The organism is Mycobacterium paraffinicum (assembly GCF_025822865.1).
Taxonomy (GTDB): Bacteria; Actinomycetota; Actinomycetes; order Mycobacteriales; family Mycobacteriaceae; genus Mycobacterium; species Mycobacterium paraffinicum.
The window spans coordinates 1-55,614 of record NZ_JACKUR010000019.1; the positions used below are offsets into that span (position 1 = coordinate 1).

59 protein-coding genes, 1 pseudogene and 1 riboswitch (1 of these 61 only partly in view) are annotated in these 55,614 nt (G+C 66.0%); of the genes and pseudogenes, 23 read left to right on the top strand and 37 right to left on the bottom strand.

Annotated features, from left to right (window positions below; genetic code table 11):
• Positions 1-120: 120 nt before the first annotated feature.
• Positions 121-534, bottom strand: coding sequence for a cold-shock protein (locus H7J89_RS08095; RefSeq protein ID WP_067199948.1), 414 nt, complete (start codon positions 532-534; stop codon positions 121-123).
• Between the two features lie 163 nt (positions 535-697).
• Here H7J89_RS08095 and H7J89_RS08100 point away from each other — a divergent pair, with 163 nt between their 5' ends.
• From H7J89_RS08100 to H7J89_RS08115, 4 genes are all read left to right on the top strand, one after another.
• Entirely contained in the window at positions 698-1,102 is a 405-nt protein-coding gene (locus tag H7J89_RS08100) for a YccF domain-containing protein (RefSeq protein WP_264040888.1), read from the top strand.
• The gene (gene moaA, locus H7J89_RS08105) at positions 1,099-2,178 is read left to right on the top strand and encodes a GTP 3',8-cyclase MoaA (protein WP_264040893.1); all 1,080 of its coding nucleotides are present in this window, start codon (positions 1,099-1,101) and stop codon (positions 2,176-2,178) included. The genes H7J89_RS08100 and moaA overlap by 4 nt, the downstream gene beginning before the upstream one ends.
• 4 nt (positions 2,179-2,182) lie before the next feature.
• Positions 2,183-2,461 (top strand): MoaD/ThiS family protein, encoded by a 279-nt coding sequence (locus H7J89_RS08110; protein WP_264041691.1) that lies wholly within the window; start codon positions 2,183-2,185, stop codon positions 2,459-2,461.
• Positions 2,462-2,695: 234 nt separating this feature from the next.
• A riboswitch (cyclic di-AMP (ydaO/yuaA leader) is annotated at positions 2,696-2,897 on the top strand.
• A 12-nt stretch (positions 2,898-2,909) separates the two neighbouring features.
• Positions 2,910-3,728, top strand: coding sequence for a transglycosylase family protein (locus H7J89_RS08115; RefSeq protein WP_264040903.1), 819 nt, complete (start codon positions 2,910-2,912; stop codon positions 3,726-3,728).
• Positions 3,729-3,805: 77 nt separating this feature from the next.
• On the opposite strand, the gene H7J89_RS08120 is transcribed toward H7J89_RS08115, so the two are convergent.
• Genes H7J89_RS08120 through H7J89_RS08135 form a run of 4 tightly spaced genes read right to left on the bottom strand, consistent with a single transcriptional unit; the run spans position 3,806 to position 5,446 of the window.
• Entirely contained in the window at positions 3,806-4,231 is a 426-nt protein-coding gene (locus H7J89_RS08120; RefSeq protein WP_264040910.1) for a molybdenum cofactor biosynthesis protein MoaE, read from the bottom strand.
• Positions 4,228-4,710 (bottom strand): MogA/MoaB family molybdenum cofactor biosynthesis protein, encoded by a 483-nt coding sequence (locus tag H7J89_RS08125; protein ID WP_264040919.1) that lies wholly within the window; start codon positions 4,708-4,710, stop codon positions 4,228-4,230. The genes H7J89_RS08120 and H7J89_RS08125 overlap by 4 nt, the downstream gene beginning before the upstream one ends.
• On the bottom strand, positions 4,710-5,237 hold the full coding sequence (gene moaC, locus H7J89_RS08130) for a cyclic pyranopterin monophosphate synthase MoaC (protein ID WP_264040928.1): 528 nt from the start codon (positions 5,235-5,237) through the stop codon (positions 4,710-4,712). Before moaC ends, H7J89_RS08125 begins: the two co-directional genes overlap by 1 nt.
• A gap of 8 nt (positions 5,238-5,245) precedes the next feature.
• On the bottom strand, positions 5,246-5,446 hold the full coding sequence (locus H7J89_RS08135) for a hypothetical protein (RefSeq protein WP_264040936.1): 201 nt from the start codon (positions 5,444-5,446) through the stop codon (positions 5,246-5,248).
• Positions 5,447-5,554: 108 nt separating this feature from the next.
• Here H7J89_RS08135 and H7J89_RS08140 point away from each other — a divergent pair, with 108 nt between their 5' ends.
• Positions 5,555-7,813 carry a helicase-associated domain-containing protein gene (locus H7J89_RS08140; RefSeq protein ID WP_264040944.1) on the top strand — a complete coding sequence of 753 codons (2,259 nt, stop codon included), beginning with the start codon at positions 5,555-5,557 and terminating at the stop codon, positions 7,811-7,813.
• Between the two features lie 40 nt (positions 7,814-7,853).
• Positions 7,854-9,503, top strand: coding sequence for a DNA repair helicase XPB (locus H7J89_RS08145; RefSeq protein WP_264040951.1), 1,650 nt, complete (start codon positions 7,854-7,856; stop codon positions 9,501-9,503).
• 69 nt (positions 9,504-9,572) lie between these two features.
• On the opposite strand, the gene H7J89_RS08150 is transcribed toward H7J89_RS08145, so the two are convergent.
• Positions 9,573-10,718 carry a thiolase family protein gene (locus tag H7J89_RS08150; protein WP_264040959.1) on the bottom strand — a complete coding sequence of 382 codons (1,146 nt, stop codon included), beginning with the start codon at positions 10,716-10,718 and terminating at the stop codon, positions 9,573-9,575.
• Position 10,719: 1 nt separating this feature from the next.
• Complete coding sequence (locus tag H7J89_RS08155; RefSeq protein WP_264041698.1) at positions 10,720-11,145, bottom strand: Zn-ribbon domain-containing OB-fold protein; 426 nt, start codon at positions 11,143-11,145, stop codon at positions 10,720-10,722.
• Between the two features lie 151 nt (positions 11,146-11,296).
• On the opposite strand from H7J89_RS08155, the gene H7J89_RS08160 reads away from it, so the two are divergent.
• Positions 11,297-11,590, top strand: coding sequence for a putative quinol monooxygenase (locus H7J89_RS08160; RefSeq protein WP_264040967.1), 294 nt, complete (start codon positions 11,297-11,299; stop codon positions 11,588-11,590).
• Between the two features lie 3 nt (positions 11,591-11,593).
• Here H7J89_RS08160 and H7J89_RS08165 read toward each other — a convergent pair whose 3' ends face one another.
• Positions 11,594-12,583 (bottom strand): LLM class F420-dependent oxidoreductase, encoded by a 990-nt coding sequence (locus H7J89_RS08165; RefSeq protein WP_264040975.1) that lies wholly within the window; start codon positions 12,581-12,583, stop codon positions 11,594-11,596.
• A gap of 124 nt (positions 12,584-12,707) precedes the next feature.
• Here H7J89_RS08165 and H7J89_RS08170 point away from each other — a divergent pair, with 124 nt between their 5' ends.
• Genes H7J89_RS08170 through H7J89_RS08180 form a run of 3 tightly spaced genes read left to right on the top strand, consistent with a single transcriptional unit; the run spans position 12,708 to position 15,438 of the window.
• The gene (locus H7J89_RS08170) at positions 12,708-13,949 is read left to right on the top strand and encodes an FAD-dependent monooxygenase (protein ID WP_264040982.1); all 1,242 of its coding nucleotides are present in this window, start codon (positions 12,708-12,710) and stop codon (positions 13,947-13,949) included.
• Positions 13,940-14,800, top strand: coding sequence for an LLM class F420-dependent oxidoreductase (locus H7J89_RS08175; RefSeq protein WP_264040989.1), 861 nt, complete (start codon positions 13,940-13,942; stop codon positions 14,798-14,800). Before H7J89_RS08170 ends, H7J89_RS08175 begins: the two co-directional genes overlap by 10 nt.
• Positions 14,801-14,829: 29 nt before the next feature.
• Positions 14,830-15,438, top strand: coding sequence for a class I SAM-dependent methyltransferase (locus H7J89_RS08180; RefSeq protein ID WP_264040997.1), 609 nt, complete (start codon positions 14,830-14,832; stop codon positions 15,436-15,438).
• 111 nt (positions 15,439-15,549) lie between these two features.
• Here H7J89_RS08180 and H7J89_RS08185 read toward each other — a convergent pair whose 3' ends face one another.
• On the bottom strand, positions 15,550-17,694 hold the full coding sequence (locus H7J89_RS08185) for a 3-hydroxyacyl-CoA dehydrogenase NAD-binding domain-containing protein (protein ID WP_264041003.1): 2,145 nt from the start codon (positions 17,692-17,694) through the stop codon (positions 15,550-15,552).
• Between the two features lie 4 nt (positions 17,695-17,698).
• Positions 17,699-18,910 carry an acetyl-CoA C-acetyltransferase gene (locus H7J89_RS08190; RefSeq protein WP_264041010.1) on the bottom strand — a complete coding sequence of 404 codons (1,212 nt, stop codon included), beginning with the start codon at positions 18,908-18,910 and terminating at the stop codon, positions 17,699-17,701.
• 226 nt (positions 18,911-19,136) lie between these two features.
• Between H7J89_RS08190 and H7J89_RS08195 the strand changes: the two genes are divergently transcribed.
• The gene (locus tag H7J89_RS08195) at positions 19,137-20,303 is read left to right on the top strand and encodes a pyridoxal phosphate-dependent aminotransferase (protein WP_264041018.1); all 1,167 of its coding nucleotides are present in this window, start codon (positions 19,137-19,139) and stop codon (positions 20,301-20,303) included.
• 8 nt (positions 20,304-20,311) lie between these two features.
• On the opposite strand, the gene H7J89_RS08200 is transcribed toward H7J89_RS08195, so the two are convergent.
• From H7J89_RS08200 to H7J89_RS08215, 4 genes are read right to left on the bottom strand one after another with little or no spacing between them, the layout of a single operon-like run.
• Positions 20,312-20,761: an SRPBCC family protein gene (locus H7J89_RS08200; RefSeq protein ID WP_264041028.1), complete on the bottom strand. Its 450-nt coding sequence runs from the start codon at positions 20,759-20,761 to the stop codon at positions 20,312-20,314.
• A 57-nt stretch (positions 20,762-20,818) separates the two neighbouring features.
• Positions 20,819-21,274 carry an SRPBCC family protein gene (locus H7J89_RS08205; RefSeq protein ID WP_264041036.1) on the bottom strand — a complete coding sequence of 152 codons (456 nt, stop codon included), beginning with the start codon at positions 21,272-21,274 and terminating at the stop codon, positions 20,819-20,821.
• 57 nt (positions 21,275-21,331) lie between these two features.
• Positions 21,332-22,414, bottom strand: a complete 1,083-nt coding sequence (locus tag H7J89_RS08210) for a CaiB/BaiF CoA transferase family protein (protein WP_264041047.1) — start codon at positions 22,412-22,414, stop codon at positions 21,332-21,334.
• A 5-nt stretch (positions 22,415-22,419) separates the two neighbouring features.
• Complete coding sequence (locus tag H7J89_RS08215) at positions 22,420-22,863, bottom strand: SRPBCC family protein (RefSeq protein ID WP_264041057.1); 444 nt, start codon at positions 22,861-22,863, stop codon at positions 22,420-22,422.
• Between the two features lie 62 nt (positions 22,864-22,925).
• On the opposite strand from H7J89_RS08215, the gene H7J89_RS08220 reads away from it, so the two are divergent.
• The gene (locus H7J89_RS08220; RefSeq protein WP_264041065.1) at positions 22,926-24,611 is read left to right on the top strand and encodes an alpha-keto acid decarboxylase family protein; all 1,686 of its coding nucleotides are present in this window, start codon (positions 22,926-22,928) and stop codon (positions 24,609-24,611) included.
• A gap of 5 nt (positions 24,612-24,616) precedes the next feature.
• Here the strand turns inward: H7J89_RS08220 and H7J89_RS08225 are convergent, their stop codons facing one another.
• The 7 genes from H7J89_RS08225 to H7J89_RS08255 all read right to left on the bottom strand — a co-directional run bounded on the left by H7J89_RS08225 (position 24,617) and on the right by H7J89_RS08255 (position 30,699).
• On the bottom strand, positions 24,617-24,802 hold the full coding sequence (locus H7J89_RS08225; protein ID WP_264041086.1) for a (2Fe-2S)-binding protein: 186 nt from the start codon (positions 24,800-24,802) through the stop codon (positions 24,617-24,619).
• Between the two features lie 12 nt (positions 24,803-24,814).
• Positions 24,815-25,441: a fatty-acid--CoA ligase gene (locus H7J89_RS08230; protein WP_264041093.1), complete on the bottom strand. Its 627-nt coding sequence runs from the start codon at positions 25,439-25,441 to the stop codon at positions 24,815-24,817.
• Positions 25,442-25,451: 10 nt separating this feature from the next.
• The gene (locus H7J89_RS08235; RefSeq protein ID WP_264041706.1) at positions 25,452-25,970 is read right to left on the bottom strand and encodes an Rv1363c family protein; all 519 of its coding nucleotides are present in this window, start codon (positions 25,968-25,970) and stop codon (positions 25,452-25,454) included.
• A 152-nt stretch (positions 25,971-26,122) separates the two neighbouring features.
• Positions 26,123-27,013 carry an Rv1363c family protein gene (locus H7J89_RS08240; protein WP_264041101.1) on the bottom strand — a complete coding sequence of 297 codons (891 nt, stop codon included), beginning with the start codon at positions 27,011-27,013 and terminating at the stop codon, positions 26,123-26,125.
• Positions 27,014-27,355: 342 nt separating this feature from the next.
• The gene (locus H7J89_RS08245) at positions 27,356-28,798 is read right to left on the bottom strand and encodes a FadD3 family acyl-CoA ligase (protein WP_264041110.1); all 1,443 of its coding nucleotides are present in this window, start codon (positions 28,796-28,798) and stop codon (positions 27,356-27,358) included.
• A complete protein-coding gene (locus H7J89_RS08250) occupies positions 28,795-29,985 on the bottom strand; it encodes an amidohydrolase family protein (RefSeq protein ID WP_264041119.1) in 1,191 nt (396 codons plus the stop codon). The genes H7J89_RS08245 and H7J89_RS08250 overlap by 4 nt, the downstream gene beginning before the upstream one ends.
• Positions 29,986-30,075: 90 nt before the next feature.
• The gene (locus H7J89_RS08255) at positions 30,076-30,699 is read right to left on the bottom strand and encodes a lipoprotein LpqH (RefSeq protein WP_372513739.1); all 624 of its coding nucleotides are present in this window, start codon (positions 30,697-30,699) and stop codon (positions 30,076-30,078) included.
• Between H7J89_RS08255 and H7J89_RS08260 the strand changes: the two genes are divergently transcribed.
• Both H7J89_RS08260 and H7J89_RS08265 read left to right on the top strand, forming a co-directional pair.
• On the top strand, positions 30,614-31,360 hold the full coding sequence (locus H7J89_RS08260) for an enoyl-CoA hydratase/isomerase family protein (protein ID WP_264041127.1): 747 nt from the start codon (positions 30,614-30,616) through the stop codon (positions 31,358-31,360). The genes H7J89_RS08255 and H7J89_RS08260 overlap by 86 nt on opposite strands.
• Positions 31,357-31,785, top strand: coding sequence for an Rv2576c family protein (locus H7J89_RS08265; RefSeq protein ID WP_372513740.1), 429 nt, complete (start codon positions 31,357-31,359; stop codon positions 31,783-31,785). Before H7J89_RS08260 ends, H7J89_RS08265 begins: the two co-directional genes overlap by 4 nt.
• Here the strand turns inward: H7J89_RS08265 and H7J89_RS08270 are convergent.
• Positions 31,701-32,402, bottom strand: coding sequence for a TetR/AcrR family transcriptional regulator (locus H7J89_RS08270; RefSeq protein WP_264041149.1), 702 nt, complete (start codon positions 32,400-32,402; stop codon positions 31,701-31,703). The two genes, H7J89_RS08265 and H7J89_RS08270, sit on opposite strands and share 85 nt — an antisense overlap.
• A 204-nt stretch (positions 32,403-32,606) precedes the next feature.
• Here H7J89_RS08270 and H7J89_RS08275 point away from each other — a divergent pair, with 204 nt between their 5' ends.
• Positions 32,607-33,884, top strand: coding sequence for a cytochrome P450 (locus tag H7J89_RS08275; protein WP_264041150.1), 1,278 nt, complete (start codon positions 32,607-32,609; stop codon positions 33,882-33,884).
• Positions 33,885-33,904: 20 nt separating this feature from the next.
• On the opposite strand, the gene H7J89_RS08280 is transcribed toward H7J89_RS08275, so the two are convergent.
• From H7J89_RS08280 to H7J89_RS08295, 4 genes are read right to left on the bottom strand one after another with little or no spacing between them, the layout of a single operon-like run.
• A complete protein-coding gene (locus tag H7J89_RS08280; protein ID WP_264041729.1) occupies positions 33,905-34,186 on the bottom strand; it encodes a cytochrome C oxidase subunit IV family protein in 282 nt (93 codons plus the stop codon).
• A 7-nt stretch (positions 34,187-34,193) separates the two neighbouring features.
• The gene (locus tag H7J89_RS08285; protein WP_264041151.1) at positions 34,194-34,772 is read right to left on the bottom strand and encodes a cytochrome c oxidase subunit 3 family protein; all 579 of its coding nucleotides are present in this window, start codon (positions 34,770-34,772) and stop codon (positions 34,194-34,196) included.
• A complete protein-coding gene (locus tag H7J89_RS08290) occupies positions 34,772-35,596 on the bottom strand; it encodes a hypothetical protein (RefSeq protein WP_264041152.1) in 825 nt (274 codons plus the stop codon). The genes H7J89_RS08285 and H7J89_RS08290 overlap by 1 nt, the downstream gene beginning before the upstream one ends.
• Positions 35,593-36,366: a hypothetical protein gene (locus H7J89_RS08295; protein ID WP_264041160.1), complete on the bottom strand. Its 774-nt coding sequence runs from the start codon at positions 36,364-36,366 to the stop codon at positions 35,593-35,595. Before H7J89_RS08295 ends, H7J89_RS08290 begins: the two co-directional genes overlap by 4 nt.
• 106 nt (positions 36,367-36,472) lie before the next feature.
• On the opposite strand from H7J89_RS08295, the gene H7J89_RS08300 reads away from it, so the two are divergent.
• Positions 36,473-37,075: a TetR/AcrR family transcriptional regulator gene (locus H7J89_RS08300; RefSeq protein ID WP_264041169.1), complete on the top strand. Its 603-nt coding sequence runs from the start codon at positions 36,473-36,475 to the stop codon at positions 37,073-37,075.
• Positions 37,076-37,097: 22 nt separating this feature from the next.
• On the opposite strand, the gene H7J89_RS08305 is transcribed toward H7J89_RS08300, so the two are convergent.
• A complete protein-coding gene (locus H7J89_RS08305; protein ID WP_264041738.1) occupies positions 37,098-37,463 on the bottom strand; it encodes a hypothetical protein in 366 nt (121 codons plus the stop codon).
• A gap of 122 nt (positions 37,464-37,585) precedes the next feature.
• Here H7J89_RS08305 and H7J89_RS08310 point away from each other — a divergent pair, with 122 nt between their 5' ends.
• The 3 genes from H7J89_RS08310 (at position 37,586) to H7J89_RS08320 (ending at position 39,643) form a co-directional block, all read left to right on the top strand.
• Positions 37,586-38,407 (top strand): Rv1363c family protein, encoded by an 822-nt coding sequence (locus H7J89_RS08310; RefSeq protein ID WP_264041178.1) that lies wholly within the window; start codon positions 37,586-37,588, stop codon positions 38,405-38,407.
• A complete protein-coding gene (locus H7J89_RS08315) occupies positions 38,404-38,991 on the top strand; it encodes a twin-arginine translocation pathway signal (RefSeq protein WP_264041190.1) in 588 nt (195 codons plus the stop codon). Before H7J89_RS08310 ends, H7J89_RS08315 begins: the two co-directional genes overlap by 4 nt.
• 133 nt (positions 38,992-39,124) lie before the next feature.
• Entirely contained in the window at positions 39,125-39,643 is a 519-nt protein-coding gene (locus H7J89_RS08320) for an Rv2253/PknI dimerization domain-containing protein (protein WP_264041745.1), read from the top strand.
• Between the two features lie 62 nt (positions 39,644-39,705).
• On the opposite strand, the gene H7J89_RS08325 is transcribed toward H7J89_RS08320, so the two are convergent.
• The 10 genes from H7J89_RS08325 to H7J89_RS08370 form a co-directional block, all read right to left on the bottom strand.
• Positions 39,706-41,346 carry an MCE family protein gene (locus H7J89_RS08325; protein ID WP_264041195.1) on the bottom strand — a complete coding sequence of 547 codons (1,641 nt, stop codon included), beginning with the start codon at positions 41,344-41,346 and terminating at the stop codon, positions 39,706-39,708.
• On the bottom strand, positions 41,346-42,707 hold the full coding sequence (locus H7J89_RS08330; protein ID WP_264041202.1) for an MCE family protein: 1,362 nt from the start codon (positions 42,705-42,707) through the stop codon (positions 41,346-41,348). Before H7J89_RS08330 ends, H7J89_RS08325 begins: the two co-directional genes overlap by 1 nt.
• A complete protein-coding gene (locus H7J89_RS08335) occupies positions 42,704-44,110 on the bottom strand; it encodes an MCE family protein (protein ID WP_264041212.1) in 1,407 nt (468 codons plus the stop codon). The genes H7J89_RS08330 and H7J89_RS08335 overlap by 4 nt, the downstream gene beginning before the upstream one ends.
• The gene (locus H7J89_RS08340) at positions 44,107-45,189 is read right to left on the bottom strand and encodes an MCE family protein (RefSeq protein WP_264041223.1); all 1,083 of its coding nucleotides are present in this window, start codon (positions 45,187-45,189) and stop codon (positions 44,107-44,109) included. The genes H7J89_RS08335 and H7J89_RS08340 overlap by 4 nt, the downstream gene beginning before the upstream one ends.
• Positions 45,186-46,238, bottom strand: coding sequence for an MCE family protein (locus H7J89_RS08345; RefSeq protein WP_264041232.1), 1,053 nt, complete (start codon positions 46,236-46,238; stop codon positions 45,186-45,188). Before H7J89_RS08345 ends, H7J89_RS08340 begins: the two co-directional genes overlap by 4 nt.
• Positions 46,235-47,425 carry an MCE family protein gene (locus tag H7J89_RS08350; RefSeq protein ID WP_308205111.1) on the bottom strand — a complete coding sequence of 397 codons (1,191 nt, stop codon included), beginning with the start codon at positions 47,423-47,425 and terminating at the stop codon, positions 46,235-46,237. Before H7J89_RS08350 ends, H7J89_RS08345 begins: the two co-directional genes overlap by 4 nt.
• Before the next feature lie 98 nt (positions 47,426-47,523).
• On the bottom strand, positions 47,524-48,369 hold the full coding sequence (locus H7J89_RS08355) for an MlaE family ABC transporter permease (RefSeq protein ID WP_264041754.1): 846 nt from the start codon (positions 48,367-48,369) through the stop codon (positions 47,524-47,526).
• 22 nt (positions 48,370-48,391) lie between these two features.
• Positions 48,392-49,141: an MlaE family ABC transporter permease gene (locus H7J89_RS08360; protein WP_007168627.1), complete on the bottom strand. Its 750-nt coding sequence runs from the start codon at positions 49,139-49,141 to the stop codon at positions 48,392-48,394.
• A 443-nt stretch (positions 49,142-49,584) separates the two neighbouring features.
• Positions 49,585-50,790 (bottom strand): CaiB/BaiF CoA transferase family protein, encoded by a 1,206-nt coding sequence (locus H7J89_RS08365; protein WP_264041269.1) that lies wholly within the window; start codon positions 50,788-50,790, stop codon positions 49,585-49,587.
• Positions 50,787-52,304 carry an aldehyde dehydrogenase family protein gene (locus tag H7J89_RS08370; RefSeq protein ID WP_372513741.1) on the bottom strand — a complete coding sequence of 506 codons (1,518 nt, stop codon included), beginning with the start codon at positions 52,302-52,304 and terminating at the stop codon, positions 50,787-50,789. The genes H7J89_RS08365 and H7J89_RS08370 overlap by 4 nt, the downstream gene beginning before the upstream one ends.
• 280 nt (positions 52,305-52,584) lie before the next feature.
• Between H7J89_RS08370 and H7J89_RS08375 the strand changes: the two genes are divergently transcribed.
• From H7J89_RS08375 to H7J89_RS08390, 4 genes and pseudogenes are all read left to right on the top strand, one after another.
• On the top strand, positions 52,585-53,286 hold the full coding sequence (locus H7J89_RS08375) for an SDR family NAD(P)-dependent oxidoreductase (protein WP_264041278.1): 702 nt from the start codon (positions 52,585-52,587) through the stop codon (positions 53,284-53,286).
• A gap of 58 nt (positions 53,287-53,344) precedes the next feature.
• A complete protein-coding gene (locus H7J89_RS08380) occupies positions 53,345-53,575 on the top strand; it encodes a ferredoxin (RefSeq protein ID WP_264041288.1) in 231 nt (76 codons plus the stop codon).
• Between the two features lie 12 nt (positions 53,576-53,587).
• On the top strand, positions 53,588-54,952 hold the full coding sequence (locus H7J89_RS08385) for a cytochrome P450 (RefSeq protein ID WP_264041317.1): 1,365 nt from the start codon (positions 53,588-53,590) through the stop codon (positions 54,950-54,952).
• A 194-nt stretch (positions 54,953-55,146) separates the two neighbouring features.
• Positions 55,147-55,614 (top strand): annotated as a pseudogene (locus H7J89_RS08390) (Rv1363c family protein); it runs 342 nt beyond the window's last position.

The following is a 55,614-nucleotide window of genomic DNA, read 5'->3' on the forward strand; positions in this document are numbered from 1 at the left end:
ACCCGTGCCACTCTCAAACCGGCGGGGCGACCTCTCCTGTCGACCTCAGGGTCTGACTTCCACAACGCCGCAAGACGGCTCGAGGCGCCTCGCCCCAAACACCACTAATTCAGCAGGCTCCTAGGCGTCGAGCTCCCGGGCGACCGCCCGCACCACCTCGGAAACCCGTCGGGCCGTCTTGCGGTCCGGGTAGCGGCCCTTGCGCAACTCGGGCTGCACGGCGCCCTCCAGCAGCGTGATCATGTCCTCGACCATGCCGTGCAGCTCATCCGGGCTGTGTTTGTGCTCGGCGGGCGCATCGCGGCGGCCCTGGGCCTTGGTGAGGCTGGGCGGCGGCTCAATCAGCTTGAGGCTCAGCGCCTGAGGCCCGCGCCGCCCGGAGGCGATGCCGAACTCCACGCGCTGGCCCGCTTTGAGCCCCTCGACCCCAGCGGGCAACGCCGACGAGCGGACGTACACGTCTTCGCCGTCCTCTTGCGACAGGAACCCAAACCCCTTGTCGGCGTCGTACCACTTAACCTTGCCGGTCGGCACTGGTCTCACCTGCTTGTCTAACGGATCAATAGAATGGCCAACACAATAAGCGTCCCGCCTGCGCAGGACGCCGTTTGGTCTGTAGATCCTACTCGGGTGCTTGCCTCGCGAGCACCCCCGTTATCGCCTACTCGGTACGCTGGGCGTTACCGGTGGAGGAGATATGCGCCTGATCCTGAACATCATCTGGCTCGTGTTCGGCGGCCTGTGGATGGCCGCCGGATACGTGGTTGCGGCGCTCGTCAGCTTCCTGCTGATCATCACCATCCCCTTCGGCTTCGCGTCGCTGCGCATCGCCTCGTACGCGTTGTGGCCGTTCGGCCGCACGATCGTCGACAAACCGACTGCCGGAACGGGGGCACTCATCGGCAACGTCATCTGGGTGCTGTTGTTCGGCGTATGGCTGGCGATCGGTCACCTGGTCAGCGCGCTGGCGATGGCGGTCACCATCGTGGGCATCCCGCTCGCGTTGGCCAACCTAAAACTGATCCCGGTTTCATTGATGCCCCTGGGCAAGCAGATCGTCCCGGTCAGTTCGCCGTCGCTCTACCCCGGGGTGGTCGCATGACGGCGACGGCATTGGGTGTGCCGACGGTGCCGGGTCGCACCGACGGTGACGCAGCGCGGGGCGCGCCGGCCGCGGGCCCGTTGGTGGACACCTACGGGCGCGTCGCCACCGACCTGCGCGTCTCGCTGACCGACCGCTGCAACCTGCGTTGCACCTATTGCATGCCGGCCGAGGGCCTGGACTGGCTGCCCGGCGAGCGCCTGCTCCGCCCCGATGAGCTGGCGCGGCTGATGCACATCGCCGTCACCCGCTTGGGTGTGACCAGCGTGCGGTTCACCGGCGGCGAGCCACTGTTGGTGCGGCACCTCGAAGAGGTGGTCGCGGCGGCGGCCGGCCTGCGACCGCGCCCCGAGATTTCTCTGACCACCAACGGCGTGGGACTGGCGCGGCGGGCCGCCGCGCTCGCCCGGGCAGGCCTGAATCGCGTCAACGTCTCGATGGACACCGTCGATCCGGACCATTTCGCGGCGATCACCCGACGGGACCGGCTCGACGAGGTGCTCGCCGGCCTGACCGCCTCCCACGACGCGGGCTTGACGCCGGTCAAGGTGAACGCCGTGCTCGACCCCGTCACCGGTCGCGACGACGTCGTCGCGCTGCTGCGGTTCTGCCTCGATTACGGCTACCAATTACGGGTCATCGAGCAGATGCCGCTGGATGCCGGCCACCAGTGGCGCCGGGGCGCGGCGCTGAGCGCCGACGATGTGCTCGACGCGCTGCGCCCACACTTTCGGCTCCGTCCGGACCCGGCACCGCGCGGATCGGCGCCCGCCGAGCTGTGGCTGGTCGACACCGGTCCGGGCACGCCGAGCGGCAAGTTTGGTGTGATCGCATCGGTTTCGCACGCGTTCTGCTCGGCGTGTGACCGCACCCGCCTCACGGCTGATGGCCAGGTCCGCAGCTGCCTGTTCTCGGCCGTGGAAACCGATCTGCGAACCCTCCTGCGCAGCGGTGCGTCCGACGACGCGATCGAGACCGCGTGGCGCGTCGCGATGTGGGGCAAGCCGGCCGGTCACGGCATCAATGACCCCAACTTCATCCAGCCCGACCGTCCGATGAGTGCGATCGGTGGCTAGCCCGATGGGTCAGGCCGCCGTCCAGCAAGACGGGATTCAGGTGACCGTGCGCTATTTCGCGGCCGCCCGTGCGGCCGCTGGGGCCGAGTCGGAGAGGCTGGTGGTGCGCCCGGGCACGACGGTGGCCGACCTGGTCGGGCGCCTCGCCGTCCGGGGCTCTCGACTCGCCGACGTGTTGAGCAGATGCTCCTACCTGTGCGACGGGGTCGCGGTCCGCGACGAGACCGCGACGTTACGCGCCGGCAACACGATCGACGTTCTACCGCCCTTCGCTGGCGGCTAAAACTGTGAAATGCATCACGTAACGGAATGATAACGGCGCAATCACGCTCCGATATCGGGCGTGGTGACCTGCGTGGATGCCGCGTGCTCCTCGGGTTTTCGCACATGGCCGAGAGGGAAACGCCGGGTGTCGCCCAACGTGACGGGACCAACAGAAACCGCTACGTTTCTCCGAAGGCTCGCCAAGACAACCGAATTGGCGGACCTCCCCTCCCTATCGCGCCGAGCTCCATCCAATAGGCAGGGGCCCACCGACCTACGTGGATGGAGGCGGGGGACCCACCGGTCCACCGTGATCGGACCGGGGCCGCATGCGGCCCCTTGGGGTGAAGCCGACGTCGTTTCGCAGTGGATACGCACTGAGTTCGATGACGGCCGGGTGGCCTCTCCAACCCGAACCCGACAGCTGACCTCGCAGGCGCGTGACACGAGAGGATCCTTCACGGCCTATGAGTGGACGTCACCGTAAGCCCAGCACGTCAAACATCAGCGTCGCCAAGATCGCCGTCACCGGCGCGGTCCTCGGTGGCGGCAGCATCGCCCTGGCCGGCCAGGCGGCCGCGGCCACCGACGGCGAATGGGACCAGGTAGCCCGGTGTGAGTCGGGCGGCAACTGGGGAATCAACACCGGCAACGGTTACCACGGTGGCGTGCAGTTCAGCTCGAGCACCTGGGCCTCGCACGGCGGCGGCCAGTACGCGCCGTCGGCCGAATTGGCCACCAGGGACCAGCAGATCGCCGTCGCCGAGCGCGTGCTGGCCACTCAGGGCCGCGGCGCGTGGCCCGTGTGCGGTGGCCCGCTGTCGGGCCCGACGCCCCGCGAGGTTCCGGCGCCCGCCGCCCAGGACGCTCCGCTCGACGCGCCCGGACTCAACGGCCAGCCGGCACCGCTGGCTCCCCCGCCGCCCCCCGCGCCGGTGCAGCTGACCGGATTCGACCAGCCGGCGCCCCCGGCGGACCTGCCGCCCGCGCCCCCGGCCGACGCCATGCCGCCGGCGCCTCCCGCCGACGTGCCGCCCGCGCCCCCGGCCGACGCCATGCCGCCGGCGCCTCCCGCCGACGTGCCGCCCGCGCCTCCGGCGGACCTGCCGCCGGCGCCTCCGGCCGACGCGCCCGTCGTTGACAACGACTTCCGCGGTTTCGTGCCGGCCAACATGCCGCAGCAGGTTTCCACGGTGGGCTACACGAAGCAGCTGTGGGAGGCCATTCGGGCGCAGGACATTCAGGGCAACGACGCGCTGGACGCGATCGCGCAGCCGTCCGCCTGAGTTCCGTCCGTCAGACTGCCCGGCACGCCTCGAACGTTCCCGCTTCGGGGCGTGCCGGCATTCCAATCGCTACGGCGTCACGCCGAGCCCACCCACTCTTCGGTTCCGTCGTCGAAGAACTGGTGCTTCCACACCGGTAGCCGCGCCTTGATGGTGTCGACCAGGAGCGCGCAGGTGGCGAATGCCTCCTGACGATGCTCGGCAGCGACCGCGGCCACCAGCGCCGCCTCCCCGATGTGCAACACCCCGGTCCGGTGGCTCGCCGCCACGGCGCGCACCCCGCTCGACTGCTCCGCGACATCGGCCACGACCTCCGCCATGACCTGTTCGGCCGACGGATGCGCGGAGTACTCCAGCCGCACCACCCGCCGCCCGCCGTCGTGGTCGCGAATCATCCCGACGAAGCCGACGATGGCACCGGCCGACTGATGGCCCACGAGCTCTTCGTGCTCGGCCAGCTCGATCGGATGATCGGTCATGGCCGCGCGGACGACGAGCGTCATCGCTGGTGGTCTCCACCGGCGATCTGATCGAGCGCATGGTCGATCACATCGGCGAGCACGCCCAGGCCGTCGCGCACGCCGCCGGGCGAACCCGGCAGGTTGACGATGAGGGTCCCTCCCGCCACGCCACACACACCGCGTGACAGCACCGACGTCGGCACCTTCGGCAGGCCGGACCGGCGGATGGCGTCGGCCAGCCCCGGGATCATGTAGTCCAGCACCGCCACCGTCTGATCGGGCGTGCTGTCGCTGGGCGAAATGCCGGTGCCCCCGGAAGTGATGATGACGTCGACGTCGTCGTCGACCGCCTTGCGCAGGGCCGCGCCGACCGGCTCACCATCAGCGACCACCTCCGGCTCGGCGCACGAAAATCCGCGCTGTCCAAGCCATTCGGCGATGATCGGGCCGCACCGATCGTCGTACACCCCGGCCGACGCGCGGGTCGAGGCAATGATGACGCGGGCGGATCGGGCGCTCATCACCGCACCCACGTTCCGGTTTTGCCGCCTTCCTTGCGCAGCACCCGAATGTCATCGATGCGCGCGGCGGGGTCAACTGCTTTGATCATGTCGTAGAGCGTCAGGCCGGCCACACTGACGGCGGTCAGCGCCTCCATCTCCACACCCGTGCGGTCGGTGCTGCGTACCGTCGCGGTGATCTCGATGTCGGACTCCCCCACGGTGAAATCGACGTCGACCCCGGTGAGCGCCAACTGGTGGCAGAGCGGGATCAGGTCACTGGTGTGCTTGGCCGCCAGAATGCCCGCCACCCGGGCCGTCGCCAACGCGTCGCCCTTAGGCAGGCCCCCGGCCGAGATCAGCTCCACCACGTGTGGGGACGTATGCAAGGAACCCGCGGCGACGGCGGTTCGCTGGGTGGCTGCCTTGCCGCTGACATCGACCATGTGCGCCGCCCCACGATCGTCCAGATGTGACAGCGCGCCCGAGCCGGATTCGCCCGACGCCCAGGTCGCCGGGGGCTTGGCGGCCTCAGAGGCCCTAGCCATCCTGGCGCCTACCGGTTAACGACGGTGACCGGGTGCAGGTAGGGCAGGTCGGTGGAGGGCAGCGGAAACACCAGCTCGCCGAAGGGCGACAACGCACCCGTCCGGTCGGTCGCGAGTTCGCTCACCGCGTGGTCGTCGTGGTCCGTCGTCGGCCAGCCGTTGTCGACATACCTGGTCTTGCGCGCTTTAGCCTCAGCAGTGTCAGCCACGCCATCCATTCTGACAGGTCGCTCTGGCGCACGTCCCGCAAGACCGCCAGTTCGACCGCTCGTTCGTTGCCTGCTTGCGACCCGCCGACTGTTTTACGCTGGTCAGCAATGACCGACAACACCCCGGATATCCCGCTGGGGTCGTGGTTGGCCGACTTGCCCGACGAGCGGCTGATCCGACTGCTAGAGCTGCGGCCGGACCTCGCCCAGCCCCCGCCCGGCAGCATCGCCGCGCTCGCCGCCCGCGCTCAGGCCCGCCAGTCGGTGAAGGCCGCCACCGACGACCTCGATTACCTGCGGCTGGCGGTGCTCGACGCGCTGTTGGTGCTGCAGGCCGATGCCGCGCCGGCGCCGACGCCGAAACTGCTGGCGCTGATCGGTGAGCGGGCCCCCGAGGCCGACGTCGTCGGGGCGTTGGACGATCTCCGGGAGCGCGCGCTGGTGTGGGGCGACGCCGCGCTCCGTGTGGCACCCGACGCCGGCACGGCCCTGCCGTGGCACCCGGGCCAGGTCACCCTCGAGGACGCCTCGCGCAGCGGCGAGGAGATCGCCGACCTCATCGACGGCCTGAACCAGGCCCAGCTTGACGTGCTGGAAAAACTTCTCGAGGGTTCCCCGATGGGCCGCACCCGTGACGCCGCGCCCGGCGCACCCGCGGACCGGCCGGTGCCCCAGCTGCTGGCGATGGGGCTGCTGCGACGCATCGATGCCGAGACGGTGATCTTGCCCCGCCACGTCGGGCAGGTGCTGCGCGGCGAACAGCCCGGTCCCATGCAGCTGACGGCGCCCGATCCGGTGACGTCGACCACCACCACTGACGACGTTGACGCGGCGGCGGCCGGGGCCACCATCGACCTGCTGCGAGAACTCGACGTGCTGATCGAAACGCTTGCCGCCACACCGATTTCCGAGCTGCGCAGCGGCGGACTGGGAATTCGTGATGTCAAACGGCTCAGCAAGGTGACCGGCATCGCCGAGTCCCGGCTGGGCTTGATTCTCGAGGTGGCGGCCGCGGCGGGCTTGATCGCCAGCGGGATGCCCGATCCCGAACCGGCGACGGGTGACGGACCGTACTGGGCACCGACGGTGGCCGTCGACCGATTCACCGCGCTGTCCACCGCCGAGCGCTGGCAGTTGCTGGCCAGTAGCTGGCTGGACCTGGCGAGCCGGCCGGCTCTGATCGGAAGCCGCGGGCCCGACGCGAAACCCTATGGCGCCCTTACGGATGCGCTGTACTCGACGGCGGCGCCGCTGGATCGCCGGCTGTTGCTGAGCACGCTGGCCCAGTTGCCGCCGGGCGCCGGTGTCAGTGCGGTCGAAGCGTCGGCGGCTCTGATCTGGCGGCGCCCTCGCTGGGCGAGGCGGCTGCAGCCCGGGCCGGTGGGTGATCTGCTGGCCGAGAGCCACGCGCTGGGTCTGGTGGGGCGGGGGGCGCTGAGCACCCCCGGCCGCGCCCTGCTGGACGAGGGCGCCGACTCCCAGACCGCTATCGACGCCATGGCACGGGCCCTGCCCAAACCGATCGATTATTTCCTGGTCCAGGCCGACCTGACCGTGGTGGTGCCGGGCCCACTGCAGCGCGATCTCGCCGAGCAGCTGGCCGCGGTGGCCAACGTCGAGTCGGCCGGTACCGCGATGGTGTACCGCGTCAGCGAGCAGACTATCCGGCATGCACTCGACGTCGGAAAGACCCGCGACTGGATGCATGCCCTGTTCGCCAAGCACTCCAAAACACCTGTCCCACAGGGCCTTACTTACCTCATCGACGATGTCGCACGCCGGCATGGCCAGCTGCGGATCGGCATGGCAACTTCGTTCGTGCGGTGCGAGGACCCGGCGCTGCTGACCCAGGCCGTGTCCGCGCCCGCTACCGAAGGGGTGCAACTGCGTGCCCTGGCCCCGACCGTCGCGGTGTCTCCGGCGCCGATCAGCGAGGTGCTGGTCGCACTGCGCGCGGCGGGCTTCGCGCCGGCGGCCGAGGACTCCACCGGCGCCATCGTCGACGTCCGCCCCCGGGGCGCGCGGGTGGCCACGCCGCAACAGCGGCGACCCTACCGACCGATGCCGCGGCCCAACAGCGAGAGCCTGAACGCGGTGGTGGCGGTGCTGCGGAAGGTGACCGCCGCGCCGTTCGGCAACAATCGCGCCGACCCGGCGGTCACCATATCGTTGTTGCAGCGCGCGGCGAGGGAACAAGACACCTTGGTGATCGGTTATTTGGATGCCGCGGGCGTCGCCACCCAGCGGGTCGTGTCGCCGATCACCGTTCGGGGCGGTCAGCTGACGGCCTTCGACTCGGCGTCGGGGCGACTCCGCGAGTTCGCCATCCACCGCATCACGTCGGTGGTGTCGGCGAACGGCCGATAATGGACCAGTCCTGCCGAGACAATGCAGAGGAGCGGCGCCATTGACTGACGGCCCGTTGATTGTGCAGTCCGATAAGACGGTGCTGCTCGAGGTTGACCACGAGCAGGCCGGCGCGGCGCGCGCCGCCATCGCGCCGTTCGCGGAGCTGGAGCGCGCGCCCGAGCACGTGCACACCTACCGCATCACCCCATTGGCGTTGTGGAACGCCCGCGCCGCGGGTCACGACGCCGAACAGGTCGTCGACGCGCTGGTCAGCTTCTCTCGCTACGCGGTGCCCCAGCCACTGCTGGTCGACATCGTCGACACCATGGCCCGCTACGGCCGCCTGCAATTGGTCAAACACCCGGCGCACGGCCTGATGCTGCTGAGCCTGGACCGGGCGGTTCTCGAGGAAGTGCTGCGCAACAAGAAGATCGCACCCATGCTCGGCGCCCGGATCGACGACGACACCGTCGTCGTCCACCCAAGCGAGCGTGGCCGCGTCAAGCAGATGCTACTCAAGATCGGTTGGCCCGCAGAGGATCTCGCGGGCTATGTCGACGGTGAGGCGCACCCGATCAGCCTGGCGCAGGAGGGCTGGCACCTGCGCGACTACCAGCAGATGGCCACCGATTCGTTCTGGTCCGGCGGGTCGGGTGTGGTGGTCCTTCCGTGCGGGGCCGGCAAGACGCTGGTTGGCGCGGCCGCGATGGCGAAGGCCAGCGCGACGACGCTGATCCTGGTCACCAACATCGTCGCCGCGCGGCAGTGGAAGCGCGAACTGGTGGCGCGCACCTCGCTGACCGAGGACGAGGTCGGCGAATATTCCGGCGAGCGCAAGGAAATTCGGCCCGTCACCATCTCGACCTATCAGATGATCACCCGCCGCACTAAGGGCGAGTACCGGCATCTGGAACTCTTCGACAGCCGCGACTGGGGGCTGATCATCTACGACGAGGTCCACCTGCTGCCGGCGCCGGTGTTCCGGATGACCGCCGACCTGCAGTCCAAGCGCCGCCTCGGGCTGACCGCCACACTGGTCCGGGAAGACGGCCGCGAGGGCGACGTGTTCTCGCTGATCGGCCCCAAGCGCTATGACGCGCCGTGGAAGGACATCGAGGCCCAGGGCTGGATCGCCCCGGCCGAGTGCGTCGAGGTTCGCGTCACCATGACCGACAACGAGCGCATGATCTATGCCACGTCGGAACCCGAAGAGCGCTACAAGGTTTGCTCAACCGCGCATTCGAAAATCGCCGTGGTGAAGTCGATCTTGGACAAGCATCCCGGCGAGCAGACGCTGGTAATCGGCGCCTATCTCGACCAGCTCGACGAGCTGGGCGCCGAGCTGAACGCCCCGGTGATCCAGGGGTCCACCCGAACCAAGGAACGCGAAGAACTGTTCGACGCTTTCCGCCGCGGCGAGGTGTCGACGCTGGTGGTGTCCAAGGTCGCCAACTTCTCCATCGATTTGCCGGAAGCATCTGTGGCGGTACAGGTTTCGGGAACCTTCGGCTCACGCCAGGAAGAGGCGCAGCGGCTGGGGCGGCTGCTGCGACCCAAGGCCGACGGTGGTGGCGCCATCTTCTACTCCGTGGTGGCGCGCGACAGCCTGGACGCCGAGTACGCCGCGCACCGGCAGCGTTTCCTGGCCGAGCAGGGCTACGGCTACATCATCCGCGACGCGGACGACCTACTGGGCCCGGCGATTTAGCGCGAGCAGACGCAAACTCACGCGAAAAAGCACTGTACAACACGATTTTGTGTCTGCTCGCGCCATCGATTAGAGCGACAGGATGGTCGCCGAGGCGGTGCCCGGCGCGCCGTACACCTGGGCCAGGCCGACGCGCGGGCTGCCGGGCACCTGACGCTCGCCCGCCTCACCGCGCAACTGACGCACCAGTTCGTGCATCTGCCGCAGCCCCGAAGCGCCGATCGGCTCGCCGTTGGCGATCAACCCACCGTCGGTGTTGACCGGCATCGAGCCGTGGATCTCAGTGGCGCCGTCGGCGAGTAGCTTCTCCTGCTCACCGTCGGCGCACAGCCCCGTCTCGGCCATGTGGATGACCTCGTTGCCTGCGTCGGTGTCCTGGAGCTGGGCGACGTCGACGTCCTCGGGGCCGATGCCGGCCGCCTCGTAGGCCGCCTTGGCCGCGTAGACCGTCGGGGACACGTCCTCGTCGAGCGGCGCGAAGGTGGCGTGCACTTCGTAGGCGCCGTAGCGGCGGGTGCGGATCTCGCAGGCTCGCACGTACACCGGCTTGTCGGTGAACTTGTGCGCCATGTCGGCACGGCACATGATCACCGCCGCGGCCCCCTCGTCGGGCGCACAGAACATGTACTGGGTCAACGGGTAGTTCAGCACGGCCGAATTGAGAATCTCTTCCTCGGAAATCGGCTTGCGCCGGAACGCATTCGGGTTCAGCGCGCCGTTGCGGAAGTTCTTGGCCGCCACCTTGGCCAGGGTGGCCTGCGAAATGTTGTGGTCGTGCAGGTATTTGTTGGCCTTCATCCCGAAGAACTTGGTGGTGACGAACTGCCCGTTCTGGGCATACCACTGCGGCAGCGCCAGCTTGGCGGGGTCGTCGGTGAACGCGCCGCGCGGGTGCTTGTCCAGCCCAATGGCGATACCGAGGTCGTACTTGCCCAGCCGGATGGTGTCGGCGGTCTGCTGGATGGCGCTGGCCGCGGTGGCGCACGCGTTGAACACGTTGGTGAACGTGATGCCGGTGAGGCCGACCAACCGGGTCACCGCGTCGGGGTTGGACACCTCGTGGCTGCCGCCGAAACCGAACTGGATGTCCTTCCAGTCCACTCCGGCGTCGCTCAGCGCCGACTGAATCGCCTCGGCGCCCATCTGCATCGCGGTCTTGTCGAACCTGCCGAACGGATGCAGGCCCACGCCGATGATGGCGACATCGTTGGTCATCTCAGCCTCCTTGTGCGACCGGCTGGAACGCGAACGTCATGATTTCGGCGCCCTCGTCGTCGGTGGTCAGCGGAATCATCGTGAGCTCGACCTCCTGGCCGAACTGCAGCTTCGCCGGGTCGTTCTCCGTTAACCGCCCCTCGACCCGGATGACGTCATCGAGCTGGACCAACCCGACGCCGAATGGAACGAAGTCCTTGCCGCTCGGGCCGGCATAGGGCGCCCCGGGCGGAAAGCCCTGCGTGGTCCAGGCGACAAGGGTTCCGCGGCGCGGCAGCAACACGTCGGTCATCTCGCCAAGGCTGCAGCGGGGGCACCACTGCTGCACCGGAAAGGTGGTGGCGCCGCAGCTGCCGCACCGGCTGCCGATCAGCTGTGGGCTCTCGTCGGGCCAGGTCGAGATCTCGGGTGCGAGCGCCTTTTGCATCGGGGGATCCTCCAGAAGCGTCCACGGTGTGCCGACAGAATGTTGCTCACTGAACCGTATAACAGCTTTCCGAAAAGTGGAAACCGCATTCTCATTCTTGGTCTCGCCGGGCAGATATGTTGGGATCGCCGCCGCAACCGAGGAGACGACCATGCCAGTCACGGTGATACTCGAACTGAAATTCAAGCCCGAGGCGGTGCCGCGGGCGCGCGACGTCATGGGCCGGGCTTTGCAGGACACCCGGGCGTTTGCCGGGAACCTGGGTACAGACGTGCTCGTCGACGAGGACGACGAAGCCCACTGGCTGATCTACGAACTGTGGGACACGGTCGAGCAGGACGAGGCCTACCGCGCGTTTCGCGCCGGCGAAGGTCGCCTCACCGACCTGCCGCCGCTGCTGGCGGAGCCTCCCGCCAAGAAGAGGTACGTCACCTCCGACATCTGACGGCTAGCTGAGCGCGGGAATCACCTCGCGCTCGAACAACTCGACGCCGGAACGGTCGTACGCAGCCTCCGGGAAATAGCAGATGGCGTATTCGCACCCGAGGTCGCGGAGCTTGGCGATCCGCTCGATCACCTGTTCCGGTGTGCCGGTTGCCGAATCGGGTCCGCTGCCGGCGGCCAGCATCGCGTCGGCGGCCGCCTCGGGCACGTACCGGACGACGCGGTCGCGGACGCGTCGCAACCTGTCCTTGACGTCGTCGTCGGAGGTCCCGACGACCGCGTTGACGTTGGCCGAGCGCACGATGGCGTCGAAGTCGGTGCCCACCTGCTGACAGTGCCGCGCCAGCACTTCCGACTTGTGCGCGAATGCCTCGGGTTCGGGCGCGAAGTTGGTGTACTGCGCGTATTTCGCGGCGATGCGTAAAGTCACCTTCTCACCGCCGCCGGCGATCCACAGCGGAATCCCGTTGTCCTGCAGTGGTTTAGGAGATACGATGGCGCCGTCCACCTGGTAGTGCTTGCCCTCGAAGCTAACCTTGCCGTCGCGCCAGGCATCACGCATGATCTGTACGCCCTCGTCCAACCGGGCCAGCCGCACGCCGGCCGACGGAAACCCGTAACCGTAAGCGCGCCACTCATGTTCGTACCAGCCGCCGCCGATGCCCATCTGGATCCGCCCACCGGAGATGATGTCGGCGGTCGCTGCGACCTTGGCCAGGTACACCGGATTGCGGTAGCTCATCGCGGTGCACATCTGGCCGAGTTTGATCCGCGACGTGACCGCGCCGTATGCGGCCATCAGCGACCACGCCTCGTGCGTGGCCTCACCGGTCGGCAGCGGGACGGTGTGGAAATGGTCGTAGACCCACAGCGAGTCCCACGCGCTGCTGTCGGCGTAGACAGCCAGGTCGCGCATCACCGCCCAGTGCTTCTCCGGTTCGATGTCGACCAGATCCATTCGCCAGCCTTGCGGGATGAAGAGACCGAAGCGCATAGCAACGGACTCTAACCCGCCGCCGACCACCACGTCGCAGAAGGCAATTCCCTCCACTGCCGCGGGCAGCCCTTCCACGGGCCCCCGCTAGGCTTACCCATCGACAAGCAAGCGGGAGGTCGCCGTGCGCGTACTGGTCTCCGGCGCCAGCATCGCCGGCCCGGTGCTGGCCTACTGGCTGACCCGTCGCGGCTTCGACGTCACCGTCGTCGAGCGCGCGCCCACCCTGCGTAAGACCGGCGGCCACGCCGTCGACCTGTTCCGTCCCGCGATGGAGATTTCGGCGGACATGGCTGTCCTGCCTCAGATCGAGGCGCTCGCCACCGGAACCAACCGCATGACCATGCACCGGGAAGGGCGGGCGCGGCCCATCGAGATCGACCTCACCAAGATCTACGCCGCCACGTCCGACCGGCACGTGGAGATCATGCGCGACGACCTCAGCGAAATCTATTACGCCGCCGGTCGCGACGACGTCGAGTACCTGTTCGGGGACTCGATCACCTCGATCGACCACGACGGCGAGGTGACATTCGAGCATGCCCCCGCCCGCCGCTTCGACGTCGTCGTCGGCGCCGACGGGCTGCACTCCAACGTCCGGCAGCTGACCTTCGGCGACGAAGCCAACCTCACCCGATTCCTCGGCGGCTATCTGGCGGTGGTGTCGGCGCCCAAGGCACTGGCCGGCCGCGGGGAGATGACCTGCCACGTCGGCGTGGGCCGCCTCGCGGCCATGTACACCGCCGAGCACCTGGACGACGCGCGCGCCATCTTCCTCTTCCGCACCAAACAAGAGCTCGACTACGACCATCGGGATGCGCTGCGGCAGAAGGCAATCCTGCGCGACACTTTCGCCGACATGCACGAGCAGGTGGACGGCTGGCTGAGCGAACTCGACAACACGCCCGCTTTCTACTTCGATTCGATCAGCCAACTGCGGCTGGACCGATGGTCCCGGCGGCGGGTGACCCTAGTCGGCGACGCGGGATACTGCCCCGGCCCCGCGGTGGGCGGCAGCACCAGCCTTGCCGTGCTCGGCGCCTACGTACTGGCCGGGGAGCTCGCCGCGGCGGACGGCGACCATCTGCGCGCGTTCGCGGCCTACGAATTGCAGATGCGTGAACCGGTGCATCGCAGCCGGGCCTTCGCGCGCGGCGCCGCCAAGGGCATCATCCCCGGCTCGCGACTCGGGGTGTGGGCATTGACCCGTGGCGCCCGGCTGGTCTCGCTGCTACCGGCGTCGCTTTCGCGATCGCTGGCGAAGCTGAACGCCAATGGCGTCCGCATGCACGATTCGATGCCGGTGCCCGACTACAGCGAAACCGACCTGCAAGCGAACGAAAGAAAAGACCGCCCATGGAACTAGCCGGTGTGGGAATCTGGAGCAGCCAACTGCGATACGGCGATCCGTCTGAATCCGCCGAGGCGGCAGCGGAATTGGACGAATTAGGCTTTCCGGCGCTGTGGATACCCGACGTCGGCGGGCCGGTCTTCGACGCGGTCGGCAATTTGCTCGGCGCGACCAAGCGGACCGTGATCGCCACCGGGATCCTCAACCTGTGGATGCATGCGCCCGGCGACGTCGCTGAGTCCTACGCGACGTTGACCGCCGAGCACGGGGACCGCTTCCTGCTGGGGATCGGCGTCAGCCACGCACCGCTGATCGACGCGGGCCAACCCGGGCGGTACCGCAAACCGCTGGCGGCCACGGCGGCGTTCCTGGACGGGCTGGATGCCGCGCCGCATCCCGTACCGCCCGAAAGCCGGGTCCTCGCCGCGCTCGGCCCGAAGATGCTCACCCTGGCCGCGACCCGCGCCCGCGGGGCCCACCCCTACCTGGTCACCCCCGACCACACCGCTTCTGCCCGTTCGACTTTGGGCGACGGCCCCCCGCTGCTGCCGGAGCAGACCGTGATCCTGACCGACAGCGCCGACGAGGCGCGACTCATCGGAACCGATTGGCTGCGAGCGTATTTGGCGTTGCCCAATTACGCCAACAATCTGCTGCGCACCGGGTTCACCGAAGAGGACCTCACCCACGTCAGCGATCGGCTCTTCGACGCCATCATCGCGTGGGGTGACGAAGAGGCGATCATGCGCAGGGTCGCCGAGCATCGTCCGGCCGGCGCCGACCACGTCTGCGTCCAGGTGCTGCTGGCCGACCCGAAGGTGTTCCCGCGTGAGCAATGGCGCCGAATCGCCGCCGCCTCCAGGTAGCCCCGCGGCAATCCCGCTTAGGGTGAGGTATGGCTTCCAAGCAGACGCTGTTCCGGATCTTCTACCGCATCGGCTTCACCCCCTGGGACGGTCACCCGCTCGCGCAGAGCGTGCGGAACCTGGTCGAGGGAACGGCCGATACGCCTGCGCTCCCGCCGGGCTCGGCCCTCGAAGTCGGGTGCGGAACCGGTGACTGCTCGATCTATCTCGCCCAGCACGGCTGGAACGTCATCGCGGTCGACTTCGTCGCCAAGCCCCTCGAGCGGGCACGCGCCAAGGCCGCGGCCGCCGGCGCGGCGGTCGACTTCGTCCAGGCCGACGTCACAGAGTTGAGCCGGAGCGGCATCGGCTCGAACTTCGAGTTGATCGTCGACAATGGTTGCCTGCACAACATGAGCGACGACGATCGCGAGGCCTACGTCCGGGAGATCAGCGCCGTGGCGGCCCCCGACGCGTGGCTGCTGATCGTCGCATTCGTTCCCGGGGGCAGGGTGGGCGTGCGCGGCATCGGCCACACCGAGATGGAACGACGCTTCGCGCCCACCTGGACGATGCTGTCGGCCGGCGACGAGCGCGAGCTGGACCGCGCCGAGAAGACGCCGGCGCGGTACTACCTCTTTCAGCGGCGCGACACATAACCAGTTGCGGCGACACGCCGTCGGGCGTCGCAAGGGTTCATGCCTCGCCTGCCCGTCCACGCAAAAGCCCCCGAAGACAAGCGCTTCGGGGGCTTTCGCGACTAGGGGACCCTAGGTCAGCGAGTCCGGCGGCAGGAAGCGGTCGCCGTACTTGGCGGCCAGCTCGCGGGCACGGGCCACGAAGGCTTCCTTGCCCGTACCGCCCGCGCCGGAGTAGCCGACGATGAACTGCGCGCTACCACCGGTGTACGGCGGGAAGCCGATGCCCATGATCGACCCGATGTTGGCGTCGGCCGTCGACGTCAACACACCCTCGTCGAGGCACTTCTGCGTCTCCAGCGCCTCGGCGAACAGCATCCGGTCGATCATGTCCTGCAGCGGCGGCTCCGACGAACCGGACTTGAACGTCTCCCGCAGGCCCGGCCACAGCCCGGTGCGCTTGCCGTCGACGTACTCGTAGAAACCCGCGCCCTTCAGCCGCGACGGGCGGCCGATCTCGATCATCTTCTCCACGACGGCCTCCGCCGGGTGCGGCTCATAGGCACCGCCCGCGTCCTCGACGCCCTTACGGGTGGCGGCCGCGATCTTGTGCATCAGTTCGAGGTTCAGCTCGTCGGACAGCTGCAGCGGCGGGGCCGGGTAGCCGGCCTGCGAGCCGGCGTGCTCGATGCTGGCGGGTTCGACGCCCTCACCGAGCATCGCCAAGGCCTCGTTGACGAAGGTACCGATGACGCGGCTGGTGAAGAAGCCGCGGCTGTCGTTGACCACGATCGGGGTCTTGCCGATGGCCAGCGTGTAGTCGAAAACACGGGCCAGTGCCTCGTCAGAAGTCTTCTCGCCCTTGATGATTTCGACCAGCGGCATCTTGTCGACCGGTGAGAAGAAATGGATCCCGATGAAGTCCTCCTGCCGCTTGACGCCGGTCGCCAGACCGGTGATCGGCAGCGTCGAGGTGTTGGACCCGAGCAGCGCGTTCGGCTCGACGATGTCCTCGATCTCCTGGAACACCTTGTGCTTGAGTTCCTGGTTCTCGAACACCGCCTCGATCACGAAGTCGACGCCCTTGAAGTCCGCGGGGTCGGCCGACGGCGTGATGCGGTCCAGCAGCGCCTTGCTCTTCTCCTCGGTCGTCTTGCCACGCTGAAGCGCCTTGGCCTCAAGCTTTTCCGAGTAACCCTTGCCCTTCTGCGCGGCCTCGAGGCTGACGTCCTTGAGCACCACGTCGAACCCGGCCTTGGCGGATACGTAGGCGATGCCGGCGCCCATCATGCCCGCGCCCAGCACACCGATCTTGTTGATCTTGACCGGCTCGATGCCGTCGGGCCGCGAGCCGCCGCCGTTGATGTGCTGCAGGTCGAAGAAGAACGCCTGGATCATGTTCTTGGCGACCTGGCCGGTGACCAGCGAGGTGAAGTAGCGGCTCTCGATGCGGGTGGCCGTGTCGAAGTCCACCTGCGCACCCTCGACGGCCGCGTCCAGGATGGCTCGCGGCGCCGGCATCGGCGCACCCTTGAGCTGCTTCTTGAGCAGCGCCGGGAACGACGGCAGGATGGCGGCCAGCCCGGGGCTCGACGGGGTGCCGCCGGGCATCTTGTAGCCCTTGGCATCCCACGGCTGCGTGTGCGAGTCGGGGTTCGCCTTGATCCACGCCTTGGCGGCGGGGACCAGTTCCTCGGCGGAGCCGACGAGCTCGTCGATCAGCCCGATTTCCTTGGCCTTGTCCGGCTTGAAGCGAGTGCCCTGCGACAGGATGTTCATGAACGCGTTCTGGATGCCGAACATCCGCACCGTGCGCGCGACGCCGCCCCCGCCGGGCAGCAGGCCCAGCGTCACCTCGGGCAGACCAACGACGAGGCCCTTGACGTCCGCGGCGATGCGGTGGTGACAGGCCAGCGCGATCTCCAGGCCGCCGCCGAGCGCGGCGCCGTTGATGGCGGCCACCACCGGCTTGCCCAGGGTCTCCAGCGCCCGCAGGTCGCGCTTGATGTCCTCGACCTCGGTGAAGACGTCGCCGGCGTTCTCCGGGCCGGCGTTGATCATGCTCTTGAGATCGCCGCCGGCGAAGAACGTCTTCTTTGCGCTCGTGATCACCACGCCGGTGACCGAATCCTTCTCCGCGACAAGGCGTTCGACGGCTTTGTGCATCGACTCCTTGTAGTGCTCGTTCATCACGTTCGCCGACCCGGTCGGGTCGTCAAGCGTCAGCGTGACGATGCCGTCGGCATCCTTGTCCCACTGGATTGTGTTCTCTGCCATGGTCTTAAACCCTCTCGATGATGGTGGCGACACCCATGCCGCCGCCGATGCACAGCGTGATCAGCGCGCGTCGCGCGTTGCGGCGCTCGAGCTCGTCGACCATGGTGCCGGTGATCATGGCGCCGGTGGCGCCCAGCGGGTGGCCCATCGCGATGGCGCCACCGTTGACGTTCAGTTTCTCGTCGGGAATGTTGAGGTCCTTCTGGAACTTCAGCACCACCGACGCGAACGCCTCGTTCAGTTCGAACAGGTCGATGTCGTCGACGGTCAGTCCCGCACGGTCGAGGACCTTCTGGGTGGCCGGGGTCGGACCGGTCAGCATGATGACCGGGTCGGAACCACTGGTCGCGGTGGCGACGATGCGCGCCCGTGGGGTCAGGCCCTGCGACTTTCCGGCGGCCTCCGAGCCGACCAGCACCAGCGCGGCGCCGTCGACGATGCCGGAGCTGTTGCCCCCGGTGTGGACGTGGTTGATCTTCTCGACGTAGTGGTACTTCTGCAGCGCCACGTCGTCGAAGCCGCCCATTTCGCCGATGCCGTCGAACGCGGTCTTCAGCTTGGCCAGGCCCTCCATCGTGGTGTCGGGCCGCATGTGCTCGTCGTGGTCGAGGATGACCAGGCCGTTCTGGTCGCGCACCGGCACCACCGACTTGGCGAAGTAACCGCCCGACCAGGCCTCGGCGGCCTTCTGCTGCGAGCGCAGTGCGTAGGCGTCGACGTCGTCACGGGAGAAGCCCTCGATGGTGGCGATCAGGTCGGCGCCGATGCCCTGCGGCACGAAGCCGATCCGGTAGTTGGTCTCCGGGTCGAGCGCCCAGGCGCCGCCGTCGGAGCCCATCGGGACGCGGCTCATTGACTCGACACCGCCGGCCAGCACAAGGTCGTCCCAGCCGGAGCGCACCTTCTGCGCGGCGGTGTTGACAGCTTCCAGCCCCGAGGCGCAGAACCGGTTGAGCTGCACTCCACCGGTGGTCTCGGGCAGCCCAGCCACCAGCGCCGCGGTGCGGGCGATGTCGCCGCCCTGGTCACCGACCGGGGACACGACGCCGAGGATCAGGTCGCTGATCAGGTTCTCGTCGAGGTCGGGGTTGCGCCGGCGCAGCTCGTCGACCAGCCCGACGACCAGGTTCACCGGCTTGACCTCGTTCAGCGAACCGTTTCTTTGCTTGCCGCGCGGGGTGCGGATGGCCTCATAGATGAAGGCTTCTTCGGACATGTCGAGTTCCTCTTCGCAAGTGGGTTTCGGATCCGTATTAAAGGTAGGTCCAGATACCGCACCCTAACAAAGTGCCCGGCCAACCTGTTGGTTGGGCCGATCGCCGCTGGTCGGTGAGCCGAGCCGGGGAACCCCCGCTTGCGGGGGGCACGCTGGCGTGACGCCGGACGGCGAGCGCCACACGGGCGTGACGTTCGAGCACCGAAGACCCCTAAGCTCGACCAGCATGACGGTGTCGCGACTGCGTCCGTACGCGACGACGGTGTTCGCCGAGATGTCGGCGCTGGCCGCTCGGGTCGGCGCGGTCAACCTCGGCCAGGGTTTCCCCGACGAGGACGGGCCCGCGGCCATGCTGAAGGCCGCCCAAGACGCCATCGCCGAGGGAAACAACCAGTACCCGCCCGGCATCGGCGTCGCACCGCTGCGGCACGCCATCGCCGCCCAGCGGCAGCGGCATTTCGGCATCGAATACGACCCCGACACCGAAGTGCTGGTGACGGTCGGGGCGACCGAGGCCATCGCGTCCGCGGTGCTGGGCCTGATCGAGCCCGGCTCGGAGGTCCTGCTGATCGAGCCGTTCTACGACTCCTACTCGCCGGTGCTGGCGATGGCCGGCGCGCACCGGGTGGCCGTGCCCCTGGTGCCCCATGGTCGTGGCTTTGCCTTGGACGCGGACGCCCTGCGCCGGGCGGTGACACCTCGGACCCGTGCGCTGATCGTCAACTCACCACACAACCCGACCGGCACGGTGCTCAGCGCGGCCGAGCTGGCCACCATCGCCGAGGTCGCCGCCGCCGCCGACCTCCTGGTGATCACCGACGAGGTCTACGAGCACCTGGTGTTCGGGGACCACCGGCATCTGCCGTTGGCCGGCTTCGACGGCATGGCCGAGCGGACGATCACCATCTCCAGTGCGGCCAAGATGTTCAACTGCACCGGCTGGAAAATCGGATGGGCTTGCGGCCCAGCAGAACTCATCGCCGGGGTGCGTGCGGCCAAGCAGTACCTGAGCTACGTCGGCGGCGCGCCGTTCCAGCCCGCGGTGGCTCTGGCGCTCGACACCGAGGACGCATGGGTGGCCCGGCTCTGCAGCTCTTTGCAGGCCCGTCGCGATCGGCTGGCCGCCGGGCTGTCCGAGATCGGCTTCGAGGTGCACGACAGCGCCGGTACGTACTTCCTCTGCGCCGACCCCCGCCCCCTGGGCTACGACGACAGCACCGCGTTCTGCGCGGCGCTGCCGGAAAAGGTCGGGGTGGCGGCCATTCCGCTGTCGCCCTTCTGTGATCCGGCGGGCTCACATCCCGACGTGTGGAATCACTTGGTGCGGTTCACCTTCTGCAAACGCGAAGACACCCTTGACGAGGCGGTCAGGCGGCTGGCCGCCTTGCGGTGACGGGCCGGCTACCCGGCCGGGCCGAAGCCCTCGACCACGCGCTTGCGCAGCCCCTCCAGCGCGGAATCGAGGATCTTCTTGCGGGCCCGGTTGACCCAGAACTCGGGCAGCGGGGCGAATGGTTCGACGGTGATGGCGAACCGCACCCTGGTCTTGTCGTAGCCCTCCCGGGTCAGGGTGTACTCCCCGTGCTGGCCACGTTGCTGGGCGGTCTTCTGAGCATCCCACACCATCCAGTCCGGGCCCCAGTGGTATTCGAGCAGTTCCGTGTCGTGAATGCCGGTCACCGCGATGGTGACCTTCACGTGGTGCGGTCGGCCGTCGGGGTGCTTGTCGACGACTTCGACCCGCTTGTGCACCGACGACCATGACGGCACGGCGTCCATGTCGGCCAGCGCCTCCATGATCACTTCCGGAGGCGCGTCAATGACGATTTCCGACGATGCTTGAACGGCCACTGCTAATAAGTTAGCAACCGCTCAGCCGCTGACGAAGGCAAAACCGCGAGCCGCTGACTATTCCTGCTCCGTCGAACCTCTGAAGTGCTTTACCAATTCGCACAAGCCCTTTACCGATGAGTCAAGAACGCTTTCGCTGGCCCGCCGGACGATGAAGGCGGGCATCGGCCGGCCGGGCTCGACCGTCACGTCGAAGCGCACCCGGGTCTTGTCGAGACCCTCGGGTTTGAGGTTGTACTCGACGTGCTGACCGTGCTGCTGGGAAGTCCCTTTGGCGTCATAGACGACCCAGTCGGGACCCCAGTGATATTCCAGGATCTCCTTATCGACGAGCCCGAGAATCTTGATCGTGGTTTTCACATGGTGGGGCCGACCGTCGGGATAACGGTCGATCACTTCGATGTGTTTGTGAAGCGGTGACCACGATGCCAGCACGCCGACATCGGTCAGCGCCTCCATGACCACTTCTGGCGGCGCGTCGACGACAAATTCCCGTGATGCTTTTACGGCCACTGCGCTCAACCTAGCAATGCCGGCCCCGGTGCGGAATGGTTCGGCGTAACAGGCTGGCTACCAGTCGATTTCGGCGAGGGGCGTGGTGGCCGCCGGTGGCCGACCCACCGGTGCGGCCGGGGTGCGCGAGAAGCGTGGACCGGGCGCGGCCTGGTCGACGCCGTGGGCGGTGATCACGGTGGACCGCGCCCGCAAGTGTTCGTCGGCGGCCGCCTCGCTCCATGTCAGCACCGGAGTGACGCACGCATCGGTGCCGGCGAAGATGGTCGTCCACTCGTCACGGGTCCGGCTGCCGAACCGTTGCGCGAAGACCTCGTACATCTGCGGGTAGGACCCGATGTCGAGTTGGCCGGGCACCTCATCGGGCGAAAGGCCGAGGCCGGTCAGCAGCGCCGCGAAGAATTGCGGTTCGATGGCGCCGACGGCCAGGTATTTGCCGTCGGAGGTCTCGTAGCAGCGGTAGAACGGGGCACCGCCGTCGAGCAGGAACGACTCGCGCCGGTCACGCAGCGCCCCGGTCGACTTCATCGTCCACATCATCTGGGCGAGCAGGCTGACGCCGTCCACCATCGCCGCGTCGATGACCTGCCCCTGGCCCGAACGTTCACGCTCGTACAGGGCGACCGCGATGCCGAGCAGCACCAGCATCGAACCGCCACCGAAGTCGGCCACCAGATTCAGCGGCGGCATCGGGGGTCGGTCAGCGTAGCCCAATGCCGAGAGCGCGCCGGTCCTCGACAGGTAATTGATGTCGTGCCCCGCCGTCTGGGCCAGCGGCCCGCCCTGCCCCCAGCCGGTGATCCGCGCGAAGATCAGCCGCGGATTGACCGCCGCGCACTCGTCGGGGCCGATGCCGAGCCGCTCGCAGGTGCCGGGCCGGAAGCAGTCCAGCAGCACGTCGGCCTTGGCGACCAGATCGAGCAGCACCCCCGGTTGGGTTTTGACGTCCAGGTCGACGATCCGTTTCCCGCGGTGCAGCAGATCGCGGTCCTCGGCCGGCATCGTCAATCCGCCGCCGGGTCGGCGCACCCGCACCACGTCGGCGCCCAGATCGGCCAGCATCATGCCCGCGTGCGGACCGGGGCCGATCCCGCCGAGTTCGATCACCTTCACCCCGGCCAGCGGCCCACCGTTGCCCACCGCGGCTACTTGCCCTTCTTCACCTTCAGCACCCGATCGCGCAGCGCCTTCGTCGCCGAATCGATCGTCCCCTTCACCGCGCGCTTCAAGACGAAGCCCGGAAGCGGCACGTTCGGGTCGGCGAGCAACTCGAACTTGACCAGGGTCGCGTCCCCCTGCGGAATCAGCGTGTACTTGCCGTCCTGCGCCTTCTGTTGGGAGGAACTCACCAGCTTCCAGCTCACCTCGTCGTCGGCCCAGGTGTAGGCCACCACCTGTTCGTCGGTGATGCCGGCGACCCGAACCGTCATCTTCACCTGGCTGGGCCGCCCGTCGTCGCCGGTCGACAGGATCTCCGCACTCTGATGGGGTTCGGACCATTCGGGCATCGCCTCGAAATCGGCGATGACGTCCAGAATCTCCTCCGGACTGGCTTCGATGACGATGTCGCGGGATTCTTTGAGTGCCACGGCCCGCACGATACTGAAACGGCGTCCCGCCCGGAACGGATTCGGCAGGTACCGTCGTGCTTGTGACTGACGCCGTCGACCAGCCCTTCTACACCGTCGGCGACTACCTGCTGGACCGGCTCGCGGAACTCGGCGTCACCGAGATCTTCGGGGTTCCCGGCGACTACAACCTGGAGTTCCTCGACCACATCGTCGCCCACCCCGCGATCCGCTGGGTGGGCAACGCCAACGAGCTCAACGCCGGCTATGCCGCCGACGGGTACGGCCGGCTGCGCGGAATGTCAGCCGTGGTAACCACTTTCGGTGTCGGCGAACTATCGGCGGCCAACGCCGTCGCCGGCAGTTACGCCGAGCAGGTGCCCGTCGTGCACATCGTCGGTGGCCCCTCGAAGGACGCGCAGGGCACCCGGCGGGCGTTGCACCATTCGCTGGGCGACGGGGACTTCGAGCACTTCCTCCGCGTCAGCCGCGAGATCACCTGCGCCCAGGCCAACCTCATGCCGGCGACCGCCCGCCGGGAGATCGACCGGGTGCTCTCCGAGGTGCGCGAGCAGAAACGGCCCGGCTACATCCTGTTGTCCACGGACGTGGCCCGCTTCCCCACCGAACCGCCCGCTGCGCCGCTGCCCCGCTACACGGGCGGCACCAGCCCCCGGGCGCTGTCGCTGTTCGTCGAGGCCGCCTCCGGTCTCATCGCCGACCGCCAACTGACCGTGCTGGCCGATCTGCTGGTCCACCGGTTACAGGTGGTCAAAGAACTCGAAGCGCTGCTGGCCGCCGACGTCGTGCCCTATGCCACGCTGATGTGGGGCAAGAGTCTGCTCGACGAGAGCTCACCGAACTACCTGGGAATCTACGCCGGATCGGCCAGCGCCGAGGCGGTGCGCACCGCCATCGAGGAGGCCCCGGTGCTGGTCACCGCCGGGGTGGTGTTCACCGACATGGTCAGCGGCTTCTTCAGCCAGCGGATCGATCCGGCGCGGACCATCGACGTCGGGCAGTACCAAAGCAGCGTGGCGGGCGAGGTTTTCGCGCCCCTGGAAATGGGCGCCGCGCTGGATGCGTTGGCCACCATCCTGTCGCGGCGTGGCATCGCGTCACCCCCGGTGGTGTCGCCGCCGGCCGCGCCCCTCCCCCCACCGCCCCCACGCGATCAACGGCTGACGCAACAGCTGCTGTGGGACCGCCTGTGCGTGGCCCTCACGCCGGGCAACGTGGTCCTCGCCGACCAGGGCACCTCCTTCTACGGGATGGCCGACCATCGCCTACCCCAGGGGGTGACGTTCATCGGCCAACCGCTTTGGGGCTCAATCGGTTACACGCTGCCCGCGGCCCTGGGGGCCGGGGTCGCGCATCCGGACCGGCGGACGGTGTTGCTGATCGGCGACGGCGCAGCGCAACTGACGGTCCAAGAGCTCGGCAACTTCTCCCGGGAAGGGCTGTCCCCGGTCATCGTGGTGGTCAACAACGACGGGTACACCGTCGAGCGCGCAATCCACGGAGAAACGGCGCCCTACAACGACATCGTCAACTGGAAATGGACGGACATCCCGAATGCGCTCGGCGTCGCCGACCACCTGGCGTTCCGGGTGCAAACCTACGGCGAGCTCGATGACGCCCTGACCGCCGCCGCGCGGCACCAGGACAGCATGGTGCTCGTCGAGGTGGTGTTGCCGCGGCTCGAAATCCCGCCGCTGCTCGTCGAACTCGTCCAGCCGATGTCGCCGGACGGCAGCGTTCGCCGCTGAGGCCGTCAGGATCGGGTGGCTGCGCCGTTCGGGTCCGAAGATCGCAGCATCGCCTGGACGGTCCGCCGGCAGCGCCCGCAGTCGGCGCCCGCCCCGCAGGCCCGGGCGACGTCCTTGGTCGTGCAGGCCCCGGCCTCTACCACCTCGGCCACCGTTTGACTGGTGACCCCGTTACACAGGCAGACGAACATCCCGGTCGCCGCTCAGTCCGCCTCGATGCGCATCATGTTGGTGAATTGGCCGACGAAAATCGGCGGATAGGGCCCCGCCCCGGCGCCGGACATCCACTCGGCCGCGGCGTCGGGATGCTCTATCCACCGCTGCGCGCTCTCCTCGTCGGGCAACTCCGACATGATCAGCACCTCGTGCTCATCGTCGAAGGCCTGGAAGATCCAGGTCTTGCGGATGCCGGCCGCGGCGAATCTGTCTGTGGCAGAGGCGACTTCGGCGGTGAGTGCCGACACGTCGTGAACGGAGGCGATGGTGGCCACCACGACGCCGGGCGCCCCCTGGCTCGCCGTGGGCGCCGGGTTGAACCTCTCGACGATCTCACCGGCGAAGACCGCGGGGATGTCGTCGATGCCCGCCGCGTCGAACCAGTCGAAGAAGACGCGGGAGCGCAGCAGTTCCACGATCGGCTCGCGGCTGTGCACCCCGATCATCACCAGCACGCGGCCGTAGTCGTGCGTCGAGGTGTAGACGAGGACGTGGTGGGCGCCGATGTCGGCCAGGGCCGCCTTCCGGCGCTCGAGCAGCGGCCACACCCGGCTGGGATCGGGTACGCGATAGTCCGACGCGATCACCATCGAATGAATGTCGCCTGTGGTCAACGCGACGGCCCTATATCGGGTTGAACGACGAAATCAGCCATTTGCCATCAGCTTTCGTCAGCGTGACCGACACGCTGCTGTTGGTGAAGGTCGGCTCCGGTCGATCCTTGCTCTGCGTACTCTGGTTGACGAACAACAGCACCACGGCGGAATTGGGATGCAGATCCGACACCGCGGCCCGAAGGACCACCGCGGTGGTCTTCACCGCCTTCTGCTTGGCGGCCGGGGCGACGATCTGCTGGGTGAATTGGTCGTAGTAGGAGAGGAAGTCACCGGTCAAATGTGACTTCGCGGAAGAGAAGTCGCGGTCGAGGGTGTCGGGCGAATACGACAACACCGCCACCGTCCCGTCACTGGCGGCGGAAATCGCCGACTTCGCGGCCGCCGCGTCGGTCGCGCGGTCCGGCCGGTAGGAGAACCAATACAGTCCGCCGAGCAAGGCGAGCGACGCGACCACGAGCAGCGCCAGCACCGCGAGGACGATTTTTCCCGACGATCGCTTCCTCGCCCGCGCGGCGAACCGCTTCAGGCGACCCGGTTCCTCGTCGTGGTCGACGGCATGGACGTCCTCGGCGGAGTCGGCGTCGCCGGGCTTTACGGCGTCAACCGTTTCCTCAACCTCTGCGACTTCTGGGGTCTCCTCGACTTCCGCGGTCTCTTGAGCCGATGTCTTATCTGCGGTCACGGCACGAACTCGACTTTCGACATCTTGAGCTGGCCACCGTCGCGGGCGACAGTCACGATCAGCCGGTAGTTGCGCGGATCCTGCTTGGCGCCAGCCGCATTCGTGACCTCGGAGGTGGAGGCGACCAGCACCACCGCTGAATCCTTCGTCATCGTGTCCAGGTCCACGGCCGCGGCCTGCACGCTGCCCTGCGAGATCACCTTCGACTGCTCCACCACCTTGGTGAAATCGTCAGCCATCTTCACGAAGTCGTCCTTGAACGAACCGGTGGAGTTCTCGAGGATGCGCTGCACCCCCTGTTTGGCGTTGTTGAAGTCCAGCGACGTCAGGGTCACGACACCCTGCCGGGCCGCTGCGACGAATTCGGCCGCATGCTGACGCTGCTGTACAGCATCGCGATGCTCTTTGATCATGTAGCCGCTGCCCGCCAGCGCAGCGATGATGACCAGCACCGCCAGGCTGGCGGCGAGGGTCGACCACTTGGGACGACGAAAGCGGCCGGACAGGCGGTGCCGGCGGCGCGCGGGCTGGGCCGTGTCGGCGGACGCATCCGCTTCGGCCTCCCCGACCGACTCTTCGGCCCCGACGGTTTCCGCATCGTCCGCAGCCTCGGTGGCATCCACCTCCGCGTCGGACGGCGCGTCGGGCGCCTCGGTCGCCACGGACGCCGTCGCCTCCGGCTCGGCCTCAGCGGGAACCGCTGCGGCGGTTTCCTCTGCGGCTCGTTTCTTAGCTTCGGCGAGTTCGGCCTCGCGGCGCAACTTAAGGGCCCGGGCGCGGGCGCGCGCCGCGGTGGCGAGAGCTTCCGCTTCTTGGGCCTCGGCCTCGGCCTGTTCGGCCAGCGCTCGGATTTCGGCGGCAGTGCTCGGCGTTTCGTCCTCGTTCACCGGAACCGATTTTTCAGCGGCATTCTGGCGGGTGCCACCACTCACCGCTCACCAGCCCGAGAACGAGGCTGTTCCTCACTCAATGCCAAACTCCTCTACCGCTTGCCTCGTAGCAAGTTTTCTTGTGGCCGTCGCCGTTGGGCAACCCTACTCGGGCTACGCGTCAGCGCGCGAGCACCCGCGCGATATTGCTTCAGCCGCGACGGTCGTAACGACCAGGAGAACCACGTTATCACCTTCTCCTGAGCGGCCGGCCGATGCCGCCCTGCGACCGCCCAACAGATTCCTAACAAGCTGTGGAAACGCGATTCTCGTATCGGGCATACGACGGTGCCAGCAGGCCTAACGCAGCAGGTCCTTGACCACCTTGCCGGTGGCGTTGAGGGGCAGCACGTCCAGGAAGTCGACCGATCGCGGCACCTTGAAGCCGGCCATGCGTTCGCGGCACCAGGCGATCAACTCCTCGGCGGTGACAGCATCTTTGGCGACGACGAACGCCTTGCCCACCTGTCCGAGCCGCTCGTCGGGAACGCCGATGACCGCCGCCTGCGCCACGGCCGGGTGGTGCATCAAGAAGCCCTCGATCTCGGCGGGGTACGCGTTGAAGCCGCCGACAATGAACATGTCCTTCTTGCGCCCGACGATGCGCAGCCGGCCCGCGTCGTCCAGGTTGCCCAGGTCCCCGGTGTGCAGCCAGCCGTCGGCGTCGATCGCGTCGGCGGTGGCACCGGGGTCGTCGAGGTATCCCTGCATGACGCCGTAGCCGCGGACCAACACCTCTCCGTCGTCGGCGATGCGTACCTCGACGCCCTCGCAGGGCAGCCCGGCGGTGGTGGCCACGTCCTCGAATGAATCGCCGGGGCGGGACAGGGTCACGTTGCCGGCCTCGGTGAGGCCGTATCCGGTCATCAGCGTCTGGAACGGCAATTCGCTGTGTATGCGACGGACCAGTTCGACGGGGATGTCGGCGGCGCCGGTCACGCCCGCCCGCAACGTCGACAGCTTGGCTTTGTCGTGGACGGTCAGCAACGAGTGGTAAAGCGTCGGCGGGCCGGGCAGCATCGTGATGGCTTCGCGGTCAATGAGGTCCACCACCGCGTCGACGTCGAACACTGCGACCGGCAGCATCGTCGCGCCGCGCAGGAAGGACGTGACGAGCCCTGCCTTCAGGCCGAACGTGTGAAAGTACGGGTTGATCTGCAGGTACCGGTCACCCTCGCGCAGATCCGCGAGCGTCGCCCATTCTTCGTACATGCGCAGTGTCTGTCGGTGATTCATCATCGCGCCCTTGGGGCGACCGGTCGTGCCCGAGGTGAAGATGATGTCGCAGATGTCGGTCCCGCTCACCGGCCGCTCGAACGGCGAACCGCTAGAAAGGAAGTCCGATTTCAGATCGATGACCGGCGTCCCGGCGGGCGCGGTGTAGTCCTGGCCCAGAAAGCCCTTCTGCACCAGGACGGCTTTGACGCCGCTGCGCGCGATGATGTCGCCGGCCTCTTCCGTCTTGAATCGGGTGTTGACCGGCACCAGCACCCCGCCGGCGGTGAGCAGGCCGAAGGCCGCGATGATCCACTCGACGGAATTCGGCGCCCAAACGGCGACCCGGTCACCCTTGCCGACGCCGAGGTCCGCGAATGCGCCCGCGGCACAACGAATTCGCTCGACGAGCTCGGTGAAAGTGAAGCGCAGCGGACCGTCGACGGCCGCTTCCGCGTCGCCGAAGCGGTCCGCCGCGCTCAAGACCATCTCGGGGATGGTCTGCCATGCCGCTCGGCTGGACGTCACACCGTGACGAGCCGACCGAGGTTGCCGCCCATGATCTTTGCCTGGTCGTCGGTGGACAGATGAGACAACGCGTTGACGTAGAAGGTCGGCTCCGCCAGTCCCTCGGGGTGCGGCCAGTCCGAGCCGTACAGCACCTGATCCACACCGACGAGGTTGATCAGGTCGTCGATGCCGTCCTCGAAGAACGGGCTCACGTGGATCCGGTTCTTGACCATCTCGACGGGGTCGCTCGGGAAGGCTTCCGGGGCCTTGCGGAAGACCTCGGCCAAACCGTCCAACAGCGGGGTCATCCACTTCGAGCCCGCCTCGACGATCGCGACCTTCAGCTTGGGGTGCCGGTAGAGCGCGCCGTGAATCACCCACGACCCCACCGCATCCTGGATCGGCCGCCACTCGTTGAGGATGCCCATCGCGTTGGTCTGGAACGGAAGCATCTCCTGCTCAGCACCGTCCCACTCCGAGGTGTAGCGCGAGTAGCCGCTGTCGGACGAGTGCATGCCGACCAGCAAGTCATGCTCGACGACCCGCTCCCAGAACGGGTCGAACTCGGGCACGGCGAACGACCGGGGACCGCGGAAGCCGGGAACCGGCGCCGGGCGGATCAGGATGCAACGCGCACCGCGCTTAACGGCCCACTCCAGCTCCTCGATCGCCTTCTCGACGATCGGCAGGGTGATGACCGGGGTGGTGAAGATGCGGTTCTGGTAATTGAAGCCCCAGACCTCGTCGAGCCACTCGTTCAGCGCATGGATCAGGACGTGGATGGCGATAGGGTCGTCGCGCAGCCGCTCCTCGAGCAGGCTGGCCAGCGTCGGGAACATCAGGGTGCGGTCCAGCCCCAGCTCGTTCATCTTCTCCAGGCGCGGGCCGGGCTCGAAGAACGCCGGGATCGCGCGCATCGGCTCGCCGAACAGTTCGCGCTTGCTCTTGCCCTCCGGGTTGCCGTACTTGAAGTACTCCTCCCAGGCGCCCGGCCGGGCGACGACCTCGAAGGTCGGATTGGGGATGTAGTTGCTGATGTGGCCGCGGATCGCGATCTTCGTCCGCCCGTTGATCTGGACGTACTGGACGTAGTCCTTGTACTCCTTGGGCAGGAATTTGGTCAGCGCCTCCGGCGGCTCGTAGAGATGGTTGTCGGCGTCAAAGATCGGAAACGGGACGTCCTCCCGGTGCGACAACTGGCCCATGAGATCCTCCTTCGCGATTTTTGAGAATTGTATTCTCTACGGGCGCCCGACCGCAACGCGCCCCTCCTTCGGAGGTTCTGGCCGGCAATCTCAGCAGGTTGCGACGATCTTGAACGTCGCGGTAGCGGGTTCGGTGGGTTGGTCGGACTTATAGCCGGTGGCGGTGCCGGTGATGGTAAACCTGTCGCCGCTCAGGTTCGTGACCGCGCCGTTCCCGTCATGCGCGGAGTACATGCCGGTGAAGCCCCGCAGATTTTGAATGTGCACCGACTCGGCGGTTAGTGGCTGGGCTCGTTGATCGATGACAACCTTGGCTCCGGCGAAATCGCCGCCGATATCGATGGTCCGGTACCATTCCAACTGGCTGCACTTGATTACACGGAAGTTCGTGTCGTAGCCGTTGACGGTCACCGACGCCGTGCTAGAGATCGCGCTTTGCGGCTTGAGGCTACAGGCGTCAAGGCCCCCGACGACAAGCGCCGCGGCGGCTACCACCACGATTCGGTTATGCACCCTGGCACCTCGATCTCGGTGACAAACTTCTGGACCTGCTGCGACGATGTTATTCTCCCCGAAAGAGAATGCCAATATCGGTGATCCGCAGTCTTTTTCACTGGAGCGATGACGCATGGTGGACCTAGAGATCGATGGCGGGCTCGCGGTGCTCACCATCGACCGCCCGCACGCGCGCAACGCAATCGCGCCGGACACCATGCAGCAGCTGGAGAAGGCGATCGACGCCGCGGCGGGCGCGCGGGCCCTGGTGATCAAGGGAGCGGGCGACCGGGCCTTCGTATCCGGCGGCGACCTCAAGGAGCTAAGCACGCTGCGTACCGAAGAGGATGTCGCGGCGATGGCCAAGCGAATGCGCGCAATCTGCGAACAGCTTGCCAGCTTCCCTGCCCCAGTGATCGCCGCGTTGAACGGCCACGCATTTGGCGGCGGCGCCGAATTCGCCGTCGCCGCAGACATCCGGCTGGCAGCCGACGACATCAAGATCGCCTTCAATCAGGTGGAGCTGGAGATCATGCCAGCCTGGGGCGGTGCGGAGCGGCTGGCCGAGCTGGTCGGAAAGAGCCGGGCGCTGTTGCTGGCCGGCACCGGATCCATTCTCACCGCAAATGAGGCCGAGCGGGTCGGCCTGGTAGATCTGGTTTTTCCTCGCGCCTCTTTCGACGACGGCTGGCGATCGGTCGCTACGTCGCTGGCCCGCCACCCGGCGCCTGAGATAAAACGGGTAATCAACGGCGTTTCCGCTGATGAAGCGATAGCATCCTTTGCACGGCTGTGGGTTGCCGACGCCCACTGGCAGGCCGCAGAGCGGGTGATGAACCGCACCGCCAGTCCGCGCCCGGCAGCCGAAGGAGCGACATGACCAGCACCGCGAAGAAACTGTTGGGCGTTGGCGCGGCGATCTTGATGGCGCTGACCGGCCTGCCGGTGAACACCGGCCGGGCACAGGCCGACCCGGTCTGGCACCAAGTCGTCTATATAGTCACGGCCACGAGCCCGGCCTACGTCGACATCTTCTACCAGGACCAGGACCCGACGGTCTTCTCCGATTACAGCCACAACCCGTACAGCTTTACCCCGCAGGTGCACGCCGACATCGGCCCCGCTAAGGCGTGGTCTCAGCCGGTGCAGCTGTTAAATCCCGACCAGTGGGCGATGGTCACCGCCACCACCGGTCGTGAACCCTTGGCGCAGGGCGGCATTCAATGCGACCTGTCGGTCGACGGCAAGGTCGTGGTCTCCAAGATCGGACCCAAGGGCGCGCTCTGTTCGCTGCGCACCTGGTGAACCACCCAGGTGGGCGGTACCCCAGCCACGGGCTGCGGTTCGCCTTCCAGCCGGCGCAGGTAGGTCTCGACCAACTCCAGGGTTTCAGCGTGCCCGCCGGATATGCCCACCGCCTGCTCGAGGACCAGGAACCGCGACAGGCTGGTCATCAAGACCGTCCACACCACCGGCGGCACGTCCTCGCTCTCGGCGCCGTAATGCCGCAGCGCGGCGGCCACCACCCGGCGTTGCTCCTCGCGGAAGCGTTCCGCGTAGTACGCGATCTCGGCGCGCATCTCCTTGCGATGGTTGGCCAAGGCCATGAACTCCATCGAGATTCGGGTGAAGCCGGGATCGGTGCCGAATCTCCACAAGGCCCACAGCGGTTGGGGGCTTTGCAGCGTCCGCGCCTGCGCCTGCAGCCCCTCTTCGGCGCGGCGGCGGAACACCTCGAGGAAGAGCTCGTCCATGGTGCGGAAGTAGTAGTGCACCAGTTGGGGTTTCAGCCCGGCCCGGCTGGCGAGCCGACGCGAGGTGACGGAGGCATAGCCCTCCTCGAGCATCAGCTGCTCGGCCGCGTCGAGCAGGAGGCCGCGATTCTTCGCGTCCGGCGCCCCGATCCTGCGGGCCGATGTCATCAGTTCACTCCATACTCTCGCCAAGCCCGTACCGACCACACGGATCGTATCGTGACACGCTCCGGTGACCTTGACCCCGACATTACCGCCATGCTAAGCAAGTGCTCAGCACTTCATGGATAATGGACATCTGACTGGGGCGGCGCAGAGTCTCGCCGCTGAATCAGCATTCGGCCAACGCCGGCTCTTGGAGGCACGCACGACATGACCAGCTTCGACACGATCGACTTCTTCACCGATCAATCGCTAGTGCCCGATCCGCACCCCTACTTCGACTACCTGCGCAGCCAGAACCCGGTGTTGCGGCTGCCGCACCATGGGGTCGTCGCCGTCACCGGCTACGACGAGGCGACCGAAATCTATAAGGATCCCGACACGTTCTCGAACATCGTCTGCCTCGGGGGCCCGTTTCCCCCGCTGCCATTCGAGCCCGAGGGCGACGACATCAGCCCGCAGATCGACGCCCACCGCAGCTACTTCCCGATGAACGAGCACATGGTGACCATGGATCCGCCGGAACACACCAAGGCCCGATCGGTGCTGGCCAAGCTGCTCACCCCGAGCCGGCTCAAGCAGAACGAGGAGTTCATGTGGCGCCTCGCCGACCGCCAGCTCGACGAGTTTCTGGTCAACGGCGAGTGCGAGTTCATCAGCGAGTACTCAAAGCCGTTCGCCACCTTGGTGATTGCCGACCTGCTCGGCGTCCCCGAGGAGGACCACAAGGAGTTCCGCGTGGTGTTGGGCGCCGACCGCCCCGACACACGCGTGGGCGCCCTCGACCATGAGAGCGTCGGCATCAACCCGCTGGAATGGCTCGACGACAAGTTCTGCTCCTACGTCGAGGACAGGCGGCGGGAGCCGCGCAACGACGTGCTGACCTCCCTCGCGACGGCGAAATACCCGGACGCGTCCACACCCGACGTCATCGACGTGGTCCGTTCCGCAACCTTCCTTTTCGCCGCCGGGCAGGAAACGACAGCCAAGCTGCTCAGCGCCGCGCTCCAGGTGATGGGCGACCGGCCCGACATCCAGCAACAGCTGCGCGACGACCGCAGCCTCATTCCCGGGTTCATCGAGGAATCACTTCGGATGGACAGCCCGGTCAAAAGCGACTCCCGGCTGGCCCGCAGGGCCACCACGGTTGGCGGCGTCGACATCCCCGCCGGCACCGTCGTCATGGTGTTGCCCGGCGCGGCCAACCGCGATCCACGCCGGTTCGACAACCCGCACGAGTTCGACCTCCGCCGCAAGAACGTCCGCGAGCACATGGCGTTCGCGCGCGGCGTGCACTCGTGCCCGGGCGGACCGCTGGCCCGGGTGGAGGGTCGCGTCTCCATCGAACGCATCCTGGACCGAATGGGCGACATCAAGATCAACGAGGTCAAACACGGGCCGGCCGGCGACCGGCGGTACACCTACGAGCCGACGTACATCCTGCGCGGCCTCAGCGAACTCCACCTCACGTTCACACCGAACGACTAACTAAGCGGCGGAGCGCTGCCCTACCGGATCGTCATTCCCGCGAAGTAGCAGGCCAACAGACCCACGGCGATCAGAATCACCCACGCGTCCGTCAGGCGGCACAGCAAGACGGGCGCCTGCCTGACTTCCATGAACTCGCGAAAGATGATGCGCACCTTGATGACTGCGATCACGATGACGCTCGACGTGACCACCGCGCTCGGCCCGGACGACCCATCCACCGAGTGATCGATCACCAGGTAGCCCAGGGTGAGCGACGCCAGCACCAGCCACACCACCAACAGCCGTTTGTTGAACGCGATCACCTTCTCACCTCACCACGTACAGCAGCGCGAAGATGAGCACCCAGAGGAAGTCGACGGTGTGCCAATAGGTGGCGCATGTCTCGACCAGCTCCTGGGATCGCCGGGCCGGGCTTCGAAGTTGGTAGACGATGACACCGAGCACCACGAAGCCGATCAGCAGGTGCACGAAATGGATTCCGGTCAGGAAGAAGTAGTAGGTGAAGAAGTCGTTGCTGTCCAGGCCGTTTCCCATGCGAACCAACCGGGCCCACTCGAACATCTTGAAACAGAGGAACACCGCGGCGAACGCGGCTGCGAGGAAGACGTCGCGCACTGCCGCGCGGTAGGCGCCGGCCCTAGCCGACTGAACACACCGCGCCACCGACCAGGAGCTCAGCAACAGAACCAACGTGTTGAAGACCCCGATACGCAGGTCGAGCTGCGCCTGAGAGTGCAGGAAAAGCTCCGGGCTTCGGCTGCGGTAGAACAGGTAGAAGCCGAAATACCCTGTGAAGACCAGCGTTTCGAATAGGACGAAGACCCACATGTCTGGCTGGCCCGGAACGAACCTGGCGCGTGCCCTCTTCTCGGCTACCCCGGTCATCACGCGGCCACCGTTTTCCGGGAAACCTCCCGCTTGAACTCCGGGAGAGGGCCGGTACCAAAGTCCTCGCGCCGGATCATGCGAAACAACATGACGATGAAAGTGACTTGATAGACACCGAACACGACCATGTCCAGCCACCAGGCGATCTGACCGTTCCACGCCAACACGCCACGCCGGAAGATCCAGCACGGTGCCACGACGACCTCGGTGAGCGCGTTGCACAGGTTGAGATAGCCGAACCACTTGGGGAAGACCCGATTCTTGTCGAGCAAGATCGCGACCATCCAGATCAACGAGCCGATCAGGAAAACCCCCATGGTCCCGTCGAAAGACAAGAAGGCGAAGTCGTACAGCCAACCGATCGCTTCGGGGTCTCGGTCTTCCCGCAGCGTCCCGACGATCAGCGCGATGCAGAGCAAGTACAGGCCGGGAATCGCACTGAGCGAGTAGATAATCAGATACGAGTACGCGAACGCGCGGCTGACCGACATCCGTCGCATCGAATACGCGATGAGGGCGTTGTTGATCGCGGTCATGCCGCCGATGGCGAAGATGATGCCAAAGCCGACAGGTATCCCGAGGTGGCGTTCGTGGAACCAGTGGACCTGCGTCGCAAGGTCCCACGTCGGCTGCGGCGGGGGCTGGACTTGGGCCACGATGAAGAACACCGGGAAAAAGAGGTTGTAGAAGACAACCATGGTCCACCAAGACAACCACAGCTCGCGCTTGGGGTTGTGCCGGCAGTGCCAGGCGATCCGGTGATGCAGCGGCCCCGCGGGCGGCGTGGCCGGAGATGCGGGCGGTGTCATCACCGCGCTCATGCGATGACCGGTTCCTCTTGGCGGTACTCGGCGCGCTCCCGATATACGGTCTGCCCCAGAACAACGCCCATCACGACGATCCAGATGGCAATCGCAATGTTCTTCACCCAGAACGACAAGAGGCCGTCCCACGCCAACGGGCCCGTCAATGCCACGCCGACGAAGGCCGCGGGCACCAGCGCGGCCGCCACGAGAAGGTTGAAGTGGGCTACCCAGCGTTTGAAGACAGGACGCGGCTGATCATCCAAATAGATTGCCAAGGCAAGAATCACGCTTTGCCCGATCAGGAACGGAACGAGAATCGTGAAAGTTATCCAGGCGAAGTCGTTGAGCAACTGGGTCAGCTCGGGGCTGCGTTCAGTACGGAAGGCGGCGAGCAGCCAGCAGACGTTGGCGATAAGGAAAAGAGTGGGACCGCCAGCCACGCAGCCCAGCATCGCGTAGGAGAAGATCGGCGTCCGATGCGCCATCCTGCGGATCTGCAGCACGATCAGCGCCAGAATCGGGACGAGGCACACGCCGAACCAGTTGAACACGATCATGCTGTACCGGATCTCCGGCAGGTGGGCGGGATCGCGGTAGAACGCGGCAACCTGCTCGGCCGGCATCGTCGGCGACATCGGTGGTGTGAAGCCCGGGAACAGAAAGAAGCTGCCGACCCAGATAATCACCATCGCGGGCAATGTCCACAGCAGGATCAGCTCACCATCAATGCGCCGCAACGCGTTTCGCGGAACGTCCCGAGTTTGGTTGGCGCCGATGTCGGTCATCGGTGACTCCTTCCAGCGCGCCAGGTCGTCCGGCTGCGCTCGGCTAGTCAGGAAAACTAGCCGATCGGCTATCCGCGGTCAATAGCCGATCGGCTACGCTTCCGGTGTGGTACCGCCGCAGACCAAAAGCCGGTTTCGGTTCATCACGCGCAGTCCCGCGCAGACGCGCATCCTCGACGCCGCGCTACAGCTCATCGCCGAGCACGGCGTGGGTGGGACCTCGCTGCAGATGATCGCCGATGCCATCGCGGTCACCAAGGCCGCTGTCTACCACCAGTTCAAGACCAAGGAGCAAATCGTTATCGCGCTCACGGAGCGCGAGCTCGGGGGTCTCGAAGAGGCGCTGGAGGCCGCGGAGGCGGATGACCACCCGAGCAGGGCGCGGGAAGTGCTGCTCGACCGGGTCATCGACGTCGCCGTCGAGCGCCGCGGAGCCGCAAGCACGTTGCAGTTCGATCCCGTGATCGTCCGGTTGCTGGCCGAGCACGAACCTTTCCAGCACTTCATCCAGCGGCTCTACGGCGTGCTGCTCGACAACGCCGCCGAGGACGCGCGAGTCTCGGCGGCAATGCTGTCGGGCGCCATCGCAGTTGGTGTCCTACATCCCTTGGTCGCCGACATCAGCGACGACAACCTGCGTTCTCAGCTTAGGCGTACTACTCGCCGACTCGTCGAGATGGGGTCGGACAGTACGCCGCGAAGGCGCTGACGAGGAATTTAGAAACCACTTTCTAGGTGTCGCCGCGCACCCAGCGTGAGTGACCGTCCTGCACTAAGCAAGTCAGGAACAGACCGTCAGGCGCCTGGGCGACGTAATATTCCGGCCACTGGGCGCAGTCGGAATTTTCCTCTTTGACTCCAGCCATTGGCGGAGACCGAAACCACCTGGGCTCAAACCGTCGCGGTGAACCGCAGAACATCAGTCGTCCGGGCTGGGTGGCGAAAGAGACGTTGTAGTCGGCGGTCCCGAAAACGTAGTAGGTGGTGTTGTCGCAGTTGGCGCCCAAGACCATGTGCGGGGTGATGCCGGGCGTACAGTCTGGGTAGTCGCAAGCAGACGGACCCGCGCCTGCCTGTGGCGCTGTCAACGAACTCATCCCGAGCAACGCGGCCAGTGCTACCGCGAGGAATCGCACTGCATTACTCTCCCACAATTGAGAGTAAATCTCTCGCGTTCTGAGAAGATGGGTTTTCGGCTGAGCCCGCTGTGGGAGGTGACATGCCATCGCGTGAGCGTATGCCCGAGGCGTTTGATGCCGATGGGTGCGATGGCTCTTCGTCTGCGTGCGGCGAAGCCACGAGTTCCGGACCGCCGATTTCGGTCGCGCAAGCAGAGGAAGCTGCCGTCCTGGCTGAAGCGCGGGCACACCAGGCCCGCGCCCGCGCCAGACGGCTGAGCGAAAAAGCCGGTGTCCTGACCGGGAATGAGGAAGTAGTCCACGTAGCGGACGGCGGAGACATCGAGGATGCGGCGGTCGATGAAAGCCTCAGCGAGGAACGGTCCGCAGCGGCAGGCTTGTATCGGTCCCGGTTGCTTGGGCGGCGTTGGTTGCGCCGCCCGGGGCGGATGACGCTGGCTTTGAGTGCGGCGGTCATACTCATTTGCACTGCGCTGGGAGCGAGCGGTTATGTGGTGCAGTATCATCGCACCACCGCCGCTCAGCGGCAGCGCGCCGCAGAGTTCGCGGCTGCAGCGCGGCAGGATGTCGTATTCCTGATGTCGATCGACGCAGGCAAGGCCCGGGACGATGTGCAGCGCATCATCGACGATTCCACGGGCCCTCTCAAGACCGGGTTGCTGCTCGAGGCAGACGAGCTCGTCAAAGCGGTCGAGCAGTCCAAGGTCAGCACAAAGGTGGACGTGAAAGCCGTGGCTGTCGAATCGATGACCGATGACTCGGCGACTGTCCTGGTCGCGGCGAAAGCTGAGGTGGTCAATCCCGACAAGAGCAAACCGTCACCGCGGTCGTGGCGAGTGATTGCGACCATCCAGCGCGACGGCGATCGATTCAAACTCTCGAGAGCCGACCTCTTGCCGTGACAGTCGACCGTTCAAAGATCCACGACGAAGCAATGCGGTCCGATGCGTTGCCGGCACGTCGCCGCCTGACCAGCTCATTCGGACACTGGGTTCGGCGCTGCCTGAGCAGGTGGCGTTCAATTGTGTTGATGCTCTTACTGATTTCGACAATCGGGTCCGCCGCAGGCTTGTTCTACTTTCAGTACCGCCCGGACCGGCAAACCGACAAAGCGGCTGCGCACGAGGCGATCAGGGCAGCTTCGGAGGGTGCGGTTGCGCTCCTGTCGTATTCGCCCGACAACCTGACCCGCGATTTCGAAAACGCAAAGTGGCGGCTCACCGAGAATTATCGGTCCTACTACAACCAGTTCACCGCAAAAATCGTGGCGCCGGCGGCACAGCGGGGCCAAATCGCGACGACTGCCCGCGTAATCCGAGCCGCCGTGTCGGAACTCCATGGGAATTCGGCCGTTGTGCTGATGTTCATCGAACAACGAACATCAAGCAAAGAAAAGCCCGAGCCGCTGAAAACGACCAACAGCGTTCGGGTAATGCTGTTGAAGGTTGAAGGTCACTGGCTCATTGACAAATTCGATAGCTTATGAAATCCGCTTCTGGTCCAATCTCTCGAAGCGTCGCATCACCGTCGGGACGGTGCTACTGTCTCACCTGAGATTTGGCTGCGGAGAACCGCACGATACGCACGGCCGAAAATTCAAGCGCGTCGAGGAGCAGATGATGCGTTCAATGGGCGCAACCGCAGGCGCGACACTCTTGACCGCCTTGCTGATGGGCGGTTCGGTTACCGTGCCATCGGCTGGGGCGTCCACCGAGGGAATTGCCATCAATGGCACCTACCGCGCCACGTCGGTCGGGCAGTGGGCCAAGACAAACCAAGCGTTTCACGACGAGCCGACCGTAACGTCCACCTGGACCATCACCTCGACGTGCACGGATGTTCAGGACTGCGAAGGCCAGGTGACGAGCGACCAGGGCTGGAGTGCACGCATATATATGCTCGACGGCGAAATGTGGTGGGTCAAACGCGAGCTGCCCAACTGGGAGACGTGCCCCGACGGCAGCTCCTACCCCGGACAGCAGACTTATTCGTTCTTTCCTGTGGACTCGAACGGCGGTTACGAACTTGGATCGCCAACGCTGGCCGGCAAGGATAAGACTATCGGGCCCAGCGGTGCCTGCCGCGTCAACAAGTGGCTCGTGGTCGAGATGCCGTTCCGGCTCGACAAGCTGACGTGACCAGTTTTTCCTAGCAACCATTGAGAGTATGCAGCAGCGCCGCCGTACAGTGCCGAGCGACCTCAAGTGGGAAGCATATCCTGCCACTTTTTTGGCGTCGGCGACTTGACGAGGTCCGACTGCCGGTATAGCTGGCCGTCGGGACTTACGTATCGACCGGTACGCGGATCGTATTGGGCGACGGCCACCGGTGGACGAGATCCAGACGCGTTGCCGCCGAAGGCGCTGGGAGCCGCCTGCGGGCGCGCGCTTCCGGGCCCTGGCGGGGGCGGCGACGCACCATCCGGCACGTCGGCCGGCGCGATGGGAGGAACCCCGGCCGGCACTGCCGGTGGCGGTGCTGGCGCTCCCGGCGGCGTTGGTGGTGTTCCGCGTGGCCCAAGCGATCCCGGGGGCAGCGGTGTTCCCTCCACCGGTCCGAAGATTCGGTCGCGGGACCAATTGACCCGGTCATCGGGCGGGATGCCCTGCGAGATCAGGCTCGGGTCCAGCGGGTAGGTGCCGAAAGCATGCTGCCGCAGAGCCAGCGGTTCGTAGGGCTTGTCGCTGTCGCAGATCTCTACGGTCGGCGCCCGCTTACCCGGATGTTCTATGCACGGGTAGTTGCGCGCGCCGCGAACGGCGATCGGTGAATCCTGGGGCAGCTTGCAGTACAGCCCGTCCGGGGTGTCGGCGATCGTGAGGTCGGCCGGAGAACGCCATTCGCTGGGCGGCAGGAACCCGACCGTGCATCCCGGCGGATCACTGATGACCACGCCAAAATCGCCTTTGGCGTACCCAATCGGGCTCTTCGGGGCGGTGGAGACTTCGATTGCGGCAACGAACGGCGGCAGCAAGACCAGTACTTGTTCGAGTGAAGCGTGATAGGTCACCAGGATCTGGCCGACGGTGGTGAGGTTGGCAAGCAGCACCGGCAGCGTCGGTTTGACCTGGTCGAGCAGTCGGGACGCCTCGTTGACGGCCCCGGGTCCGGTTTCCAGCAGGCTCCGCACCTGTGGGTCGTTGGTCACCACCTGCCCGGTAAATCCGGCCAAGCTGCGCGCCCACAGCCGGATGGCGTCAGTGGTCTGCGCCTGCGAGTCCAGAAGGGGAACGGTGTCGTCGGTCAGGGTTCGCGCGCGATCGGCGACGGCATTGAGGTCACCGGACAACCGGGCCGACGAGTCCACCAGAGATTGGAAGTCGTAGCCGGCCCCGTTAAATGCCTTGAACGACTCGTCGAGCAATGCCCCGAGCTTGCCTCTGGGGATGCTGTTGACCAATGCGCTGGTCTTATCGAGCACCGGGCCGATCGGCTGCGGAATTGTGGCGTCGCCCGCGGCGATGACCGAACCGTCGTGCAAGTAGGGGGGTGAATCGGTCCGTGGTCGCAGGTCTACGTAATACTCACCCACCGCGGAAATGCTGCGCACCTCCGCCCGGAGATCGGCCGGGATCTTCGACGACGAGTCGAGGGAAAGCGTCGCTTTTGCTCCGCGCGGGGTCAATGTCACCGCGGTGACCTTGCCGAGCTGCACCCCTCGGTAGGTGACGTTGCTGAACCGGTAAAGGCCGCCACCAGCGGGCAGATCCAGCGTGACGGTCATTCGCCCTATACCCAACAGCATTGGCGCCTGCAGGTACGCGAAGACCATCACGAGGATGCCAACAACCCCCACGATGGTGAAGATCGCCAGCTGAACGCGGACGAAACGGGTCAGCATCAGCCACTCCCATCCATGGGCGGCGGAGCGGGAGCAGGTCCCGCCTCACCCGCGGCCGGCGGCCCGGGCGCTGGTGCCGGTGGTCCCGGCGGCGCACCAGGTCCTGGCGGCAGCGGAGGCACCGGCCTCTGCGGGATCGGCGGCGGCAGCGGCGCGCCGGGCGGCGGTAATGGAAACTGCACGCCGTACGACGGCTGGGGCCCAGCGGTGGGCGTTAGCGGAGAACCGGCCGGCGGCGGCACAGGCCCGGGCGCTCCCGGATGAAGCGGATCGGGCGTGTATTGGTACTGCAGATAATACGGGTCCCCGGGGGCCGGTACTTCCTCTGCACCCAACCGTCCCCAGTGGGTGCCCAGCAACAAACTCTTGCGGAGCTTGTAGTTCGTGAAGTCGAGAACAACGAACAAGTTGATGAAGTCGCCCCGGACGGCGCGGTCGACGAAGTTCTGCGTGAACGGGAAGATCGTCGCGTACCCGATGGCCGCGTCCAGATCCGGCCCGACGTCGGCGAGTGCGCCGATCGTCGGCTCGAGATTCTGCAGGTTCTTCACCAGGTCGGCTCCCGCGTCGTTGACCAGGCGGGCGGCAGTGTCGCTGAATACGCGCAGCTTGTCGAGTGCGGTCACGATGCGCGGCCTCTCGCTGATCAGCACGTCGAGTGCGGGCGGAATTTTGCGCAGCGCCTGCGTGATGACGTCGCGTTGTCCGGCAAACGTTCCGCCCAGTCGGTTCAATGCCTCTAACGACGCGACGAGGTCGTCGCGCTGCTGGTCGAAGGTGCGAACGAACTTGTCGAGTCGTACCAGTAGGTCACGAACGGCGCCTCCCCGCCCCGACAGGGCGGCGTTGAAGTTGTGGATGATGTCGCTGATCTGGCCCAGGCCGCCGGAATTGATGACGACGGACAGCGATGAGAGCGTCTGCTCCGTCGACGGATACGTCGACGCGCGGTTCAGCGGGATGATCGCGCCCGGTTGTAACCGTCCGCGACCCGGCTCGCCGGGCGGCGGATTGAGTTCCATATGCATGGAACCCAGCAGGCTGGTCTGGCCGACGCTCGCCACGACGTTCGCGGGCACCACGACATCGGGGTTGACCGAGATCTCGACGTCGGCATGCCAGCCCTGCACCGTCATCCTGCTGATGCTGCCGACGATGACATCGTCGATCATTACCGGCGAATTCGATTCCAGCGTGCCGACATTCGCGATCTCGACATGGTAGGTATGGGCACCCGGGCCGCGTCCGACGGCGCCCGGCAGCGGCAGCGAATTCAGGCCGTTGAACGCGCACCCGGTCACGGCCAGCATGACGGCCGAACAGAGCGCGAACAGCCGCCGCGTCGGTCCCCGCCCGGTCATGGTTGCGCCCCTTCCGCCGGAAGGAGGCCGGGCACGGGGGGCGACGGCGGCGTCGGCTCCGCCGGTGTCGTTGGCGCTGGCGGCTCGGGCATTGCCGCTCCGGGGATCCGGGCCGGCGGGGGTGGAGGTGGAGGCGCCTCAGGGGTATCGCCGGGCAGACCCGTATAGGCTGATACCGCCGGTGGCAGCTCGGGCGGACCGGGCTTCGGGCCAGCGCCGCCGGGGGCCAGACGCGCCTCGGTGTACACGACGTTCTGCGGGTCCGCCGACGCCGCCAGGATTGGGTTGGTCGGAATCGGCAGGTAGTTGAAGTTGAACAACAGCAACGGGTTGGCCACCCGCATCCCGGGGCCGAGGAATAGTCCGCACAGCTTGCCCGATTCGGATGCGGTGACGTTCCCGATAGCTTCGATTGACGAGCAGTAAAGGTTTATGGGATTGGCCAAATTCGAGAACGTAAACCCGCCTCGGATGGTTCCCGTGTCGGGTTCGTAGTCGTTGTAGGCGTTCGCGAGAGCGTTCGGGGCGACGTGCAGCAAGTTTTTCAACGCCATTTTGTTATCCACCAGAATCTGGGTGAGGTCGGCCAACCGCGCAATCTGCTCGGAGGTCTGGTCACGGGTTTTCCCGATGAACCGCTGTACCTCGGGAAGCGCCGCCGACAGATTCGTCAACGCCGCGTCCAAATCGGATCTGCTGTCGTCGAGCACGCTGCTCAGCGTGGCCAGCCGGTTGTTGAACTGCACGAGTTGTTGGTTGCTGTCGCGGAGCGCGGTGACGAAGGTCTGCAGGTTCTTGATGATGTCGGTGACGTTGCCGCTGTGGTCGGCCAGGATCCGCCCCAAGCCGGAGAGTTGAGCCAGCGTCTGTCGCAGCTTGTCGCCGTTGCCGCCCAGCGCGTTGGCGGCACTATCGATGAAGCGCCCAACCGAGCTGCTCGACACCTGGCTGTTCGGTCCCAAATCGGTTGCCAGCCGCATCAATTGGTCCTTCACCTCGTCCCACTCGACCGGTACCGCGGTCCGTTCCACGGGAATTATGGCGCCGTCGCGCATGGTGGCGCCGCTGGACCGGTAGGCCGGGGTGAGCTGAACGTAGCGGGCAGCGACCAAATTCTGAGCGACGATCACGGCTTTGGCGTCCGCGGGAATAGGCACGCCGTGGTCGACGTGCATGATCATCTTGGCCCGGGTACCTTCCGGATGGATGGCGGAGATGCTGCCCACCTTGATGCCGGAGACCCGCACGTCGTCACCCGGATAAATCGCGGTGGCAGTGGTGAAGTATGCGGTAATCGTCTTCGCACGGAAGAATGTATTGCGAATTGCCACTCCGGCGCCGATGACGATAAGCGCCGCCAACAAGACAGTCAGCCCGAACTTGAGCCTGTTGCGCGAGATCATCGCGAGCCTCCCGGGATGCCGTTATACGGCCACGGGAACAGTGCGCGCGGCCCGGCGGTGTCCGGTGGATACCCCGGTGTGCCGTACGCTTTGAATCCCCAAAAATAGTCGAAGAATGGCTGGAAGAGCTCGAACACCAGCAAATTGGGTACGAACGCGGTGTAATAGAACCCCTCCGACACGGTTTCGGCCTGCGTGAGCTGATACTTCGCTAGGCCCGGCAACGCTTTGGAGAGGTTATCGCGGTTTTTCTCCAACATCGCGGTCACCGCATTGAGCTTCTGCAGCGTGGGCGCCAACTTCTCTTCGTTGTCGTGCACGACTCCCCTCAATTGCGTGGCCACCGCTGAAGTGTTGGCCAGCAGTTGGGCGATCTCCTGGCGTCGCGCCACCAGGACCTCGAGGAGATCGTTGGCGTCCAGGATGAGCGTGTTGAGCTGTTCGCTGCGTTGCGACAGGATGCCGGTGATGTCACCGGCTCCCTTGAGCAATTCCCCGAGTGCCTTATTGCGGCCGTTGAGAGCTTGAGATAGCCGGGTTACACCGTCGAACGCCGGTCCCAACTGCGGGGCGATCTGGTCGAGCGTGGCGGACAGGGTGTCAAGCGACTGATTCAACGTTGCGGTATCCGTTCCGGCGACGTTGGTGGCCAGGTCGCTGATCGCCTCACTCAACGAATACGGAGAGGAGGTGCGGGAAATCGGTATCACCTCTCGCGGATGCATCGTGCCGCTGCCGGTTGATTCGAGGGCGAGCAAGCGCTGACCCAGCAGCGAACCTGTTCTGATGTGTGCAGTGGTCTGCGAACCGAGCTGAACCGTCCCTTTGACGTTGAAGGTCACCAACGCGTCGCCTTGGTTCAGGGCCACTTTCGAAACAGACCCGACCTTCACCCCGGAAACAATCACGTCGTTACCGGCGACCAAACCGCCCGCCTCACTGAACAGCGCGTCATACCGGACCATGGTCGCCCGCTGTATCAATTGATCGGGATTTAATCCGACTGCGATGATCAGCACCACCAGGACGGCGCCGATGAACCCGGCGCGAATGAGGCCTGCTCCGCGATACTTATTCATCGGGTTGCGCGCACCTCCTCTTCAGTGGGCTCCGCGCACCTTCCCGCCTCTTGTTTGATGACAGGGACCACAACGGTCCGGTATTGGAGATCCGAGACACGCAAGCTTAATTCGCATATGTAGTAGGGGATCCAACCGCCGAATGCACCGAGCCGGTTCAGCTTCCGGTAGTTTGCGGGGGCCCGCCGTAACGCGGTGTCGATTCGGTCCTTGTCCTGATCTAGCAGCGGAGCCAACCGATTCAGCTGGTCCACCGTGCCGGCCAGCGGCCTCCGCGCGTTGGACAGCAGATCCGCCACCGAGGCCGTGCCTTTGTCTAGGGAGTCGATAGCGGCACCGATCGTGTTGCGGTCTTGCGACAACCCGCTGACCAGCCGCTGCAGACGATCAAGTGCACCGGAGAACTTGTCACCGTCGTTGGCCAGCGTGCCCACCACAGTGTTGAGGTTGTCGATCAACTGCTGAACCGTTTGGTTGTTGTCGGCCAAGGTATTTGAGAACGATGACGTCTCCGACAGCAGCGACTGCAGGGTGCCCCCTTCGCCCTGAAAGATTTGCACCAGCGCCGTCGTGAGTTCGTTGACGTCGTGCGGGTTGAGGCCCGTGATGACCGGTTTGAGTCCACCGAGCAGCAGATCGAGGTCGAGCGCCGGTGCGGTGCGATCTATCGGGATCTCGGCACCGGCCTGCAGAACCTTGGTGGAACCGGGACCGTCGACAAGTTCCAGGTAACGATCGCCCACCAGGTTGAGGTATCGGACCACGGCACGGGTTCCAGTGGTTAACACGACATTGCGATCGGTGTCGAATTTCACGAGGACTTTTTTGTCGGGGCGCAACGCGACGCTGTTCACCGTACCTACGCGGATTCCCGCGACACGCACTGTTTCCCCGGGCTTGAGACGCGAGGCATCGGTGAAGAGCGCCGAATACCCGTTCGTCGAACCGGTTCGGTATTGGCCAAAGATGAAGAACAAGAACACGGTCAGCAGAATCATCACGGCGGCGAAGGCCCCGAATTTGACGATCATCGCGCGTGACCCGGTCATCCCGGCTGCCCAATCTGCATCGAGTTGCGCGGCGGCCCGTCCAGGGGTCCATACAACAGCTGTTTTAGCGCGTCGGAGTTGAGCAGAAGCTGTTTATTCCCATACTGCCAGGGGTTGGCACCGATGTCAGCGACCACGAACGGTGGGGAGACGTCGACCGGCAGGATCGGGAGGTCGTGGCACTGCGGCCCGCCTGTCGCTGCCACCTTGGGCAGGTTGACCGGGTACCTGTAACGTTCGGCGCCGAACTCGAGACCAACATCCACGGTGGCACCAGGGTCGGGCGCCGCCGGCCCATGCAAGTTTGAGGCCATCCCAGCCAGGCCGCACCACAGGGCTTGGTGATATTCGTTGAGTAGATCGGTGGTACGCACCGCAAGGTGTAAGACATCGGTCAACGCCTGCCGGTTCCCACCCACTACCTCATTGCCGATATCGGCCAGTCCGATTGTGCTGATCAGAAGTGCATCCAAGTTTCGTCGCTCGTCAACGATCGTCTGACTGATCCGGGTCGCATTCTGGACCGTCCTGACTAAATCGGGCGCCGCGTCGGCATAGGCGTTGGCCACCTTAGGTAAAACCTCGAGATCGTGGCGCAACGCCGGGAGGCTCGGATCCTGGGTAGCCAGAAACGCATCCAGGTCGGACAACATCTGCCCGATTTTCTGGCCGCGACCGTTGACCGCCGATGCGATCGCGCCCAGCGTCTCGTTGAGTTTGGCGGGATCGATCTTGGACAATACCGATGTCAGCTCCTCGAAAACCGAGTTGATTTCCACCGTCACATGTTCGGCCTCAAGTACCTGACCGGAGCGCAGAGGTCGCGGAGAGGGTTCGGCGGGCGGTACGAGCTCGACGAATTTGGCGCCGAACACCGTCGCAGATGCGATGTCTACGAGTACATTCGCCGGAATCAAATGCATTTGCGACGGTTGCATTGCGAGGTGAAGTACGGCTTGACCATTAGGCCGCACATCGATCGAAGCGACCTTTCCCACCTCTACTCCGCGCATCTTTACCTTCGCGTCCGGGTTCATCACCAAGCCGGCCCGCGGCGACACCACAGTCACCGGCACGGTTTTGGTGAAGTCGCCTTGAAAAAGGCCTATCGCGATGGCAACGATCAGGCCGACCAAGACGATGGTGGCCAAACCCGCCAAGGGGCGCGCATAAGCTCTCGCCCCGATGTCGCGACCGGGCGGCGCCGCAACCGATCTCGCGCTGCTGCTGGTTTCAGAGCGGTGAGTAGGGCCGGGCCCGGGACGCTCCGTCAAGTCACATCCTCCTACCCGGACAAGTGGAAGTTGCCGTTGGAGCCGTATATAGACAGCGACACCAGCAGTGTTACTGATACGACCACGATCAGCGACGTCCGTACCGCGTTACCGGTCGCGACGCCGACTCCGGCTGGACCGCCCGAAGCAAAATAACCGAAGTACGTGTGGATCAGCAAGATTGTGATCGCCATCAGGACGGCCTGCAGGAACGACCACAACAAGTCGATCGGGTTGAGGAACGTCGTGAAGTAATGCTGGTACAGGCCGCTTGATTGGCCGAAGAGGACGACGGTCGTGAATTGGCTGGCGAGGAAGGACAGGATGACGGCGATGGAATACAGCGGCGTGATCGCCATCATCCCGGCCGCGATCCTAGTGCTGACCAGATACGAAACCGGCCGGATCGCCATGGATTCCAACGCGTCGATTTCTTCGTTGATCCGCATCGCGCCGAGCTGCGCGGTCACACCGGCGCCGAAGGTCGCCGCCAGACCGATTCCGGCGACGATTGGCGCTGCGATTCGAACGTTGATGAAGGCCGCTAGGAACCCGGTCAGCGCCTCGATGCCGATATTGCCCAGCGAGCTGTAACCCTGTACTGCCAGCGTGCCGCCCGCCGCCAGCGTCAAAAAGCCGACGATCACCAGCGTGCCGCCGATCATGGCCAAAGTTCCCGCGCCCATGCTGATTTCGGCGATAAGGCGGATGACCTCTCGCCGGTAGTGGCGCACCGCGAAAGGGACCCCGGCAAGCGCCTTGCCGTAGAAGAGGGTGTGGTCGCCGATGCGGCCGAGAGTGCCGACCGGCTTTTCGATTTGCCGCGTCAGGCGCGGATAAGCGGCTCGCAACGTCATCACGGCGTGCGTCTCCACCTCCTCAGTGACCCTTGGCTGACATTCGGATGCCGATCGCGGTGACGACCACGTTCACGACGAACAACGACATGAACGCGTACACGACCGTCTCATTGACAGCGTTGCCGACGGCCTTGGCGCCGCCGCCCGTGATCGTCAGCCCGCGATAGCACGCGACCAAGCCGGCGATCAGGCCGAAAAGCGCTGCCTTGACGCAAGAAATGATCACCTCGGGAACACCGGTTAGCAGGGTGATGCCAGCGGCGAACGCCCCCGGGTTGACGTCTTGAACGAACACCGAAAAAACGTAGCCGCCCACAATCCCGATGATGACGACCAGGCTGTTGAGCAGCAGGGCAACCAGCCCAGCCGCGAGCATACGAGGCGTCACCAGTCGTTGCACCGGGTTGATTCCCAGCACCTCCATCGCATCGATCTCTTCCCGGATCGTTCGCGACCCCAAGTCGGCACACATCGCCGTGGAACCCGCCCCCGCCACAATCAACACCGTCACCAGTGGACCGACTTGGGTGACCGCACCAAAGGCGGCGCCGGCGCCGGACAGATCCGCGGCACCCAGTTCCCGCAACAGAATGTTGAGGGTGAAGCTGACCAACACGGTGAACGGAATGGCAACCAGTAGCGTCGGTGCGATCGCAACGCGCGCAACAAACCACGACTGCTCCAAGAACTCGCGCCATTGAAAGGGTCGGCGAAAGACGAATTTGATCGCGTCGGCCGACATCGCAAATAGGCCGCCGACCGCCTCCATCGGTTTGGAGCCGCGTCCCAACGAGATGCCCCCCGTCCATCGCTCCGGGCCGGCTCGCCTAATCGCCATCGATCTCAGCTCCTTCCAGCATTTTTCAGACCGGCAGTCTCATTCTTCAATCTTTTCCGTTGCGCCGGCTGCTGGAAGGTCGGTCGATCCGACCGCCACGAACTCACGCTTTCGATCGCGAAATGCGTAGCGGACAGCCACATTCCGGCCTCTACCTCTGGCGTGACAACCGCTACGATGCTCACGCCCCACCTCCGTCCTGTCGCGTGAGTTGGACCTTCGAAGCGAGGGGCCCCACGTCTCGAAGCGTCCGGCGATTATGACTCATGCCGCGTCCCGGTGGAACCGAAAACTCGAAACCGTTATCCGGCAGCCCATCGGAGGACAAGCGGCGCGCGGCTCAGACATTTCACACAGCTCCGTCCCTGTAGCACTCAAGTGACGGCGCCGGCCGTCTTGAGTTCGATGATGCGGTCCCAATCGAGCCCGAGCTCCATCAGAATCTCGTCGGTCTGCTCGGCGAATCCTGGGGCCGGCCCGGTCTGTGGCGCTGCGACGTCGAACTGTACCGGGTTGGCCACCAGGTCGAGTTCGCCTGCATGGACAAGGTAGTCGTTCGCCCGGATCTGCGCGTCGTCGACCGCCTGCAAGGTGTCCTGCACGGGCGCCCACGGACCGGCAAGCGTGACAAAGCGTTCGCTCCACTCGGCAAGGGTGCGGGTGCCGATGGCCTTGGTGAGGATTTCCACCGCGTCCGCCGTATTGGCGGCGATGTTTTCCACCGTGGCGAAGCGCGGATCGTCGGCCAGCTCCGGCAGGTCGACGTGCCGGCACACGTCGGCCCAGAACTTGGTGGGCTGCATCATCACGAACGAGATGTAGCGTCCGTCGGAGGTGGTGTAGAGGCCCACCAATGGGTTATTCGGGGCGCCGTGCACGCCCGGCGGAGGCGCTTCCATCCGCTGTCCCAGATGCTTTGTCAGCGCGACGGTGTGTCCCATCGACCACAGGCCGCTGCCCAGCAGCGACACGTCCACGATGGACGCTTCGCCGGTGCGTTCGCGTTTGAGCAGCGCGGCCGCGATGCCGCCGGCGAGGTTGGTGCCGGAGATGGTGTCGCCGTAGGCCGGGCCGGGGGGCGCGATCATGCCGGGCATCCCCGCCGGGGTGATTGTCGCGGCGGTTCCGGCCCTGCACCAGAACGCGGTCATGTCGTAGCCGCCCTTGTCTGACTCGGGGCCGCGCGGACCGAGCGCGCTCCCGCGGGCGTAGACGATCTTCGGGTTGACGGTACGAATGTCCTCGATGTCGATGCCGAACTTCTTCCGGTGAGCGGGAAGAAAACTGGTCAGGAAGACGTCGGAGCGGCGGGCCAGCTCGTAGAGCACCTCCTTGCCTTCCGGCACCGACATGTCCAGGCCGATGCTGCGCTTGCCCCGGTTGGCGTGCTCGATGTTGGGGTTCGGGTCGCCCTCGACGCGCAGCATGCCGGTTTGGCGCAGTCCGCGCTGGGGGTCGCCCGTCACCGCGTGCTCGACCTTGACCACGTCCGCGCCCCACTCGGCGAGCACGGCGCCGGCCGAAGGGACGAAGCCGTACATGGCCACCTCCAGGACGCGGATCCCCTCCAGCGGCCTCATGCCCGGGCCACCGCGGCAGGCACCGCATACGTCTTGCGTTCCAGGAATTCCTCCAGCCCGGCGACACCCATCTCGCGGCCCACCCCCGACTGCTTGAAGCCGCCGAACGGGCTGTCGGCGGCGAAGTAGTTGCCCCCGTTGACCGAGAACGACCCGGCCCTGATGCGGCGCGCCACCGCCAGCGCGCGGTCCTGGTCGCGGCTGAACACCGCGCCCGCCAATCCGTAGATCGAGTTGTTGGCGATGCGCACCGCGTCGTCATCGGCGTCGAACGCGATGACCACGAGGACGGGTCCGAAGATTTCCTCCTGCGCGATCTCGCTGTCGGGGTCGACGTTGGTGAGCAACGTCGGCGCGTAGAAGTAGCCGGGATTCAATCGCTTGCCGCCGGTCACCAGGGTGGCCCCGGCGGCGACGGCCCGCTGGACCATGCCGTCGACCTTGTCCCGCTGCCGCTCGTTGATCAGGGGACCCATCAGCGTCTTGGGATCGGCCGGATCGCCGTGGCGCACCTTGGCGAAGTTCTGCGCGATCAGGTCGACGATCTCGTCGTGGTGCGAGCGGGGCACCAGCAGCCGCGACGTCAACGCGCACCCCTGTCCCGCGTGGGTCACCATGCTGAACGCCGCGAACATGGCCGCGCCGGCGAAGTCGGCGTCGTCGAGCATGATCACCGCCGACTTGCCGCCCAACTCCAGGAAGACGCGCTTGATCGTGTGGCTCGCGGCGGCCATGATCTTGCGCCCGACGGCGGTTGAGCCGGTGAAGGTGACGACGTCGACGTCGGGGCTGGTGGTCAGCGCCTCGCCCGTCTCGGGGCCCGAGGAGGTGAGCACGTTGACCACGCCGTCGGGGATGTCGGTGTGGTTGGCGATCAGCTCGCCGAGCGCGAGCGTGACCAGCGGGGTGTCGGGAGCGCCCTTGAGCACCACGGTGCATCCGGCGGCCAGCGCCGGGGCCAGCTTGGCGAGCGCGAGCTGGTTCGGGTAGTTGTAGGCGATGATCGCGGCGACCACCCCGGCGGCTTCCTTTTCCACCCAGCGGTGATGGAGCATGCCCCGCGATTCGATCTCGCCGAGGTCTTCGGAGAACTGGTAGGTGCGCAGCAGGTCGGCGTAGAAGCGCACGATCTTGATCGGGTCGTCCAGCTGGGCGCCCTGGGTCAGCGCGCGGGTGGCGCCCACCTCGGCGACGGTGAGCTCGCGAAGCTTGGCGTGTTCGACCAGCGCGCTGTGCAGCTGATCGAGGCAGCGGATCCGCAACTCGACATCGGTCGGCCAGCCGGTGGTGTCGAACGCGCGGCGGGCCGCCGCGATCGCCGCCTGGGCGTCCGCGACACTCGCGTCCGGGGCGTACCCGATGACTTCGCCGGTCGCGGGATTGCCGGACGGGAACGTCCTGTCGGTGGTGACCAGTCGGCCACCGATCAAGAGCCGGCGGTCGACGGGTGACTCAGGCGCGGCGTTCTCGATGGTCGCTGTGATCGCAGGCTCTGCCGTGTCCTGGGCAGGCATCCGTACTCCCTAATGTGGTGACGGTCACGATAATTTCATTCTCTTCCCCGGCGAATCTTACATTCGAGTCTCGATAATTCAAGAAACTCTCAGGAATGGGACCCGGCCACTGACCAGCGCCGCAGCCGCCAGCGGGGCGCCGGACGACGCAGTTTGACGCAGGCCAAACACGGTTTCCCAAGTGTGTTGCACGCCGCTTCGGGCTGAGAGTAAGGTTCTCATAATTGTAAGCGAGATTCTTTGTGGCCGAGACGGTCACCCCGGGAGTAGAGGTCTCAACGTGAAGACTGCGGTGGTCACCGGTGGCGGATCGGGCATCGGTCTTGCCGTGGTGCAACGGCTGCGCGCCGACGGCCTCGACGTCGCCACGATCGACCTCCGGCCGTCGGACGACGACCACTCTTTCACCGCGGACGTCACCGACCGATCGCAGGTGGACGCCGCCCTGGCGGCGATCCGCGCCCAGCTCGGGCCTGTCACCGTGCTCGTCAACGCGGCGGGGCTGGATGGCTTCAAGCGCTTCAACAACATCACCTTCGACGACTGGCAGCGGGTGATCGACGTCAACCTCAACGGGGTCTTCCACACCATTCAGGCGGTGTTGCCCGACATGGTCGAGGCGAAGTGGGGGCGGATCGTCAATATCTCTTCGTCGAGCACGCATTCCGGCGCGCCCTACATGAGTCACTACGTGGCGGCCAAGTCCGCCGTCAACGGGCTCACCAAATCCCTGGCACTCGAATACGGCCCCAGCGGCATCACCGTCAACGCCGTGCCACCCGGTTTCATCGACACCCCGATGCTGCGCGCCGCGGAGAAGAAGGGATTCCTGGGCGACATCGACGAAACCATCGCGCGGACCCCCGTACGCCGGATCGGCAGGCCGGAAGACATCGCGGCGGCCTGCGCCTTCCTGGTGTCCGAGGAAGCCGGCTACATCACCGGGCAGATATTGGGCGTAAACGGCGGTCGCAACACCTGAGCGACCCCGGTCGGTCTTCGGCAACGCAAGCCCCAACGAACCACCGCAAGGAGACAACGTGAAGGTCTGGGTAGATCCGGAGCGCTGTCAGGGCCACACCCTGTGCGCGATGATCGCGCCGGAGTCGTTCGAGCTCAACGACATCGACGGCAGCTCGTCAGCCATCGACGAAGTGGTGCCCGCAGAACGGCAGGACCAGGTTCGTGAAGCCGCGCAGTCCTGCCCGGAGCAGGCAATCATGATCACCGGCCTGAGCCGGCGCCCGGGTACTGACCGACGAAATACGTAGGGAGACAGAGCTTTGAGTGTCGACGACGTCGTCAGCGACAGCGACCGCAAGAAAAACACGTACCACTTCGATCGGCATTCGCCGGAGTACCGCTCGCAGTTCAGGGCGATCACCAAGGAGATGCACGCCAAGTGCCCGATGGCCTGGACTGAGACCTACGGCGGGCATTGGGTGGCGGCCGGCAGCCACGAGGTCTTCGAGCTGGCCCGCTGCCCCGCGGTCTCCAACGATCACGACATCCACGGCGAACGCCGCGGCTACAAGGGAATTTCGATTCCCACCGCCAGCCGCGTCAGCGCGGTGCGGGGCGGCATCCTGGAGATGGACGAGCCCGAGCACCGCACCTATCGAACGGTATTGAACCCGTACTTGTCGCCCGCCGCGGTCAAGCGCTGGGAGCCGTTCATCGACGACGTGACGCGCGCCTGCCTGGACGAGCGGATCGAGGAAGGCAGCATCGACTTCGTCGACGACCTGGCCAACATCGTGCCGGCGGTCCTGACGCTGGCCATGCTGGGCATTCCGTTGAAGAAGTGGAACATGTACAGCGAGCCCGTGCACGCCGCGGTCTACACCCCCGAGCATTCCCCGGATATCGAGCGCGTCACCGAGATGCACCGGCAGATGGGGCTCGACATGGTCAACACCATGATCGAGATCCGCGAGAATCCGCGGCCCGGAATCGTCAACGCGCTGCTACAGATGCGCATCGACGGCGAGCCCGCCCCGGATCTGGAAATCCTTGGCAACCTCGGCCTGGTCATCGGCGGCGGCTTCGACACCACCACCGCGCTGACCGCCCACTCGCTGGAATGGCTCTCCGAGCATCCCGCCGAACGGGAACTGCTCAGCAAGCAACGCAAGACGCTGCTGGACCCCGCGACCGAGGAGTTCTTGCGCTACTTCACCCCGGCACCCGGCGACGGCCGGACGTTCTCCGATGACGTCGAGCTCGACGGCACGCAGTTCAAAGAGGGGGAGCGCCTATGGATTTCCTGGGCGATGGCCAACCGCGACCCGGCGGTGTTCCACGACCCGGACGACATCGTCCTGGACCGTAAAGGCAACCGCCACTTCAGCTTCGGGCTGGGCGTGCACCGGTGCGCCGGGTCGAACGTGGCACGCACGGTGTTCAAATCCATGCTGACCGCGGTTCTGGACCGGATGCCCGACTACAAATGCGACCCCGAGGGCACCGTGCACTACGAGACCATCGGCGTCATCCAGGGCATGCGCAAGTTGCCGGCCACCTTCACCCCGGGCCGAAAGATCGGCGCCGGGCTGGTCGAGACGTTGGAGAACCTGCAACGCATCTGCGACGAACAGGAGTTCGCCAGGCCGATCACCGAACGCAAGGAAGCGGCCGTCATCGACTGAGCCGCCCGCTCGGGCCGTTGACTGCCGTAATTTTGTCGAGTAGGCCTGTGCAGCGGGGGCGCGCCCTATATTCGGGCCAACCGCCGAGAGATGGGAGACGCATCTAGCAGTCGGCCTGTTCTCCCTCGTGCAATGGTAACCACGTGAGACGCACAGGAGTCGGTCGATCATGAGGGCGACGGGCAGCGTGCGCGATGGCTGAGGCCAAGAACCCGCCGCAGGATCCGGCCCCCCGAAGGCCGACACGATGGCCTTGATCGAGGAAGCCGAGGCCGAAGCCGCCGAAGCCGAAGCGCTGGCGGCAGCGGCGCGCGCCCGTGCCCGGGCGGCCCGGCTCCGCCGCGAAGCGCAGGCCGCCGAGGACGCTCGGTCGGGCGACGACGACGCGACCGGCACCGGCGAAGCGGAGACCGAGGACGACGTCACCGAAACCGTCGAAGCCACCGACGCCGACGAACCCGAGGACGAAGCGTCCGTCGAGCCCCCCGAAGACGCGGAATCGGAGGCCGACCCCGCCCCCCCCCCCCCCCCCCCCCCCCCCCCCCCCCGCCGCCATCATGCTGATCTGTGCCTTCATCGGCGCCAGCGGATACATGATGTGGGAACGTCACGAAACCGTCGAGCGCAACCAGCGCACCGCGAACTTCATCGCGGGGGCCAAA

Excerpts from the sequence above, each read along its gene's own strand:
- H7J89_RS08100 (WP_264040888.1), top strand. The coding sequence starts at position 698 with ATGCGCCTGATCCTGAACATCATCTGGCTCGTGTTCGGCGGCCTGTGG.
- moaA (WP_264040893.1), top strand. The coding sequence starts at position 1,099 with ATGACGGCGACGGCATTGGGTGTGCCGACGGTGCCGGGTCGCACCGAC.
- H7J89_RS08110 (WP_264041691.1), top strand. The coding sequence starts at position 2,183 with ATGGGTCAGGCCGCCGTCCAGCAAGACGGGATTCAGGTGACCGTGCGC.
- H7J89_RS08115 (WP_264040903.1), top strand. The coding sequence starts at position 2,910 with ATGAGTGGACGTCACCGTAAGCCCAGCACGTCAAACATCAGCGTCGCC.
- H7J89_RS08120 (WP_264040910.1), bottom strand. The coding sequence starts at position 4,231 with ATGACGCTCGTCGTCCGCGCGGCCATGACCGATCATCCGATCGAGCTG.
- H7J89_RS08125 (WP_264040919.1), bottom strand. The coding sequence starts at position 4,710 with ATGAGCGCCCGATCCGCCCGCGTCATCATTGCCTCGACCCGCGCGTCG.
- moaC (WP_264040928.1), bottom strand. The coding sequence starts at position 5,237 with ATGGCTAGGGCCTCTGAGGCCGCCAAGCCCCCGGCGACCTGGGCGTCG.
- H7J89_RS08140 (WP_264040944.1), top strand. The coding sequence starts at position 5,555 with ATGACCGACAACACCCCGGATATCCCGCTGGGGTCGTGGTTGGCCGAC.
- H7J89_RS08150 (WP_264040959.1), bottom strand. The coding sequence starts at position 10,718 with ATGACCAACGATGTCGCCATCATCGGCGTGGGCCTGCATCCGTTCGGC.
- H7J89_RS08155 (WP_264041698.1), bottom strand. The coding sequence starts at position 11,145 with ATGCAAAAGGCGCTCGCACCCGAGATCTCGACCTGGCCCGACGAGAGC.
- H7J89_RS08160 (WP_264040967.1), top strand. The coding sequence starts at position 11,297 with ATGCCAGTCACGGTGATACTCGAACTGAAATTCAAGCCCGAGGCGGTG.
- H7J89_RS08165 (WP_264040975.1), bottom strand. The coding sequence starts at position 12,583 with ATGCGCTTCGGTCTCTTCATCCCGCAAGGCTGGCGAATGGATCTGGTC.
- H7J89_RS08175 (WP_264040989.1), top strand. The coding sequence starts at position 13,940 with ATGGAACTAGCCGGTGTGGGAATCTGGAGCAGCCAACTGCGATACGGC.
- H7J89_RS08180 (WP_264040997.1), top strand. The coding sequence starts at position 14,830 with ATGGCTTCCAAGCAGACGCTGTTCCGGATCTTCTACCGCATCGGCTTC.
- H7J89_RS08185 (WP_264041003.1), bottom strand. The coding sequence starts at position 17,694 with ATGGCAGAGAACACAATCCAGTGGGACAAGGATGCCGACGGCATCGTC.
- H7J89_RS08190 (WP_264041010.1), bottom strand. The coding sequence starts at position 18,910 with ATGTCCGAAGAAGCCTTCATCTATGAGGCCATCCGCACCCCGCGCGGC.
- H7J89_RS08195 (WP_264041018.1), top strand. The coding sequence starts at position 19,137 with ATGACGGTGTCGCGACTGCGTCCGTACGCGACGACGGTGTTCGCCGAG.
- H7J89_RS08225 (WP_264041086.1), bottom strand. The coding sequence starts at position 24,802 with ATGTTCGTCTGCCTGTGTAACGGGGTCACCAGTCAAACGGTGGCCGAG.
- H7J89_RS08250 (WP_264041119.1), bottom strand. The coding sequence starts at position 29,985 with ATGGGCCAGTTGTCGCACCGGGAGGACGTCCCGTTTCCGATCTTTGAC.
- H7J89_RS08260 (WP_264041127.1), top strand. The coding sequence starts at position 30,614 with ATGGTGGACCTAGAGATCGATGGCGGGCTCGCGGTGCTCACCATCGAC.
- H7J89_RS08255 (WP_372513739.1), bottom strand. The coding sequence starts at position 30,699 with ATGGTGTCCGGCGCGATTGCGTTGCGCGCGTGCGGGCGGTCGATGGTG.
- H7J89_RS08265 (WP_372513740.1), top strand. The coding sequence starts at position 31,357 with ATGACCAGCACCGCGAAGAAACTGTTGGGCGTTGGCGCGGCGATCTTG.
- H7J89_RS08270 (WP_264041149.1), bottom strand. The coding sequence starts at position 32,402 with ATGACATCGGCCCGCAGGATCGGGGCGCCGGACGCGAAGAATCGCGGC.
- H7J89_RS08275 (WP_264041150.1), top strand. The coding sequence starts at position 32,607 with ATGACCAGCTTCGACACGATCGACTTCTTCACCGATCAATCGCTAGTG.
- H7J89_RS08285 (WP_264041151.1), bottom strand. The coding sequence starts at position 34,772 with ATGACCGGGGTAGCCGAGAAGAGGGCACGCGCCAGGTTCGTTCCGGGC.
- H7J89_RS08290 (WP_264041152.1), bottom strand. The coding sequence starts at position 35,596 with ATGAGCGCGGTGATGACACCGCCCGCATCTCCGGCCACGCCGCCCGCG.
- H7J89_RS08295 (WP_264041160.1), bottom strand. The coding sequence starts at position 36,366 with ATGACCGACATCGGCGCCAACCAAACTCGGGACGTTCCGCGAAACGCG.
- H7J89_RS08305 (WP_264041738.1), bottom strand. The coding sequence starts at position 37,463 with ATGAGTTCGTTGACAGCGCCACAGGCAGGCGCGGGTCCGTCTGCTTGC.
- H7J89_RS08310 (WP_264041178.1), top strand. The coding sequence starts at position 37,586 with ATGCCATCGCGTGAGCGTATGCCCGAGGCGTTTGATGCCGATGGGTGC.
- H7J89_RS08320 (WP_264041745.1), top strand. The coding sequence starts at position 39,125 with ATGCGTTCAATGGGCGCAACCGCAGGCGCGACACTCTTGACCGCCTTG.
- H7J89_RS08325 (WP_264041195.1), bottom strand. The coding sequence starts at position 41,346 with ATGCTGACCCGTTTCGTCCGCGTTCAGCTGGCGATCTTCACCATCGTG.
- H7J89_RS08330 (WP_264041202.1), bottom strand. The coding sequence starts at position 42,707 with ATGACCGGGCGGGGACCGACGCGGCGGCTGTTCGCGCTCTGTTCGGCC.
- H7J89_RS08335 (WP_264041212.1), bottom strand. The coding sequence starts at position 44,110 with ATGATCTCGCGCAACAGGCTCAAGTTCGGGCTGACTGTCTTGTTGGCG.
- H7J89_RS08340 (WP_264041223.1), bottom strand. The coding sequence starts at position 45,189 with ATGAATAAGTATCGCGGAGCAGGCCTCATTCGCGCCGGGTTCATCGGC.
- H7J89_RS08345 (WP_264041232.1), bottom strand. The coding sequence starts at position 46,238 with ATGACCGGGTCACGCGCGATGATCGTCAAATTCGGGGCCTTCGCCGCC.
- H7J89_RS08355 (WP_264041754.1), bottom strand. The coding sequence starts at position 48,369 with ATGACGTTGCGAGCCGCTTATCCGCGCCTGACGCGGCAAATCGAAAAG.
- H7J89_RS08360 (WP_007168627.1), bottom strand. The coding sequence starts at position 49,141 with ATGGAGGCGGTCGGCGGCCTATTTGCGATGTCGGCCGACGCGATCAAA.
- H7J89_RS08365 (WP_264041269.1), bottom strand. The coding sequence starts at position 50,790 with ATGAGGCCGCTGGAGGGGATCCGCGTCCTGGAGGTGGCCATGTACGGC.
- H7J89_RS08370 (WP_372513741.1), bottom strand. The coding sequence starts at position 52,304 with ATGCCTGCCCAGGACACGGCAGAGCCTGCGATCACAGCGACCATCGAG.